Consider the following 57,671-nt stretch of genomic DNA (forward strand, 5'->3'; position numbering starts at 1 on the left):
ATTCACAGGATATATGCCCTAATAAAAAACCAAACCACCTATAAAAATGATTTGGTTTTGTCATAGAAATCAACATGACTGTATTTGTTAGTTTGACTTTTTGAACAGCCGTTTTAATTTTGCCCTGATTAAAACGACTAGTGTTTTTATCCTCAAAATTTCTTAAGTTAAAATATCAATCGCCTTCATAGAACCACTTCGATAATAGACTAACGTATAAACGGCGGTTTTAAGCTTAGCTCATCTGGTCCAACTATGCGATCTCTCTTTTTGCTATGTTTCTTTCTTTTGTTTTCAATAACTGTTTTTTCACAAAAAACAGATAAGATCCTTTTAGAAAACGGAGACATGTTAACCGGAGAAATTAAGAGTTTAAAATTTGCCATGTTAACTTTTAAAACCGATGCAATGAGCACCATAAATGTAAAGTGGGAGCAAATTGTGTGGATACAGTCCTATAAAGTTTATGAAGTAAAATTCCGCTGGGGAGAGCTGAAAGTAGGTCAACTAGATTCTATAATTTATAATGATAAGCTGGCCAACCTGAACAATGTGGTGGAGATAACACCTATTAAAGATCGGTTTTGGAAACGAATTGATGGGAATATTGATGCCGGGTTTAATTATACGCATTCGAGTAAAGTGGGCCAGTTTAATATGGGCGGTATGGCTGATTATCGAATGCCAAAGTTCGAAACGATTTTAAAGGCCAGCTCTATTGTCAGCAGTCAACCCGCCGACACCAGCCAACCACTAACGAAAAAGCAGGATGCCTCCATTCAATTTATCAGGCTGCTTAAAAATAATTACAGTGTAGAGGTAAAGCTCTATTGGCAACAAAATACAGCACTGGGTTTAAAAAGTCGTGTTTCAATGCAGCTTGGCGGAGGTAAAGATTTAATTTACAACAATCACAATCGCCTTGGAGCAGGTGGGGGTATTGCTGGCAACAGGGAGCAGTCGGATGATATTCAGGATTCAAAGTTTAACATGGAGGCCTTTGCAGGATTGGCATTTAAGAAGTTCCATTATTCGTCCCCCAAAATAAACATTGATGCGCAGTTGGTAGGTTTTGCTGGCTTAACCGAAGTTGGACGTTTCAGAACCGAAGCCAATATTTCTGCCAAAGTGGAGATCTTCACCGATTTTTTCATCGGACTAACTTTCTACGACAACTTTGATAACAGGCCTTTGTCAGGCGCCTCCGGTAAAAACGATTTTGGCATCATCACTTCGCTGAGTTATTCGTTCTAAACAACTTTTTTAGCACACAACAGTATAAATGATTGAATTCAATCATAACCATAAATGAGATATATCAAAAAAGCATTTCTGTTGATTACCACTTCAGCCACGTTATTGTCTTGTTCAAAATCAAATGATGAACCTTCTTCGAAGGCACGTCTGATTTTCAAGTTCAAATTTGATCCTACCCAGATTCGGTTAAATAACATTGGCCAACCCTCAACTATTCCTGCTGGAAACGCTGGGCAATCACCAGTATTTAATCTGATGAGTTCTCATTATATTGAGTTAGCACCAAATGCTTTAACTCAGCTTGGAGCAGGTACTGTTTTATTTCATGCTGCCGAAACAACCGAAGGAGGCGCAAATGCCATCGATTTCTCAAAGAACAAAGCGGTTGGAAATGGCGAAGAGTTTTTCAGAATACCGTTAAAAGATATTAAACCGGGTGATTACGAATGGCTGCGGGTAAGTTTGGCGTATCAGAATTATGATATCACTATTAAAAACAAAAACCCTTTAGATCCCAATACCACAATTGATGTATCCGGAACGGTGGCTTCTTTTTTAGGATTTAACACTTTCATAAAAACGTTTAACATCAAAAACACTTCGTTAGCAGTAAATGCGAATAAGAAACAGGGCTTTTGGGCATTTGAGGTTTTAGGGAAAAATTTTTCGGGGGATGCTGCGAAAACAACGGTGGTAAATCCAATTAGCACCACTTCACCAATTCCAGCGGGTAGTTGTGTGGTTACGGCTGCTTTCAACAAAAAACTAACAATTACCGGCAATGAAACGAAGGATATTGTTGTTGAAGTTTCATTATCTACAAATAAAAGCTTTGAGTGGAAAGAAGTAGTTGCCGACGGCTATTTTCAACCAGATGCCGGGGAAACAGTGGAAGATATGGGCGTAAGAGGAATGATTCCTACTATAAAGTAGTTAGTGGTAATTTAAAATATGCGACAACTCATTTTTCTTTTAGTCTTTTCCCTTGTAAGCTGTGGCCAGACTAAAACACCTAAGGACTTGACTAATGAGGAGATGATTAAAAAAGCAACATATAGATATCTTGATGAGAAACAATCCTATCTATTTGTTAATAACTACTATCTTCCTAGACTTGATACGCTAGTAACAGGTCGAAAAATTTTTATTCATCCAATTAACAAACCAGATTTTTTAAGAAGAATCAAGGGTGATAACAAATATTATCTTGAACCACTTATTATAGATTCAACCTATCGATGGGACCCCAAAAAGTTTAAAAATATAAGAGTTATTTCTAATGATGATTTTAATGAATTATTGCTATTTAAAGAACAAGACTCTTTGTATAAGGTCCTTTGGAAACGGAAATTTAACAGGGGTTATGTTTGTATTTCTCGTCCAGCTTATAACCCTTATACCAAAAGGATATTAATACGGGAATGGATAGAAAATAATCTCGATTGTGGAACTGGAAGAGAAAAGCTATTATCTTATAAATTGACAGAAAACGGAAGATGGCAAATTAACTAAACTACCGCTAACGGCCGCTTGCCAAAAAGGCGGCGGTGGTGCAAACTTGAACTTTCAATCTAATTAATAACTTTACGACACGTCGGACTATGATACAGCTGTTTTCATCGCCGTTGGCAAGCTTTAAAGTTAAGGCTTTAATTCACTAAAGTAAATCCATTTTTTGCCCCTATGATTCGACTTTATCTTTTATCCCTATTGTGTCTGATAACAAGCTTTTGCTTCGGACAAACTCAACTCGAAATGAATGAGAAAGCAGCCAGAGAGTATCAAAAGACGGATAAAGAACTGAACATTGTATATCAAAAAATTCTTAAGGAATATAGCGAAGACATAGTTTTTGTTAAGAATTTAAAAACTGCACAACGAATTTGGGTGCAATTTCGGGATGCTGAAATGCTCGCTAAATACCCAGACAGGGATGAAGGTTATTATGGTAGTATGCAGCCAATGTGTTGGAATATGTACAAAACAGAATTAACGCTTGATCGCATAAAGAAATTAAAAATTTGGCTTGCAGGAATTGAGGATGGTGATGGATGCTCGGGTTCGGTCAAAATTAAAAACTAGAGGTTAACATTTTACCCTGTGATGGCGAAGACGATCCTATTTTCATTGTGTCATTGACAATACTAAAACGTTAAGAGTGGTTTTTCAAAAAAAATTTTCGGGGCCTTTGGCCCCTTTTTTATTTTCAGAAACGAATGATATCGGCATCAGGAGGAGTATAACCTAATATGCGGCCCATCAACATAATTTGTCCTTTGTGATGGAACTCATGTGTAGTAACGTGCGTGAAAAGTTCGGTCACGGTTAAATTAAGACTGACATCGTTTTTTAAACCTGTTATTCGTATTTCGGGGTCCGGAAAAGCCGCAAGAAATACCGAAACCGCGTTGTTAGCCCGCTCAAATTGTTTCTTTATGTCGTCTAGTCCCGAAATCTCTTCAGACGAAAGGAAAGATTCATCCTGTTGAAAGGCAAATTTTGAAAGCCAGGAAACGTAGGTGTTGCTTATATGAAGCAAAGTAGCCTTTATTGTTCCTTGTCCGAAGTTAGGTACAGCATTGTTTAAATGCTCAGGGCTCATCTGGGCACAATAATTAAGCACAACACCTCGGCTGCCTTTAACTAGTTCGTATTGCTCGTGAAAAATATCCATGATCTAATTTATAAAGCGAGGGGCAAATTTTCGTAAATTTCTATAACCAATTTACGTACTATGGAACAGCAAACAACTATCGATCCTGCGCGCATTATGCAGGTAGGAATGGGTTTTTGGGCCTCCAAAACACTTTTAACAGCGGTTAAACTTAACTTGTTTACCGTATTAGCCAGAGGACAGCAAAGCGCAAAGCAAATCAAAAATCAATTAGGGCTACAAACTACCGACAGGCATGTTTTTGATTGGCTGGACACCTTGGTTTCATTGGGGTTTTTAAACAGGGAGGGAATCTTTGATTCAGCCGGTTACAGCAACACACCCGATACCGACTTGTTTTTGGACAAGAATAAACCCTCATACATAGGTGGTATTTTGCAAATGTGCAATAATCGTATTTATGACGTTTGGAGTAACCTCGAAAATGGATTGAAAACGGGAAAGCCGCAGAATGAATCGGGCAAAGGGAATATGGACCTTTTTCAGGTTTTATACCAGGACCCTCAAAAACTTCAGGAATTTATGGATGCCATGAGTGGTATTCAGAGTGGAAACTTCCGAGCATTGGTTAATAAGTTCGATTTTGATCGATATAAAATCATGGCAGATATAGGCGGTGCTGATGCCTGGCTAAGTATCCAGGTTTGTTTGAAGCATCCAAATATTCAATGCATAAACTTTGATTTGGCTCCAGTAGAACCTTTGGCCAATAAGAAAATTGCGCAGTTTAATCTGCAAGATCGCATTACTCACCATACCGGTGATTTTATGAGAGATGAGTTACCAGATGCGGAAGTTTATACCATGGGGAATATTTTGCATGGCTTGGATGAAACACTCAAGCAGCAATTAATTAATAAAATTTATGATAAGCTCCCTGACAAGGGCGTTTTTATTGCCATCGAAAACATTATTGATAACGACAGGCGGCAAAACACTTTTGGCTTACTGATGAGCCTGAATATGCTACTCGAAAACGGAGACGGCTTTGACTATTCTTTCGCTGATTTTGAAAAATGGGCCACCAAGGCCGGCTTCAAAAAAGTGGAGATCATGCCTTTGACTGGTCCATGCAGTGCCGCGATAGCTTATAAGTAAGAAGCTCCAACGGTAAGAATAGGGCATGCATTTTTTCATTAATCAATGTACAGTCAACCTGAGCGAAGTCGAAGTTACAGTCACCCTGAGCGAAGTCGAAGGGTGTTTCGACTTCGCTCAACATGACCCTACGATGGGCTCAGGGCTGACCCAAAAACAGAGAATGTCTCTTCATTTTTATTAAATAAATAGGTTTTATACCTACTCATCCATCCTCACAATCTTTGGATAAAACAAACCGATGGTTTCAACCAAATCAGTTTGGGCTTTCATGACCTCGTTAATGTCTTTGTAGGCATGCGGACTTTCATCCAAACCGCCGCCAATAAGGGTAATTCCTTCGTTGTTGAGTATTTTGGTTAATTCATGACGGGTAATGGAGTTGGCCGCTTGCGTTCTTGATAAACGTCTTCCAGCTCCATGTGAAGCCGAATTAATAGATGATTCCTCCCCTTTTCCGCGCACAATAAAACCAGGTGCGGTCATAGAACCAGGAAAGCTTATTCAACTTTTTAGCACCAGGTTTTATGTTGGCCATTTGATAACAAGAAAGCATTTCTGTTAGCTCATCAGCCCGTTGAATTATTCTTTCAACCACTTTTCCTGTCAGGGTATTTCCTGAGTTTTGTTTTGCCATTTCAACAGCCAAAACCAATGGAATGGATCTTAAATGCATTTTTTCCCTTGTATAAATAGCAAGCTTTCCAACAAATTCAGCGTTTACATTTTTAATCAAATCCCTGATCAACCCTGCCCTATTATCTTTTGCCTCGTAAAAAGTGTCTTCCAGGGTTGCTGTTACAACTCTGCTATAAAGCTCCATTTCTGGCGTCAATTTAAAGCTGGAGCTTTTTCGTAATTAGTAGTTTTACCCACCCAGTTTTTAATGCTTAAGTTGAATTTCATATTCGTTGTTTTTAATTGACACTACAAAGCAATACACTAAGTGCGCAGTCTTTTTGCGCAGGTAAATTTTTTTTCATTTTTTATAAAAAATTTTTATGCCTATAAATCGTAATGCATTAATCCGCTATAAAACCATCGACAACTGCTTAAGAAACAAGTATAGGAGCTGGACGCTCGACGATTTGATTGATGCTTGTTCCGAAGCCCTCTATGAATTTGAGGGAATAGATAAAGGAGTAAGTCGTAGGACGGTGCAGATGGATATTCAGCTAATGCGCAGCAATAAGCTGGGTTATAATGCGCCAATTATTATAAAAGACAAGAAGTATTATGCCTATAGCGATGCAGAATACAGCATTACCAATATTCCGCTAACCGATCAGGATTTGGGAACCCTATCAGAAGTGGTGCAGATCTTAAAGCAGTTTAAAGGCTTTTCGCATTTCGAAGAAATTGGCGGTATGGTAAATCGTTTGGAGGATAAGATCTACACCAGTAAAACCCATTCTGTTTCGGTAATTGATTTTGAAAAGAATGACCGATTAACAGGGCTTCATTATTTAGACACCCTTTATCAGGCGATCATAAAAAAGCAGGTCCTCAATCTAACCTATCAATCGTTTAAGGCTGCCGAACCACAAGTGTATGTGTTTCACCCGTATTTGTTAAAAGAGTACCGAAACCGCTGGTTTATTTTAGGAGTGGCCAACCGTGTAAAAGTTCATCTTACACTGGCGCTCGACAGGATTAAGGATATTTCTGTAAACGCTGATTTTGCCTACAGGGAAAATACCCTGTTTAACCCAAGCACCTTTTTTGAAAACGTGATTGGTGTTACTAAAAACGCTGGACAACGCCCTGAGTACATACTTTTTTGGATAGACAAAAAGAACGCACCTTACGTAATTACCAAGCCAATTCATAACAGCCAGCGGATCATTAAAGAAGATGATAAGGGCATTGTCTTTCAGATCTGTGTAGTTATCAACTTTGAATTAGAACGTGAACTTCTCGGCTTTGGCGATTTTATTGAAGTTATACGGCCTCGAGGACTCCGGAAACGAATAGGGAAACGATTAAAAACTGCATCAGCTTACTACGAAGAAAGTAAGGTTCTTGAAATTGATGATGAGATCGTGGAGGTGTTTTCATCTAATATGAGGAATAGCAGGGTTTAAAGTTTTTGAAAGCATTTTCATTTCGGCAGAATAACTATAAGAATATAGCCAAATCCGCCTATTGTGTCTATAAGTGTTTAAATAAGATGTTTTAAATCTACTTATTTTTATTAATTTAGTAAGAATAAAACTATTTATGAGTGGATTAAGTCTTATTCCGACAGAAAAAATCGTAGAACGATTACGCTACGAAAATCCTTGGTGGCTAAACAAACAAATTCCTGAGGCATACAGTTCTATGTCAAAACGCTTGTATTTTAAGCTATTTTATCCATATGTAATCGAAAAAAATGTGCGAAGGGCTTTGGTTCTTATGGGGCCAAGACGCGTAGGCAAAACTGTCATGCTGTTTCATAGTATACAGCAATTATTGGTTGAAAAAGTAAATCCATTAAAAATTTTCTTTGTAGGCATTGATAATCCTATTTATGTTCATTTAAGTTTAGAAGACATTTTAACCCTCTGTAAAAAATCGCTTAACCAAAGCAACTTAATCGGGTGCTATGTTTTTTTTGATGAAATACAATATCTCAAAGATTGGGAACGTCATCTCAAAGTGTTGGTGGATTCGTACCCAGAAACCAAATTTATTGTATCGGGTTCAGCCGCCGCCGCCCTGAAATGGCACAGTACAGAAAGCGGGGCGGGTAGATTTACCGATTTTATGCTACCACCGCTTACTTTTCAAGAATACATTCATCTTAAAAATATGAATCACCTCATATATGATGGTAACATTATATATGGTGATAAACAAATACCTTATTGTCTTACTCATAATATAAAAGCCCTAAATAAAGAGTTTGTGCTCTATTTGAACTTTGGCGGTTATCCGGAAGTGGTGCTATCAGAAAAGATACAAAGCGATATGGGTAGATATGTAAAAAATGATATTGTTGACAAAGTGCTGTTACGCGATTTACCTAGTCTATATGGCATAAAAGACGTACAGGAGTTAAACCGCTTTTTTACATACATTGCCTACAACACTGGCAACGAATTTTCGTACGAAACAATGAGTAAAGAAAGTGGAATACAAAAAGACACGCTCAAAAAATACTTAGAATACTTAGAAGCAGCATTTCTTATAAAAGTATTGAACAAAGTTGACGTAAATGCCAAACGTCTTAAGAGAGTCACGAGTTTTAAAGTGTATTTAACTAATCCATCTTTGCGCACGGCACTATTTTCACCTATTTCCGAAACCGACAGTGAAATGGGTAATATGGTAGAGACAGCTGTCCTTTCACAATGGATGCATAGAGAAAAGTTAGATTTAACCTATGCCCGTTGGAAAGACGGCAGGAATGAAGGAGAAGTGGATTTAGTCTTGGTTGATGACAAAAAGTATAAACCTGTTTGGGGGGTAGAAATAAAATGGAGTAACCGTTACTTTGAAAAACCGCAAGAACTAAAAAGTTTGATACAGTTTTGTAAAGCAAATTCTTTCGAAAAAGCTTTGGTAACGACTATTGATCAGGCAGGCTTAAAAAAAGCAGATGACCTTTCGTTTTCGTTTTTGCCGGCCTCTATTTACAGTTACAACATTGGCGACATAACCTTGAAAATGAAAAACAGTAATTAGGTTATAAAGTTCATTGTAGAAGGCAAAACGTACGGCAAGCTGTTGCTAAAAGTGGGCCGATCTGCAAACTTGAAGCTTTGCGGTCGAAATCCCACTTACTCAAAGCCCCAAACCGTTAGCGTATAACATTAAAACTCTATTGCAAATTGAGACAAAAAAAAATCAGAGGACTCGCTCGCCGACAAAAGGAAATTGATGATTGGTTCGAATGGAATTACGATATAGACCTTGACTTGCTTAACTCCTCAGGCTATTACTATGTTAAAGCTAAGGTTGGACCTTGGGCTAATCTGTTCACGGAAAAACATTACCCCTCTGACTACAAAAAGAAAATTCTCAAGCATCTTCTTGAGATTTATGCAAATTGGGAACAGAAATTATTGAAACAAGAACGGCCATTTTATCTAAAAATTTGGCTTTATGAGCATAGATTTATTAATTCCCAAGTTGTGGCCGCCGTTGGAGAAAAAATCAATCGATATCAAGAGCTATTTACAAAAGTCCCTAAACAACATACGTTTCATAAGAACCGTTTTGACCCAAAACTTGCTCAGTTGGATAAACTCTCTTGGAGTTTGCATTGGGACGAAGATGTCTTTTGGGAAAGTGAATTTGCAGATTTGGAAGATTTAAAAAAAACGAACATAGAGCTTTATTATCACGAGAAAAGACTTTATAAGTGCTTGGTCAAAAAAGCAGACTATAAGTTATTGCAAAATCCGTATGGAGAGAACGACAAGCTCTTTTTAATAAAGAAAGGCAATTTGTGGGTGGGGGAAAGCCATAAAGGCTACTAAAATGCATAGTCAAAAAACCACTTTTAAAAAAAGCCCCTGAAAATTGCCCAACAATTTATAGCGCTTTTCGCCCTCCCAAAACATTCTTTCCTTAATTTCGTTAAGTTTTTATTTTAAGCATGTCACTTAAAACCTTTGGCAAAAAGCCTGCGGGCAAGCGCCTTCAAAAGATCTATCAATCGCCTAATTATAAAGATGGATCATTTAAAAACCTATCGCGTACCGTTATGATGACGGGTGATGGTTCGATGGTGAAAACGATGATCGAGTTTTTGAACAAGCCTAAGAATACAACGCCAGATAAAAAACTCCCTTCGGTACTAACTGATTTAAAGAATATAAAATCGGACAATCCCACCCTGGTTTGGTTTGGGCATTCCTCGTACTTTATTAAAATTGAGGGCAAGACCATTTTAGTCGACCCGGTTTTTAGCGGAAGTGCGGCTCCTTTCGGTTTGGGGGTAAAAAGCTTTGATGGCAGTGATGTGTATAAAGTAGAAGATTTCCCTGAAATTGATCTACTCATTTTAACGCATGACCACTACGATCACCTGGATTTGGAAACCGTACTCAAACTAAAACCCAAGGTGAAGCAGATCGTCACTTCGCTGGGTGTGGGTTCTCATTTGAGTTATTGGGGCTTTAATGAGGAAATTGTTCACGAATTGGACTGGTGGGAAACCGCTGATCCACTAAAAGGCTTTTCCATTACTGCTGCTCCTGCCCGCCATTTCTCCGGGCGTGGCATAAAAAGAGCGCAAACTTTATGGTCCTCATTTGTGCTGCAAGCCGGAAATTGGAGAATTTATATTGGCGCCGATAGTGGTTACGATACGCATTTTAAACAAATTGGCGAGAAATTTGGTCCATTTGATCTAGCCATTCTCGAATCGGGGCAATACAATTTGAAATGGGCAGCCATTCACATGCTGCCGGAGCAAACTGTTCAGGCTTCAATTGATTTAAATGCAAAAGTTCTATTACCGGTTCATTGGGGTAAGTTCACCCTGGCCTTGCATGCATGGGACGAACCAATTGAGCGGGTGCTGAAAGAAGCAGAAAAGCTTGCCCTAAAAGTTACAACGCCATTAATTGGTGAGCCAATTGTTTTGGAGGAAAGCTATCCCGATAAAACATGGTGGAGACTTTAAGTGAATTACGATTTATGAATTACGATCTACGATCATTCTCATGTTTAGACATGAATTTTATTAAGCCGATACTATTCGTTTTATGTTCAACACTGCTGTTTTCCTGTTCGCCAAAGGTAACTGAAACAGGTAAAGCATCTTATTATGCCGATAAGTTTGAAGGTCGGCAAACCTCTAGCGGTGAAAAATATAGGATGAATAAATATACCGCGGCACACAAAACCCTGCCATTTGGAACTAAAGTAAAGGTGAAGAACCTGGATAATGGCAAAACTGTTAAAGTTACGGTTAATGATCGTGGTCCTTTTGTTGCCGGAAGGATTATTGATGTTTCGGGCTCTGCTGCAAATCAATTAGGATTAAAATCAACAGGAACCGCTCGGGTAGAGATCAAGTATAAGAAATCGAAAAAGAAGAAATAGTTCTTAGTTAAACGAATTAGGGTTTCAATCTCATCGTTAAGAGATGAGCATTAGCGACTGAAGCAATTTATTGGTTGAAGCGCTGTAAAGCCTTCCGATGGACAACTGCTTATTTTGAACAGTTACCGAATTGCTGTTAAACGCCTTGATCTTCGAAATGGAAACTAAAAACGAACGATGGATTCGGCAGAACGAGTTTTCGGGTAGCTTTTCTTCCATTTCGGTGATGGATTGGTAGGTTTTAAAATAACCTTTATCGGTATAGATCAGTAAATAATTCCCCTGCGATTCTATGTAGTGAACCTCATCTAAGTTCAACTTCATCATTTTACGCTCACATTTTACAAAAATGAAGGGCTTCTCCACAGGCAAAACGGGGATTGTTTCGGCTACTGGAACTAGGTTCCTTGTTTTATAAAACTTATCAACGGCTTTTGAAAATCGCTCAAACGAGATCGGCTTTAAGATATAGTCAATAGCGTCTAAATCAAATCCATCAACGGCATGCTCGGCATAGGCGGTGGTAAAAATCACCGAAGTATTACCTACCAGTGTTTTCGCAAAATCAACTCCCGACTTTCCCGGTAAGTTAATGTCTAAAAAAACCAGGTCGATTTTTTCTCTTTTCAGGGTGGCCAGCGCATGAAGCGTGCTCACAAAGCTTCCTTTTAAGATCAACGAAGGATGCTTGGCAATATGCATTTCTAACAACCTTGACGCAGGCAGCTCATCTTCAATAATGATACAGTTAATGCTAGGCAACATGATTCATCTTTAGTTTTAAAGAAACAAAGAAACTCGACTCGTTATTCTTGATCGTTAGCTGATGCTCGTCGGGATAAAGTAATTCCAGTCGGCGCTGAACATTTGCAATCCCTACCCCACAATAGGCCATATCTTTTTCTTCTTCTGAAGGAAGATCTTCGGGTAAGCTATTTTCAATTTTTACAGTCAGCCAACCGCTGTTAGTGCTAACAGCAATGGTGATCCAGGCCGATGAAAGGGCATCATTTAAACAATATTTATAGCTGTTTTCAACGAAAGGAAGAATTAAGAACGGTTCGATATGATAACCATTCACGGCACCATGAACACTTAAACTCATATCAAGCCGATTGTCGAAGCGCAGCTGTTGTAAATCGATATAGTTTTTCAGCGAAACGATTTCTTCTTCCAACGAAATGGATTTACGGTTTACATCATAGATAGAGAAACGAAGCAGGTTGGAAATTTTAAGAACAATCTCCGCTGAATCATCTGATTTGTCTAAAATTTTCAGGTACAGGCTATTCAACACATTAAACAAAAAATGTGGCTGAAGCTGACTCCGTAATGAAAATAATTCGGCCTGAAGTTTCTCCGCTAAGATCTGCTGGAGCTTATTTTTCTGCTCAGCAAAATGAGTAAAGAGTTTAAGCACCCCTGGAATGGTAGCCACAAACTGCAGTTTCAGGATGTTATAAAGCATCACCGGAATAGAGAACAAAGGTTCAGGCATCCAGTGCTTCATAACGTAACTGATGATCAGGTAGTTGTCGATCAAGCGTTGCACAAAAGCAAAAACGACGATCAGTGCAACATATACAGCAATAAACTGAACGGTTTTCTTCCTGAAAGCAAGCTGCGGAATTAAAAGCTCTACAACCACCAAAACAAAAATAATTCGGGGCACAATGCTGAACAGTTCATTGGTTAAGGCACTCGAAAAATCATTGTCAGGCATTCCTTGTATTAAGCTGAAAAGCAAAATATAGCCCAACCAATAAGTTGAGTAGAGTTTAATTTTTTGAGCTTTTGACAGCGGATCCATGAATTCGTTCTTGATCATAAAAGTAAATGCTTTTTAACTGGCTGTTAATGTTATTCGTCATGCAAAAGCTGCTGTATAAACCATTTGCTTGAAACCACAGGTAATGTAAAATATCTTTCTTCAACATTAAAATAACTAAAGGTAAAAATGAAAAAAGCACTGTTTTTATGGGGAGTAATAATGAGCTTTTCTTTGGGAGGGTTTGCGCAGGATATAGCCATTTATCCAACGAATTGGTGGGTAGGCATGAAAAACAACTCCATACAGCTATTGATAAGGAGTACTAACGAAGATTTTTCATCGGATAAAGTGTTGATTAACTACCCTGGGATTACCGTTTCAAAAACGCATCAGTTTGCCAACAAAAGATACCTGGCAGTTGATATTACAATTGGTCCTAAAACGCTGCCGGGCGATGTGTTGATCAAACTAGCACAAAACTCAAAAAACTGGGAAATAAAATGGCCGGTAAAAAAACGACCATCAGGATTAGGAACCAGCTATGCTCAAGGTGTTACCTCGGTTGATTTTATTGACCTGATCATGGTCGACCGCTTTAGCAACGGCGACGAAACCAATGACAGAGTTGCCGGTATGCTCGATCAATCGCTGAACAGAAAAGAAATGTACGACCGGCATGGCGGGGATTTGCAGGGTGTGATCAACCACCTCGATTATTTGCAAGATCTCGGCGTAACGGCTCTTTGGTTTACGCCTGTTATGGAAAATGATATGCCTAACCGGACTGAACATGGCTATTCCATTACCGATCATTATAAGATCGATGCTCGTTACGGAGGAAGTGAGGTCTACAAGCAACTTGGCAATGATTTGCATAAACGAGGCATGAAATTGATTGCCGACATTGTTTATAATCATTTTGGCTCTTGCCATTTCCTGGCGCAAGATCCGCCGGAAAACGACTGGGTTCATCAATGGCCCGAGTATACCCAAACCAATTTTAGAGAACAACCTTTGTTCGACCCCTACGCTACCAAAGCCGATAAGAAAAAAATGAGCAATGGTTGGTTTGATAAGATGATGCCCGATATCAACCAGGACAATGAATACATGGCCAATTTTATCATTCAAAATAGCATCTGGTACATTGAAGAGTTTGGAATTGACGGAATCCGCCTGGACACCTACACTTATAACAGTTTGGAATTCGCTAACAAATGCAACCAGGCAATACTGGATGAGTACCCGAAAATGTCAATTTTTGGAGAAGCGATGGTCCATGGAGTTGCCAATCAAGCCTATTTCGAGCAGAATAATATTAATACTCCATTCAAAAGCAATTTACCTTCGGTGGTCGACTTCCAGAGTCTTTACTATGGAATCATACCGGCCCTTACTCAGCCATTGGGTTGGACAGAAGGTGTAAATCGTTTGTACTACACGTTAAGCAGCGATTTTCTCAGTAAAAATCCGATGCAGAAAGTATTGTTGCTCGACAATCATGATGAACCTCGCTTCTTTTCAGTTGTTGGTGAAGATGTCGAGAAGCAAAAGATCGGCTATCAATGGTTGCTAACCTGTCGTGGAATTCCGCAAATGTATTACGGATCTGAAGTTTTGATGAAAGGCTTTAAAAATCCGGATGGTTATTTACGCAGTGATTTTCCGGGAGGATTTAAGGACGATGAGAAAAACGCTTTCACAGGCCAGGGATTAACTGAAGCCGAAAAAGCGAATCAATCACTGGTTAGAACACTGGCAAATTATCGAAAACAATCATCAGCGCTCACCACCGGAAAGCTGATGCACTATATCCCTGTTGACGGTTTGTATGTTTATTTCAGATATGATGCAAACCAAACAGTAATGTGTGTAATGAATACTGCTTCTACAGCCAAAGCAGTAGACTTTGCAAAGTACGATGAACGAACCGAAGGGTTTACAACCGCAAGAAACGTTGTTTCGGGCGAAAAAGTCTCTCTTTCAGATATTACTACAATTCCACCAATGCGAATGTGGGTGTTGGAATTGAACAAGTAAACCAAGGTAGATTCGTTATAAATCGGTTAAAACCTCATCAGTTATTGATGGGGTTTTATTCATTCAGGTACTTTTCATCCAATTGTTTGCTGGTCTTTGCACCCAGGGTTTTTAGCTTTTCGGCCGTTACAGTTAGATTTCCACGACCTGAGCTTAATTTATTCATTGCTTTATCAAACGAATCTTTTGATTGACGAAGGTTTTTGTCGATCATTTCCATATCTCCCACAAAACCGACAAACTTATCATACATATCACCGCTTAAACGGGCAATTTCCATTACATTTCGGTTTTGCTTTTCCTGTTTCCAAACCGAAGCTACTGTTCTTAGTGTTGCCAACAATGTACTCGGACTTACAATCACCACTTTTTTATCCCAGGCAAAACTAAACAGATCATTATCGGTTTGAACTGCCATGCTGAATGACGATTCAACAGGAACGAACAACAAAACAAACTCGGGGCTATTGACGCCATTAAGTTGGGGATAGTTTTTATTGCTTAGCTCGATAACATGGTTTCGCAGGGAGTTTAAATGCGAACGACCAAATCGTTCACGTTGGTCCTCATCGTCTGCATTTACCCATTGTTCATAAGCAATTAACGAAACCTTTGCATCCACAATCAAATGTTTTTGTTCAGGTAAATGAATGATCACATCGGGCTGATAACGATTGCCGTCGCTGCCGGTTAGGCCCATTCCTTTAGCTTGTAGTGTATAGCTTTCTCCCTCGATTAATCCTGATCGCTCCAACACTCGTTCTAAAACAAATTCACCCCAATTCCCTTGTTTCTTAGTATCAGACTTTAATGCCCGGGTTAAGTTGTTGGCTTCCTCACTAATTTTCTGATTCAGATCGAAAAGCTTCTTTACTTCTTCTTTCAGGCTGATCTTATCCCGAAGCTCCTGATCATAGGTTTTCTCAACCCGTTTTTCAAAGTCGGTCAGTTTTTCTTTTAATGGATCAAGTAAACGGGTAATATTAACCTGATTCTGCTCGGTAAATTTTTGTGACTTCTCTTCGAGTAATTTGCCTGCTATATTTTCAAACTGTAAGCTAAACTTTTTGTGCATCTCATCAATTTCAGCGCGTTGTTCTTCAACCCGTAATTGCTGGCTTTTCAGGTTTTCGCGCATCGCCACCAGTTCTAATCGGGTTTGCTCACCTAACTCACGCTCTTCGGAAAGGTTGTTTTCATAGCCTCTTCTCTCCGACTCAAGTAAACTGCGCAATCGAAGAAGTTCCTCAGACGAAAAGCGATCCCGTTCTTCAAGCTTCGCTTTTTCTAAAAGAAGTTGATGATTGGCTTTCGCAGAGATAAGTTTCATCAGAATAACGCCGATAGTAATACCAGCAACTGAGCCAATAATGATGTTTGTTAGATCCATGTAGAAGAAGCCGAGTTAAAAAAACAAAAGTACAAATTCATCCATGCTGTAATCTTGTCGGGGTTACTGTAAAATTTTCAGTTCAAAAAGTCAATAATCCCCCATGGAATATTTTTTGAGTAATTTAGCAGTAATTAAACCTTTAAAATTATGTATTGGATTTTAATAATAGGAACCTTCGCTATAAGTATGCTTGTTAGTTGGAGATTTAAAAGCAAGTTCTCCAAATATTCGCAAGAACCCTTAAGTTCTGGATTAACCGGCCGCGAGGTTGCTGAGAAAATGCTGAAAGATAACGGAATTTATGATGTACAGGTTGTTTCAGTTCAGGGCCACTTGGGCGACCACTATAATCCGGCAAATAAAACGGTGAATCTGAGTCCTGATGTTTATCACAATGCTTCTGTAGCAGCTGCTGCAGTTGCAGCTCATGAATGCGGTCACGCAGTTCAGCACGCTAAAGCTTATGCCTGGTTAGGTTTCCGCTCTGCTATGGTGCCGGTATTAAATGTTGCTTCGCAATGGATGATGTGGATCATTATGGGAGGACTCATTGCTCTTCAAATGACTCATAACCCAACTATATTATGGATTGGTATTGCATTGTTTGCGGCTACAACGGTATTCAGCTTTGTAACCCTTCCAGTTGAGTTTGATGCAAGTAACAGAGCTTTGGCTTGGTTGGATAACTCGGGGATTACCCGTTCACGTGAACATGAAGATGCTAAAGATGCGCTTTGGTGGGCAGCTATGACCTATGTTGTTGCAGCTTTAGGTTCATTGGCAACCCTTATTTATTATATTACGATAGCTACCGGCGGAAGCAGACGAAACTAAGTTTGATCACATGGATATAAAAAGCGGCGACTGAAGATTCAGTCGCCGCTTTTTTATGAATTTTACTTTAATGTAGTAGTAAACAAGGTAAACCACTAGTTCATGCGATGTGGGCTCACCAAATGAAACTCTGGGATATTTACATCAAAATGAGAACCATCAAATATCCGAAGCATTTGATAAGTTCCTTTCATGGTGCCAATTTCAGTATTCAAATTACAACCTGAAACATACTCATGGCTTTCACCGGGTTCAATAACCGGCTGTTGTCCAACAACTCCTTCTCCTTCCACTTCGCGATGCGTACCATTGGAATCAAAAATATACCAATGCCTGCGAAGCAATTGTACCGTATAATCAGTCAGATTTTCTATGGTGATTTTATAGGCAAACATAAAGTGATTGTTTGCCGGATTTGAATACTCCGGTTGATATACGGTTTCAACCGAAATTTTAACACCGTCTGTAATTTTAGTAACCATACCAGTGTTGTAAGTTTTGGGCAAAATAGAAAAAAAACTGTTTATGCAAACACAATTCTTTTTCTGATTTGTAAAAATTTTAAAATGATTAGCCTACAAGTACTTCTGAGTAGGTTTCGCTTATTTCGTCTAGCACGTGGTTTATCTCAACTACCGAGTTTAATGACACTAGTCTATTGCGTAAATCTTTGCTGTTAGGCAGGCCTTTAAAGTAATTAGCATAATGACGACGCATTTCAAATATACCAACTTTTTCTCCCTTCCATTCTACCGATTTCATGAAATGGGTGCGACAAACTTCTACCCTTTCTGAAATGGTTGGTCCCGGAAGAAACTCCCCGGTGTTAAAGAAATGCTTCACCTCGCGGAATATCCAGGGATAACCAATAGAGGCTCGACCGATCATTATTCCGTCAACTTCAAATTCTTTTCTCCAGGCAAATGCTTTTTCCGCCGAATCAACATCACCGTTGCCAAAAATGGGTATTTCAATATTCGGATTGCGTTTAATGTCGCGAATTAAGCGCCAGTCGGCTTCACCTTTATACATTTGTGAGCGGGTGCGCCCATGAATGGTCAAGGCCTTAATACCAACTTCCTGTAAGCGTTCGGCAACTTCGTATACATTTTTTGTGCTATCGTCCCAGCCTAAACGGGTTTTAACGGTTACCGGTAAATGTGTGGCTTCTACGACCGCTTTGGTCATTTTTACCATTTTGTCGATATCCTGCAGTAAACTGGCCCCGGCGCCTTTGCATGCAACATTTTTAACGGGGCAGCCGTAGTTTATATCTATAAGATCGGGATTGGCTTTTGAGGCAACTGCACTAGCTTCGCGCATACTTTCAATGTTGCTGCCGAAGATTTGAATACCAATTGGACGCTCATATTCAAAAATATCAAGTTTCTGTATGCTCTTTGCTGCATCCCGAATAAGTCCTTCCGAAGAAATAAATTCGGTATACATTAAATCAACGCCGTTTTGCTTACACACATAACGGAATGGCGGATCACTCACATCTTCCATAGGTGCTAATAACAACGGGAACTCTCCAAGCTCAATATTTCCTATCTTTACCAAAACGTATTTTTTGCGCAAAAATAAGAATTTCTGCTTAGGATAACAATATTAAGTCCTTTATCATTCTGAAACAGAATGATTTATGTTATTTTTGAAATGCGCCACGGTTTTTGCTAACGTTTTATTTCATTTAACAAACAAACTATAAAACAGTGTTTAAAGGAATCTTAAAGGGACAATCTTTTTGGGTTAAAATTATTGCCTTAGTACTGATTGCCATTTTCAGCATGTCTATGTTTACGGCATTGTCGGCGTTTTTGTTAAAACCGTTGTTTGGTGTTAATATCATTACCGATGCTGATGCCTTAATGGATTTAAGTCGTCCTGAAACTATTGCTGCCTATAAGTTTTTACAAATTGTTCAGGCAATCACATTGTTTATCATACCTGCACTCGTTTTTCCGGTTTTGTGTGATGAAAACACAGCAAGCTATTTGAAAATGCAAAAAGCGCCATCTGGGCTTCTCATTCTACTTGTTTTACTGTTGGCTTATTTTTCATCACCCTTGTTCGAGGTTAGTAACCAAATAAATCAGAAAATGACCCTCCCAGCTTTTTTAAGTGGAGTTGAAGATTGGATGAAAGCCAAGGAAGATCAGCTAAGCGAGCTGACCAAAGTTTTTTTAAGGATGGACAATTTAAATCAGTTATGGCTTAATTTGTTTATGATGGCGGTATTGCCGGCAATTGGCGAAGAACTTTTATTCAGAGGAGTTGCCCAACGCTTGTTTATTGATACGTTTAAAAATGCGAATGCAGGCATATGGGTTGCTGCGATTGTTTTTAGCGCATTGCACTTTCAGTTTTATGGTTTTTTACCACGAATGCTCCTTGGTGTTTTATTTGGCTATCTGTTTTATTGGAGCGGTAACATTTGGCTGGCAGTCTTTGCTCACTTTGTTAATAACGCAACGGTAGTTGTTTTTTCATACTTGTTCCAACATAAAATAATCGAGTTTAATATCGATCAAACGGATAGTCTCCCTTTAACAGCATATTTGGTATGTTTTATGGTGAGTGGCTCCTTATTGCTGGTGTTCCATCGGTTTACAATCAAGAAAACTACTTTGGAGAATTATGGAGGTTAATTGGATAAAGATTTATAATACCCATGAATGGTACAAAGCCGAATTGATTGCTCATTTGCTAGAGCAGGAAAGCATTGAAGTAGTTCGGATCAACAAAAAAGATTCTTCATACATGAGCTTTGGAGTTATAGAATTGTTCGTTCATCAGCAAGAGTTTACCAAAGCCATCGAAATAATAGTGTTGAATGAAGATAAACTCGATTGAAAAGTACACTCTTCATACAATTATCAAACTAAGCCCCTATTTTAGCGGTCCATTTTATAATCATGAGTAATTTAGTTCAGCGTACCATTACCGGTTTTTTTTTCGTAGCAGTTCTTATTTTTTGTGTGGCCTATAGCGGATATACTCTTGTCGGCCTATTTTTCATTATTTCGGTTTTAAGTCTTTATGAGTTTTATGGATTGGTAAAGCAGGGTGGATATAAAATAAATCTGGTTCTGGGTATTGCAGTGGGAGTAATTGTTTTTTTGTGTTTCCTTCTTAGGGCCTATACACAAATTGACAGTAGGAAAGTAATGATCTTGTTTCCGCTTATGCTTTTGTTGTTCTTAGTGGAGCTTTTCAGAAAACAGCAAAAACCCTTTGAGAATATAGGCATGACGATTTTGGGAATTATTTATGCGGTTTTGCCGTTCATTTTCTTCGTTAGTCTGGGCTTTTTACACGGGATGATTTATAATTATGAGTTACCACTAGGCTTTCTTTTCTTGTTATGGAGCAATGACACCTTTGCTTATTTATTTGGCCGACAATTCGGCAAACACAGGCTATTTGAAAGAATTTCCCCTAAAAAATCTTGGGAGGGCTTCTTTGGAGGAATGTTTTCTGCAGTTGTGATCTCACAAATTATTGCTCATTACTTTACCACGCTCAACTCGCTTAATTGGGCCGTGGTGGCATTGATTGTGGTTTGCTTTGGCACAATGGGCGACCTGGTAGAATCGATGTTTAAACGTAGCCTGGATGTAAAAGACTCTGGTTCAATACTTCCTGGCCATGGTGGTTTACTCGATCGTTTCGACGGCTTATTGATAGCAGCGCCATTTGTGTACGCATATTTAATTTTTCTTGAGGTTTAATTCAATCTAGCTAATAGAAGTAGTATTAATCTAGTGTAACTTCATAGATTGATGCATTAGTTTAACAATCTGATAATTTCAACAAGGCGTTTCCTCACAGGTAGACGCTTTTTTTTGTTATTTCTATAAAGATTGCAAGATTTGCATCACCAATTATATTGATTAATAGACCTTATTTCATTTATGGAATTTAAAGAGAGCAAACTCGCTGGGCACTCTAACCCATTCGAGTCTATGATGTCGCGTTTTGATGTGGCTGCTAAAATTTTAGGCCTAGACGAAGACACCTATAACATGTTAAAATCGCCTGTTAAACAGGTATTAGTAAACCTTCCGGTAACAATGGACAACGGAAGAATTAATGTTTACGAAGGTTTTCGTGTAATTCACAACAACTATATGGGCCCAGGTAAGGGCGGTATCCGTTTCGCAATGGATGTTGACCTTGACGAAGTAAAAGCACTTGCTGCTTGGATGACGTGGAAATGTGCGGTTGTAAACGTGCCTTTCGGTGGAGCTAAAGGTGGCGTGAAATGCGACCCTCGTAAAATGTCTAAAGGTGAGTTAGAGCGTTTAACTCGTGCCTATACCCAGGCAATGGCCGATGTTTTTGGTCCTGAAAAAGATATTCCTGCTCCTGATATGGGAACCGGTCAGCAAGAGATGGCCTGGTTGATGGATGAATTCTCTCGTATTAAAGGATTTACCAATGCAGGCGTTGTTACAGGTAAACCGTTGGTACTTGGTGGTTCAAAGGGACGCGTTGAAGCTACCGGTCGTGGTGTTATGGTAACTTGTCGTGCTGCTTTAAACAAATTGAAAATTAATCCTGCAAATGCTACTGCTGCGGTTCAGGGTTTTGGTAACGTAGGCTCTATTTCGGCCAAGTTATTAGAAAGCCAAGGCATTAAGATTGTCGCTATTTCAGATATTTCGGGAGCCTATTATAATGCTAACGGAATTAATGTTTCTGAAGCAATTGCTTATTCACAGGCTAATAAAAACTCATTGGAAGGCTATAAAAATGCCGGAAGAATTACCAATGACGAGTTATTGACACTGGATGTTGATGTATTGGTACCAGCGGCTTTACAAGATGTAATTACCAAAGAGAATGCTGTTAACATCAAAGCTAAGTTAATTGTTGAAGGTGCTAACGGTCCTACTTCAGCTAACGCCGACGCTATCCTGAAAGAAAAAGGAATTATGATCGTTCCTGATATTTTAGCCAATGCAGGTGGTGTTACCGTTTCATACTTTGAGTGGGTACAAAATCATCAAGGTTACTACTGGACGGAAGAGCGCGTTAATCGTCGTGCCGATCGTACCATGAAAGAAGCTTTTGAACAAGTTTATCAAGCTTCTATCAAATTCAATGTAGATATGCGTATTGCAGCTTACATTGTTGCTATCGACAAAGTAGCAAGCACCCGTAAATTATTGGGTGGTTTCTAAAAAGCAGCCAATTTTGTTTAAATAGAAAGGTTGTAAGGTGATAGTTGAAAAACTATTAACTTTGCAACCTTTATTTTTAACTTTGATATATGAAATTTCATCGTGAAGGCTATGCCAGCCTTGCTATTGTAATAGTATTTAGTGCGGTAATTATTGGGTTAGCCCGTTATTTTTTTCCGGAAACCGTTTGGGCTCATTATGTAGCGTATGCATTGTCGGCTGTATTATTAATAACAATTCTCCAGTTTTTTAGAGAACCGTCAATTGCAATTAATAAGAACGAGAACTTCGTCCTTTCTCCGGCCGATGGAAAAGTGGTGGTTATTGAGGAAGTTGAAGAAAGCGAATATTTTAAAGATCGTCGTATTCAGGTTTCAGTATTTATGTCGCCGGTAAACGTTCACGTAAATCGTAACCCAATTGGTGGCCTAGTGAAATATGCCAAGTATCATCCGGGTTTGTACCTTGTTGCATGGCACCCAAAGTCATCAACAGAAAACGAAAGAACTACTATTGTAATTGAGCAGAAACCGAAAGTGGAGGTGTTGTTCCGCCAAATTGCCGGTGCATTGGCTCGCCGTATCGTATTCTATGTTAAAGAAGGTGATAAAGTTGGACAAGGGGAAGAAATGGGCTTCATTAAGTTTGGTTCACGTGTAGATGTGTTTTTACCAATTGGAACTAAAATTAATGTGGAACTGAATCAGGTTGTAAAAGGCGGAATAACCGTTTTAGCAGAATTCAACGGTTAATTGTATATTGGGATTTAACCAAAACAGGATAGTTTTATGAAGAAGATCTTAATGATTATTGCGTTTGTTGGAGCTGTTTCTTTTGCAAGCGCTCAGGATGCAACCCAGGCTTCTAAGAAAGAGGCTCCTAAGGCCGCTTGTTGTCAAAAGTCCTCAAAAGCCACATGCACTAAAGAACAGAAAGAAGCTTGCGCTAAAACGACAGCAGATAGCAAAAAATCTTGTTGTAAAGATGCTGCCTCAAAAGAGAGTGCTGCTCCTAAAGGAAAAGCCCCGGCTAAAACAAAGTAGTCAGCTAAACAAAATATAAATAAGGCCCCATTAGGGGCCTTTTTAGTTTAATCAGTTAGGTTTATGCCTCCAACACTTTCATGCAATACTTTTCTGGTTGGAAAAGCAATTTCCGCGTTATTGGAGCTAATAATTTCTAGTATCTTATAAACAATTGACTCTTTAAGTTTTGTATGGTCGTTAGCGGGAATCATTTCTACAAAATAGCTTACCGTAACAATTAATGCCGACTCTCCAAAGCCCTCAAATGCAACCGTAATGTCAGCATCAATATGTTTAGTGCTTTTTAGTTGGGCCTCAATTTCGGAGGTTATCTTCTTCAATTGATCAGGTGTTGTAGCGTAGTCCAAGGCTAAAGTAAGCTTAACTTTTCTAAGCGATTTTTCAGTGAGATTATCCATTGGGTTGTCGACAATCTTTTTATTAGGCATCGATACGAGGCTCTTTTCAGTAGTCCTGATACGTGTACTTCTGAATCCCACTTTTTCAACAACCCCTTCAACACCACCAACTACAACATGGTCGCCAACAATAAAAGGTTTGTCTATAAAAATAGTGAAGGCTCCAAAAAGGTTCTCTACTGTTTCCTTTCCGGCCAGAGCCAAGGCCAACCCTCCAATTCCCAAACCACTTACAATTAGCCCAACGTTCAGATTGAACACAACGCTCATGATGATAAAAAAGCCTAATGAGCCTACAATGATCTTCACCAGTTCGCGTGTAAAAGGAATTAACTGTAATCCGGCCTTATAGTCATTTTCCGTAGCTTTTTTAAACAAAGCAAAGGCAATAAAATCAATAATTCGTAATAAAATCCAAAAGAAAGTTCCTAATGCTAATAATTCAAAAAGCTTGTCTATAAGGTCTGCGTAGGTTCTTACATGTGGTTCGTTTGAGGCTTGTAAAGATTGCTCCGTCTTTTTCTCTGTAGCAGTTGTTTTGGGAGCTTCATTAGCTGGTTTTACAGTTTCTTTTACAGTTTGCTCTACAACAACCGTCCTATTGAAAATAGGCTTATTTAAGGGGTGGTCGAGCTGGTTGATAGAAAAGTAGATTGACACAAACAAAATTAGTAGCTCAATAGGTCGCACCAGTAGTTCAACGAATTTAACTGCGGTGTCCCCTCCTGCAAAGCGTTCAAAAAGCCTGAAAATTAAACGGCTTAAGAACTTCGAAATAATGCGTTTAAATAAAAGGCCAAAAAATAAAATGCCCGCGCACCATATATAATTGTTGAGGCTGTTGCCCCAATAAACACGTTCTAATAATTGTACTAAAATCATATTATAAAAATAATGATGAAATAAGAGAATCCGGAATGCAAAAAATTTGATTTAAAAATAAAACGAAAAACCCTCTTAGAATCTCTAAGAGGGTTTTTGCATATATTGTGAAAACAATTAAGCTCTTTTTTCTTTGATACGTGCTTTTTTACCTGTTAAACCACGTAAGTAGAATAATTTAGCGCGACGAACAGCACCGCGGCTATTTACTTCAATTTTCTCAATGTTAGGTGAGTTGATCGGGAAAATACGCTCAACACCAATTGAGTTTGAAACTTTACGAACAGTGAAGGTTTCAGTAGCCCCTTGGCTGTTGCGTTGGATCACAACACCTTGGTATAACTGAATTCGTTCTTTGTTACCTTCTCTGATTTTATAGTGCACAGTTACTGTATCACCTGCTTTGAACGAAGGGATTTCTTTCTTCGCTATACTTTGCTCTTCAACAAATTTTACTAAATCCATCTTATTAAGGTCTTTAAACGAATTTTAATCGTCTAAAATTCGGATTGCAAGTATAGAGAAATTATTTGAAATATGAAAGTGAAATTTCAAAAAGAAACTTATCCACATTGAAGTTTGAACAAAGTGCTCTTAAGATTGCTGTAAATTAGTTACTTAAACAGTACTTTTCAGAACAAACCCCTGTGTTGATAATGTTAGTTACTTTAGATTTACACCAGGCTTATCGATCTTTTCAGCCATTTATTTCTCTGGCTTATCCAGATTAAAAGCCTGATGAAGTTTATGTTCGCTTTTCCACTGAAAAGGAGATACCGTAACGGGTTGTTATGCTACTAAAAAAGTTTTGCATTGGGGTTAATCTTCCAATAAATCCGGGCGACGTTTTTGGGTCCTTTCCATTGATTGCTCATAGCGCCATTTTTCTATAAGAGGTGTGTTTCCGCTTAATAAAATGTCGGGCACTTTCCAGCCTCTGAATTCCGCCGGACGGGTATAAACCGGAGCATCTAATAAATCTCCCTGAAAAGAATCTGAAAGTGCAGAAGTTTCATCCGATAATACCCCCGGAATTAAACGAATTACCGCATCGACCAAAATAGCTGCGGGTAATTCCCCTCCCGATAATACATAATCGCCAATGGAGATCTCACGCGTAACAAAATGTTCACGGATCCTGTTATCAATGCCTTTATAATGCCCGCATAAAACAATGAGGTTTTGCTGTGTAGAAAGTTGATTGCAAATGCCTTGATTCAGCACTTCGCCATCGGGAGTCATAAAAATGATCTCATCATAGGCTCTCTCTGCTTTGAGTTTTTCAATGCATGCAACAAAAGGCTCAATCATCATTACCATGCCCGAGCCTCCACCATAAGGATAATCATCAACGGTTTTGTGCTTGTTTCCCGAATAGTCGCGCAGGTTGTGGACCACAATCTCTGCAAGCCCTTTTGTTTGGGCTCGCTTTAAGATCGAATGGGCAAATGGACTGTCGAGCAATTGAGGTAGTATGGTAATAATGTCTATACGCATGCCGCAAAGATAGTTCTCAATTTGAAGATTAGAGAATATGAGGATTTGAAAATGCTTTCGAACCTTAATAAACAAAAAGAGCTTCCCATTGGAAGCTCTTCTGAAGTTATAATTTTCAAATTCTCAAATCATCAAATTTCTCATTGCTTAATGCATTTCCGGAATTTCATCACCGTCTTTCTCGACTTTCTCTACCCGTTTTTTATGCTTTTTCTTGTCGGAAGCGTTTTTAATAAACGGAATCTCTTTTAGTAATTCACTAGGGCTGATAACAATGCCAACCGGCGGAGGTAACCGTAGCTCTTCAGGAGTGGGTATGTTTTTCGCATTTACCTTATACGCATAAGCGTTTTCAGGAATCTCGAGCTCCAGAAATGCGCGTTTGAAATTTTCTTTAGTAAGCCCGTAAACCGTTACCCCTTTAAGAGTGTATATCTGTGGGCGCATACGGATGTTCAGATAAATACGGTTATTGGGAACTTCATCTTGCAGATAAAACTCAAAATTTCCATAGCCTAAGGCCGAAAATATTAATGTATCAGTTTTATAGATGGGAATAGAAAAGAAACCGTTGATATCACTAACTGTGCCCCTGCGAGAGTTTTTAACACGGATGTTTACAAAAGGGATCTTCTCATTGATACTGTCAGAAGCGTAAATAGTTCCAGAAAACTGAATAACCTGCTGTTGTTTTGGCGCATCTTGAGCATAAGTAGCCTTTGCTCCCAAAACGGCAAGAATTAAAATAAGTAGGTAGTTCAGTTGTTTTGTCATACTTAAATTTATCGTTTCTAAATGATTTTTAAAACTAGTTGCCTAGATAAATATCCAGTAACCCATCCGGCATAGTTACCAATATTTTTTTATTGTTGATATCAATTCCTGTGATGATATCTTCATTAAGGGGCAAAAGTACCTCTGTATCATTAACTAAAATTGAAGCAACAAATTGTTTAGGGTATTCAAAAACCTCAGAAATTTCACCTAAATCACCTTCTTTTTCATCAGTTACGAAAAAACCTTTGAGGTCTTTGTAGGTGAGTTCGCCGGTTTTACGCTTTGGGCGTAGTTTTTTAGGGACTAACACTTTCTTGCCGACTAATTTTGCAGCCTCTTCAATGGTGCTTACATCTTCAAACCCAAAGTAGGCTACACTTTTTTGAAAACGCATTGTTTCAATAAAGAAGGGAACGGCTTTACCGTTTATTTCTAAGAAAAGCATTCCGTTGGAGAAATAGCTTTCCAAAATGTCTTCTTCTAAATAAACCTGTACTTCGCCTTTTAAGCCTTGGGTTTTAGAAATATATCCTATTGAGAATAATTCGTCTATCTTCATGGTAACATAGTAAAGCAGTAAATAAAAATACGAAGCGTTGCTTTAAACAAAAATAGCGAGGCATTGCCTCGCTATTTTTACTAAATCGTGGAAGATATGCTTATTCAGCAGCAGCTTCGTTGTTTTCTTCAGTTGCAGGAGTTTCAACCTCTTCGGCAGCAGCTTCTTCAGCAGGAGCCTCAGCAACAGGAGCATTTTTAGCAGCGATAGCAGCAGCTCTTTCTTCTTTAATTTTAACCTCTTCAACTAAACGAGCTTTTGCTTTATCAGCAGCTGTATTAGCTAAACCAGTTTTCTTAGCGTTGATTTTGGTTTCTTTAGCTTCTAACCAAGCAGCAAATTTAGTTTCTGCTTGTTCAACAGTTAAAGCACCTTTAGCAACACCGCCTAATAAATGGTGTTTGTACAATACACCTTTGTATGAAAGGATGCCACGTACAGTGTCAGTAGGCTGAGCACCGTTTTGTAACCATTTAACTCCTTTTTCTACATTTAGGTCAATAGTGGCCGGGTTGGTGTTTGGGTTATAAGAACCAATTCTTTCAATAAATTTACCATCCCTCGGAGCACGTGAATCCGCCACCACAATGTGATAAAAAGCATTACCTTTTTTACCATGTCTTTGCAATCTGATTTTTGCAGGCATTTCTTTAAGTTTTAAAAAGTTTAAAATTCCCTTTATCTCCGCTAAAGGGAGCGCAAAGCTAAGAAACTCACACGAATTACGCAAACACGAATTACACTAAATAGAATAATAGCCAGAAAGCAGATAACCGATTACACAAATGGAAGAATTTTCGAAGCTTATCGGAAAGTTTTTGTGTAATTAGTCCTTCTTCAAAATTCGTATGATTCGCGCAATTCGTTAAATTCGTGCAATTTGTGAAAATATGTTAAAACTAGCCATAGATATGGATGAAGTATTGGCCGATACCTGGGCCAAATTCATTCAGCGATTTAAAGAGCGCGAAGGATTTGAAATTACTTCCGAAATGCTAACCGGAAAAGAGCTATCTCAAGCGGTACCTGCCGAATTAAAGCCAAGAGTTCATGAATGGATCAATGAAAAGGGTTTTTTCAGAGATCTGCCTGTTATGAAAGATGCCCAGCGAGTGGTGAAAGAATTAAACCAGAAATATGAAGTATTTGTGGCCAGCGCAGCCTCCGAGTTCAGAAACTCCTATGAGGATAAATACGACTGGTTAGAAGAGTTCTTTCCATTTATTGATTGGCGACATATTGTTTTTTGTGGAGATAAATCAATTATTGGGGCCGACATCATGATCGATGACCGGATCAGAAACTTCTCTCAATTTAAAGGCCGCCCTATTTTGTACAGCTCTCCGCACAATCATTTTATTAAAGATTACGAACGAGTGAATACCTGGGAAGAGGTTGCCGGGCTGCTATTGTAATTTATGATTTAGCAAGCCGACTGTTGGAAAGTTTTTAAGCAGAGGAGGTAACTATGCAAGAAATTGTGCTTTTTAACTTCATGCATAAACACCCTATTGACTCGACGTCGACGCATACTAGACGCATACTAGACGTATACTCGACGCATATACCATATTGACCCGTCCTGAAATTTACTTTTATATTGGTTTGCAGCGGTCACTCAACCTTTAGTTCTTACCTTTATTAATGGTATTTATAATACTGCAACGATTCAGATTCCTATATAATTATAATAAACCGCCTATTTTATCCTTCTTAAAGACCTTATTTTATTTACTGTTCAATATAATTCATTTCATTTTTTCACTATGTTGGGTGAATAAGAATGATAAAGCGTTACCTATAAACATAATGGAGGAACTCGCTACCCAGAGCCAATAACCCAAACGGTAACTAATGATTTCCTTGTAATTTCCTGCCTCATCACTTATAATCCTTTTAAAGAGCAAAAAAGATAAAGATATTAATACTGCAAGTAGACTACATATTAACGATAATTTAGGTTTCTTATTAATTGTAAACCATGATAATATGAGCAACGGATTAGCAAACCAAGTCAAAGTTGCTCCACCAAAAACCCAGCCTAAAGTACCGGAAAGTAATACGGCAAAAGAATCAGCACAAGATGCTGTAGTACAGTAACACTTTTGAGTTAATGCGTACATGAATAGTCCCAAACTTATAACTGTTATTACTTTATTCAATCTATTATCCATGTTCTATTGTTTTAATGCTTTATCAACAGACCCCATTAAGTGTTTCATTACAGATTGTACAAAACCTACTATAGGAACCATGCTTCCAACCCATTGCGATGGTATCGATTGTGAACCTATGTAATGCTGATTGCCTTCCGGCTTAAGACCTATATAATTTTGCACACGTAATATTTCTCCCTTTACTTCATAATTATCAATTTTCCGATCAGAAGCCCCTGCTATTCCTAAATTTTTCTTAGTAGCATAACTTAACCCTGCAGCATTGAACGTTATTGCAGATCTACCTGTAGCCAAGGCGTTAGCTGCTGCCTCACCGCCGCCTAATGAATGACCTACAAACGTTAATTCACTACTACCGAGCTTTTCACTGATACGTTTAGCATTTAAGTTAGCTTCAGTATATTGTGCAGACACACCATATAGCTGTGCAACATCTGCATTAAGGTCAGCTGAACTAGTCGGGTCGGTCCCGGCAGTAGCATAGGTATATTCTATTGTTCCATCTTCCTTGGTTCGTTGATAGAGTGCGGAATTAAGTCCTGTTTCTTCGTTATCGTATTTAATATAAGGAAGCGCACTTGACCGCTCCCAACCGCCTATCAAGCCTTTGTTCCCATTGTTTTTATCATACACATTGGTGGCGATTGCAGCGGCTTCTTCGGGGGTAGGCTTAAAGAGCATTCCATCCGGATCAATGAACCTAATCGGGTTATTGCCACAATACACATAAGGGCTAAACCTGCGCATCTTCTCCGCCAGCGGATCCGCCACATGCCACCTGCCCAACACCGGATCATAGAACCTGGCGCCGTAATCTAACTATTTCAACAACTCATCAATACTTTGCTGGCTTACAAAATGATAATTAGGCCGGGCTTTTAGGTAAATATCTTTAGCTATTTTCTTTCCCTCTTCGGTGGTAGCCATCGCCTTATACAGCGGCAACAGGAATCTTCTTCTGCCAACGTGCGTTAAAAAGTTGTTTAACGATGGGTACGCATCCACATAGTGATTGTTAATGGCCAATGTTAACCATGCTGTTAAAACTTCACTGTTGCCGGTTTTGGTCAATCCTAATGCTTTATCAAGCTCTTTCATTTGATCTATTGAAAGGGTATTAGGTAAATGCCTGACAAAATGCAGCAGCTCATGAGAACTCCAGTTCTTAAAAGGAAGTGCTTTTGCCGGTTTTCCATTGATCCATTGATTCAATGCCGAATCGACATTGTTAAAACGAATGGAAGTGAACTTTGGACAATTGGCGGGTAATCCTGGCTCGAAAACCCACTTTTCGATACCTATTTTCTCAGCCAAAGCTTTATCGTTTTTTATAAGCTCTTTGTAGTAATAATCAATAAATTCTTCGGTGCTGATGGTTTGAAACGCATGGCTTTTAAAATACTGGTTCAAAAAAGCATCAAATCTTGGACGTCCCACAACATTTTCAATGGTCTTCAGTAAACAAAAGCCTTTCTCGTAGGCAATGTCACCGGTCGCATCGTCTGGGTTACGGTCTTTTAAATTGAGTTTTAGTTTAGCATCAGGGTTTGATGGTCCCAGGTCTGTTAAGGTCGACTGCAGTTCCTGAAATCCTAAAACAGCGAGCATATCGGCATAATCCTTTCCTTCCATCCTCTCCATAATTCTACGTTCAAAATAAACGGTAAACCCTTCATTTAGCCACATATCGTTCCAGCTAGCATTGGTCACCAAGTTACCGCTCCAGGAGTGAGCCAGTTCATGTGCCACCACAGTTACTAATGATCGGTCGCCGGCAATAATGGTTGGGGTGGCAAAGGTTAGCTCAGGATTTTCCATGCCTCCAAACGGAAAGCTGGCAGGAAGAACCAACACATCATAGCGCCCCCATTTATAAGGGCCGTATAACTGTTCTGCTGTTGTCATCATTTTAGGCAAACCAGCAAACTCCCATGCGCATTTCTTGATCATGCTTTTTTCAGAATAAACGCCTGTGTTTTTACCAAGACTACGAAACTCCAAATCGCCTACCGCTAAAGCCATCAAGTAAGAAGAAATGGGGTTTTTCTGACTGAAGGTATAATGTCCTGAACTGTTTTTCTGGATAGGATTACTTGCACTCATCAAAGCCAGCAGGTTTGATGGAACTATCACTTCTGCATCGTAAGTAAATCGAATAGCCGGGCTATCCTGACAAGGAATCCATGTACGGGCTAAAATGGTTTCTGATTGGGTATATAAGAAAGGTGATTTTTTATCAGTGGTTTGTTGCGGACTTAACCATTGCAGTGCTTCTGCTTCTGGTGAAGTTTTATACCAAATTGTGACTTTTTTTGACGTTGGAGTGATTTCTACCTCTAGAGGGCGTCCCTTATATTTTTCTTCATGACCTAAAGTAAATTTTGCAAGACTGTCATCTACTTTAACACTGTCAATTAAAAGCCCATTTGAATCAAAAATGATGTTTTCAGCACTTTTATCGGCTTTGATATCCCAAACGGCTACTCCGCTTACCATCTTGGTTTCAAAATCAACATTGAGTTTGAGGTTCAGATGATTAACCTTTGCTTTTTTAGGTGTTGAAAAACTATGCACATCAGCCGGACGTACAGCATGAACTATCACTTTCTTTTCGGAAGTTTTCTTTTCTTGTTTGCAAGCAACAGTGCTTAAAAACAGCAATGCGATAAACCTTAGCTTCATTTTAGGCGCCAATTATGATTCGAACGATTACAGTTGAATGAAATTCACAAAATACCGGGCCTTGGCGGCTATGGGTTTGCCATTTTTAAAGGCGGGAAGCCATTTTGGCCCATTTTTAAGCACATCAATAGACGGAGTGTCAAAGTCGGCACCCATGCTTTTAAGCACAATAAAGTTTTGTAAAGATCCATCAGTATTTACGGTAAACTCCAATTGCACCGTTCCCTCCTTGCCCATTTCGGTATAGGCCTTTGGGTATTTAATGTTTTTATTGATATAGATCCGGTAAGCCGATTCAGATATGGCAAGCGTAGCTTCGGATGCAAGCGCTTTGTTTGATTGGAGATATTCTTTTATAGCGGTATTTGCTTGAAGTTTAAGATCTGGCATCAGTCCAATGACTGAGCGATCAGAATCTTCTGCACTAATACTAATAGTTTGTGTTACGTATCCTTGCTTTGACAAGACATAGTTTTGTTTGTCAACAGAAACATTAACTTCAAATTCTCCGTTTTCATTTGATTTCCTAGTCGTAGCGGACCCTTCCGTTTTGATCAGCACATCGGCAACAGGTATTGAAGTTAAGATGTCGAGCAGTTGTAGTGTATAACTGGCCGGTGCTAACTTAGCTTTAGCGGCAGTATGAATCCCATTTGCTTTGGTTACTACAACCTCTTTCAAAGCCTTTTCTTCTGTCTTTTCAGCATTAGCGATAATTTCCTTTGAGCTTTCAACCGGTGCAGACATGACCATAACGGATATGGGGGTGCCGTTATCAGCCGGAATTGGAGCAATTGGGGCGTGTGGTTTAGTTGGAGCCTTTGGCGGATTTTGAGCAACAGCTATTAACTCTTCTTTAGGGAGATAAATTATTAAGGTGTCCTTACTTACCCACATCAAAGGTTGCTTGGCCAGTTCGGCAAGTTTTTGCTCTCTATTTTGTTTTTTGATAATATAAAAAGCACCAATACAAACAACAGCGGCAACCGTGGCAGCAATACTTAGTTTATGCCATGGCAGTTCGCGCTGACGGCTTCTATCCTTGATTTTTTGATTTAACTGATGTTGTAGGTCGAACAAGGCCTTGTCGCTGCTGACGCCTGCTTTTTTCATGGCCGCAAAACCTTCCAGGGCCTCTCTTTCAAGGTCAGAATTGAGCAATTGTTGCAACTCTTCCGGCGATAAATCCTTACCGGCCAGTTCTTTCAGCTCATTGACCAAAAGCTCAGGGTTTTTATTTTTATGCAACTTCGCCATTATTCTTTTCTACACAAATTTTAAGGTTTCGCTTACCGTTTTGTATATAACTTTTTACTTTCGAAGCATCGAAACCAGTTATTTCAACAATTTCCTTATAACTCTTTTGTTCTAAATAAAAAAGATTTATACAGATCTTTTGCTCTTCTGGCAATTGGCGAATACACGCTTCCATTGTCTGAAGTGTAAGTTCTTTATCACCATTGCCATTATGATGCTCTTCTGCAGCAAATTCCATATCGTCATCGTCATTAGTGAGGTAGACCATACTTTGCTCAACATGGTATTTTTTAGAACGAAGCTGCATTAAGCAATAGTTTTTGGCAACTACATGAATCCACGATTTCCAGTTGGTTACGTGCTGATGAAGCAGGTCTCTTGATATTTTCTCAAAAATATGCATCACGGCGTCTTTGCTTTCATCTTCGTTTTTAAAGTATTTGAAGCAAACAGCGAAAATGAGTTCCATGTAACGGCCATACAATTCACCCAAATGCACAACATCACCTGTTCGGCGATAAAGTGCAAGCAGTTCCGAATCATCTTTCGGTTTGGGATTATTGAAAAGCTTTATAAACATGTATGCAAACTTCGTTGAAAGTTAGAAATAGTTACGTTAATTGCCAATTTCAGTTTCAATGACCGCTTTTATAATTATTCAACAGTAATATCGTATTTCGCTAATAAGCCAGGTATTCCTTGTAAGTCAAAACGTGCTTTTTTAATTCGGTTGTTTTCAGGGTCGATCGTATAGTTGAATGAAGTTCTAAAGTCGGCTTTTTCTAAAATACTATTGTCAAAGATCGCCCCGTTGAGGTTACAGGTTTTAAAAATCGCTCCCAAGAGATCGGTTTCTGTAAAATCAACTTGGGTTAAGTCACAGTTGTCGAAAGTGGTTTTTTTAAGGTTCATTCGATAGAATGAAGAAAGACTTAGATTACAACCTTCAAAATAAACATTAAAGAGAAAGGGTAAACAAACATCGAAATGGAGTCCTAATAGCTTGCACTGCTTAAATCGAACTTCTTGTAAAGCTGTTTTATGAAATCTACTGTTGCTTAAGTTGCAGCCGGTAAAATCACAATTTGAAAATTTTATTTCGGACAGATTGACGTTTGAAAAATTGCAATTAACGAAAGTACAGCAATCATACTCGCCTTTAATCAGGGTTTCTGTAGAAAAATCTGTTTTCTCAAATAATTTATCTTCAATGTAAACTTTACTCATTGGGGTATGCATTTATCAATGCACAAAGAAAATCATTTTATAGGATTGTTGACCTTGGAGTATAGGCTACGGCACAATAAATACAAACCGCTGAAGAAAAAAACAGAAAAACTCCCAAGGCTGATCAACGTTACAAACTCGGATTGGCTGGGCTGAAAAGATTTTAATATTATACAGCCGATCAGCACTCCGAAACTAAGCGTTCCCATCCATAGGGCAAATGTATGTAAGAGTTTCATTTTGGTCTAAATTGCGTTGGTTTTATTACTGCTAAAACATATTTGGTTTTTCGCAATATAAAATATTTAATTCTTGTAAAAAGAGCGAATGATAAAATTATTTGCAACCCCTAATAAAACAAAAGCGCCAATGAGTAAAACCCATTGGCGCTTTTGTTTTATTGTGAAGAAACTTATCGTCTCGCTCTTGGCATGTTTCGCATCATTTTGGCTGCTTGGCCCGGATCTGCGAAAACCTTCATCATTTTACGCATATCCTCAAACTGTTTTAACAGCTTGTTTACTTCGGTAATATTAGTTCCACTACCATCGGCGATCCTATTCCTACGGCTACCACTTATTAATTCAGGGTTTTCGCGTTCTAATGGAGTCATCGACTGGATGATGGCTTCAATATGCTTGAAGGCGTCGTCGTCAATATCAACATCTTTAATAGCTTTTCCTACTCCCGGAATCATACCCATCAAATCTTTAATGTTACCCATTTTCTTGATCTGATTAAGCTGAGAAAGGAAGTCGTTAAAGTCGAATTTATTTTTACGGATCTTCTTTTGAAGTTCAGCGGCTTGTTTCTCGTCAAATTGTTGTTGAGCACGTTCAACAAGTGAAACCACGTCACCCATGCCCAAAATCCGCGAAGCCATACGATCTGGATAGAACACATCGATTGCGTCCATCTTCTCGCCAGTACCAATAAACTTGATTGGCTTATTAACTACTGATTTGATTGAAAGTGCGGCACCTCCGCGAGTATCACCATCAAGTTTGGTTAATACAACACCGGTAAAGTCAAGACGATCGTTAAATGCCTTAGCAGTATTCACGGCATCCTGACCAGTCATCGAGTCGACTACAAATAAGATCTCGTGTGGTTTGGTAGCATCTTTAACCTCGGCAATTTCGTTCATCATCTGCTCATCAATCGCCAAACGACCAGCGGTATCGATGATTACTACGTTGCAGCCCGCTGCCTTTGCTTGTGCAATACCAGCTTCGGAAATTTTAACCGGGTTTTTTGATTCGTAATCTGTATGAACAGGAACCCCGATTTGATCGGAAAGAACCTTCAACTGGTCAATTGCCGCAGGACGGTAAACGTCGGCAGCTACCAGGAAAGGCTTTTTACCTTTTTGAGTTTTTAAGAAGTTGGCCAGTTTTCCGGTAAAAGTTGTTTTACCGGCACCATTCAAACCTGCAATAAGTATAATTGATGGGTTTTGTTTCAGGTCGAGTTCCGAAACGTTTCCGCCCATTAATTCTACTAATTCGTCATTAACCACTTTGATCATTAACTGACCTGGAGAAACGGAGGTAAGCACATTCATGCCTAAAGCCTTTTCTTTTACATTGTCAGTAAAAACTTTAGCGGTTTTATAGTTTACGTCGGCATCAAGAAGTGCTTTGCGAACTTCTTTAACGGTTTCAGCCACGTTAATTTCGGAAATACTGCCGTGGCCCTTCAGGACTTTAAACGCCCTGTCGAGCTTATCGGATAAATTATCAAACATATTTTGCTAAGAATCTGATTTCAAGGGCTGCAAAGTTAATATTTTTTATGACAAGTGGTGTTGTTTTTAACTAGTGGAGAATGAGGCTTGAGCCAATAAAAACGATAGGAGGAATAGAGAATGGTATTTAGAAAAAAGAGCAGTGTGTTTGTATTGGCTGCAGCTATCTTTTTTCGTGTTTTTTTGTGCACATTTACTGTTTATATAATCTCTTCTATATGAAATTTCTACGTTTGATTACTTTCCTTTTTGCTATTTCCTTTTCATTGACGTCATGTTATGATGCGGTTCAAAAAATTCAGTTTAAAGAGAATGGTGGTGGTAACATGTCTTACAGCATCGACTTTAGTAAAGGCCTTTCAATGATGAAAGCATTCATCCCTGATTCAATCCAACAATCTCCTGATTTTTCAAAGAAAATAGATACTTCTTTTACGCTTATTGAAGTTATGCCGGATAGTTTGAAAAAAACCAAAAGCAAAGAAACCCTTCAGATGCTGTCTGCAACGCGGTTAAATATGCAAATGGATATGGTAAATAATCAGTTTAAAGTAGAGTTTAATGGTGCTTCTAATAGCGAAGCAGATCTTCGCTATCGATTGCAAAACTTTGACAAGGAGCTTTCGGTTGGGGATAATTTTCCCGGAGGGAATAAAGATCTGGCAGGAGGAGCCTCGTCGGGACTAAGTACTGATTATTTTATTTATGAATACAAGAAAGGCTATTTTAAAAGAATCGTTGACACAGCAGCTTTTAATAAAAGCTTAGCGCAAAATGCTGCGATCTATGAGATGATAAAAAGTTCGGGCTTAGACGCAAATTTTGTGTTGGAATTAATGTTCCCTAAGTCAGTTAAAAAATATAAGTCGGCCTTGCTAACGTTGAGCAATGATAAGAAGGTAGCCACGGTTAAATACTCGATGAAAGATGCGATGAAAAATCCATCAATTATGGAAGTGGAGGTAGAATACTAAGTGGAGGTATTAAAAAATAAAAAACGCCAGAAAATTTAATTCTGGCGTTTTTTATTACCTTAATATGATGGATTGAGGCTTATTCGCCTTTTGGCCAATATAAATAGAAAGCTACAAAGAAAGGTTCGATACCAAACATGGTTAAATAAATCTTTCCTAATGTTTCAATGAAGGAGGTTTGAGCAGCTTTGTCGCCCATATTGAAAACTGCTAATGCACTGATAAGTAAAACGATGGCAAGAATTAAGTTAAATGTCATCAGTTTTGGTATCAAATTATCTTTTCTTTTCATCAGAGTATTAATTTCTCTATAACCGGTTTTTAAATAGCTGAGATCAGTTTTTCAGCCTTACGGCCACAAAAATATAAAAAATACCCAAAAAGTAATTCAAACTAAAAATTTAATATCCTCCTGAATAGACAGGATTAAACAACCTATTTATTCATCCACCTGTAACAATGGTTAAAAATGGTTCTTACCAGCACAACCAATTTTTGTAATTCCGCTACTACCGCAATTGACCTCATTTTCTTTCAAACTAGTACACACATAACGGGAGTTCGTAGGCAGATATTATACTAGTTTAACTTTTTAGTTTCTTCTTTTTGTTCGACAAGGATATCATCATGTTTATTGCCAATCAGGTATTTACCTATCCAGGCAATTGTGAATGTTGGAATGATATCGGTAGCCGGAAGAAGTTCTTCCAGGAAGTTAAAAGCGCCTCCAATAAGGCCTATTTTCTTTCTGAACAATAAAAAGAAAACCATTGCCGAAAACGGGGCCCAAACAATATCACCCAATTCACCTAAAATGGGAATGGAATAAGTGCTCATTCCTAAGAAGTCCATGATCAGGCAAATAATAAGATCGGTATATTTTTTATTGGAGGCTTTCATTTACAGTTTCTTTACATCGATATAGAACAAGTCTTCTGCCACTTTAATTTTTGATAATCCGCCATCAGGCAATTGTTGCCATTCAGGAGTTGGGTTAATAACCTTCCATTTATTGGCTTCATATGAAACCTTAACCGGCATATCAAAACCTGGTACATCAGCTTTCCAACGATAAAGCACTTTACCGTTTTCTTCTTTTAACTCCAATTTAGGGATGTTAGTATACTTAAGATATTGATAGAATATTTTGGTCAGATCTTTTCCTGATCTTTTATTGAAATAGTTAATAATGTCATCGGTTGTTACTGTTTGATGCTTGAATTTGGTTTGAATGCCTTTTACAATTACAAAGAAAGTTTCATCGCCCAAAATGCTCCTCAGCGTATGAAGCATTAAACCGCCTTTATAATACATGTCACCTGAGCCTTCTTCATTTACACCATAGGGACCGATAATAGGCTTGTCGTTAGCTACTTTATTTTTATAGCCATTCTCATAGGTCAGGTAATCAGCATAGCCATATTCACACTCCACAAACAAAGCTTCCGAATAGTTGGTGAAGCCCTCATGAATCCACATATCGGCTATATCTTTTGAGGTTACGCTGTTGCCAAACCACTCATGACCGCTTTCGTGAATGATTATAAAGTCGAATTTATTGCCTACACCGGTTCCGGTAAGGTCGTTGCCTAAATAGCCGTTTTTGTATTTATTGCCATAAGCAACCGCACTCTGGTGCTCCATGCCCAAGTATGGGGTTTCAATCAGTTTATAGCCATCCTCATAAAAAGGATATGGGCCGAAACGATTTTCGAAACAAGTAAGCATTGGTTTAACCTGTTTAAACTGCTGTTTGGCTTTATCAACATTTTCGCGAAGAACATAATAGTCAAGGTCAAGACTATTGTGCTTGTCGCTGAAGTGTTCAAACTTGCCGATGTTTACTGTTACATCGTAGTTGTTTATAGGGTTGCTCACAAACCAATTGTATTGGGTGAAGCCATTTTTCTGATCAACTACAGAACGCAAACGCCCATTGGAAACATTCATCAGGTCACTTGGAACTGCTATGCTAATCATCATGCTGTCGGGTTCGTCGCTTTGATGATCTTTATTGGGCCACCATAAGCTTGCTCCTGTTCCCTGGCATGCGACACCGGCCCAGGTGTCTCCGGCTTTATCCTTGGTCCAAACAAAACCACCGTCCCAAGGAGCTCTTTTGGCAACAATTGGATTACCCGAATAATAAAAACGAAGTGTTTGAGTGGTTCCTGCAGCTACTTTTTCAGGGAAATCAATAAATACAGCTCCAAACTCACGGGTATATTTTAGCTCATGGTTGTTCCAAACGATCTTATCCACCTTCATGTTCTGGAAAAGATCGACCTGCATTCTTTTAAACTCTTTGACCGTTTTAAAGCGGATGTCATTGTACCCTTCTATTGATTTGGTTGAAGGATCAATTTTAATATCCAGGTGATAAAATGAAACATCGTAGCAGCTACGTTCCGGGCTAAGTGTACCTCGTAAGGTGTCGGCACGGGTGAAATGTTTATGGTTATCCATTAATTGTGCATTTGCCCCCAATGCACTGCCGCATAATAATGCAGCCATGAGAAAAGTTTTTTTACAGTTCATTGACTATGGTTTAAAACCTGAAAGTACTTCAGGAGTAAATTTTTGTTGTATTTGCTGGAAAAGATCCCTTTCCTGTATTCTTATATTGTGAATAAGTAAACGGCTGATTTCGGCCATTAACAGCGCCGTATTCTCTGATTGAGGAAGTTCTTCAAAAAGCGCAATAATCTTCTCTTGTTCGTTGGAGATCTTATAAATTAATGCATCTACTTCCGAATCATAACCTGAAAAATAGCTGAACACTTTAAATTGCTCATTTTTGAAGTAAGGCTTTAAACGACCCACATAAAAGTTCAAAGCATATACCTTGCGATCCTCATCCGAAGTCGGCAAGCCTTTATAAACCGGTTTCTTTTGACTCATCAGCTGAGCCAGCACCAATATATCATGATGCTTTTGCGAAATGGGTATAAGTGAAGAATGACGTTTTAAGGGTTTATTGCTCATCTGAAGAAGGTAAGAATCAGTCTTAACTTAAAGTAGCTAATATTATAAAAAACTTAGGTATTTAACATGTGCATAATATTTACATCAACATCGTTACTTTAATCGTGAGAAATATGTGAAAATCATGTTTACTTTTCGGTACTTTGATTGTTTAAATAATGAAATTGCAGGTGTATTCGTTGTTATGAATATTTATTGCATAGTTTATTAAGTAGAATATCCTAACCCTTAAGAGAATGATAAGAAAATTGATGCTGGATGCCGTTGCGCTTTCGTTTTTAGTTACTTCGTGTTCAGCAACTCCATCGCACCTTACCACTGACGTTGGCTCAGGCAAGTTTAATTTGCAGCCAGAGCCTAAGCATTTTACGGTGGCAAAAGTTATTACCGGCGCAATTGAAGAGTATCACTATAAAAAAGTTAAGCTCGATGATTCGTTGTCGTCACAAATTTTCAGTAAGTATTTAAAAGATCTGGACGGATCAAGAAGCACCTTGCTTGCTTCAGATGTGAAGGACTTTTCACAATTTAAGTACTCGATTGATGATCAGCTGGAAGGTGGAGACCTTACTGCAGGTTATTACATTTATAATCGCTACGCCGACCGATTGAGCCAACGGGTAGACTATGCACTTTCATTGCTTAAAGGAAAAATGAACCTGGATTCTACCGACAGCTATGAGTTGGATCGCGAAAAGGAACAATGGTTTGCTACAACAACGGATTTGAATAACTATTGGAACAAGCGTGTTCGATATGAATTAATAAGCCAAAAACTAATCAGCAAAGACGAGCAAAAGGCTTATGATGTCATTAAGAAACGTTATGAAAATCTAAAAGCCACGTTAGAAAAGCTGAAAAGTGAAGATGTGTTTGAAACGTACATGAACGCATTTTCTTCAACAGTTGAGCCTCATACGGTATACCTTTCTCCTAAATCTTCTGCTGATTTTAAAATTGATATGTCTCGTGCATTAGAGGGCATTGGTGCAACACTACGTTCGGAAGATGGTTATACTAAAATTGTTCAACTTTCCAAAGGTGGCCCGGCTGAGAAAAGCAAACAGGTACAACCGAATGATCGCATTATTGCTGTAGCGCAAGGTAAAGATGGAGAGTTTGAAGACGTTGTAGGTTGGAGAATTGATGATGTGGTTGGTAAGATCCGTGGATCAAAGGGAACCATTGTTCGCTTGCAGATCATTCCTGCAGGTGCTGATGTTAATTCAACTCCTAAAACTGTTGTGCTGGTACGCGACAAGGTTGTGTTAAGTGATCAACAAGCACAAAGCGAAATTAAAACGGTTAACTATAATGGCAAGGTTTATAAGATAGGCGTAATCAGTGTTCCGGCATTTTACATCGACTGGGATGCTATGCGTAAGAAAGATCCTAATTATACGTCCACCTCTCGTGATGTGAAGAATGCTTTAATTAAGTTTAAATCTCAAGGAGTTGATGGAGTGGTGATGGATTTAAGAAATAACGGAGGAGGCTCACTTAAAGAGGCGATTGAACTTACGGGTTTATTTATAAAAACAGGCCCGGTAGTGCAGGTAAGAGAGGCAAATGGAAATGTAAGTGTGAATGAAGATAATGATCCTGATATTACTTATGCGGGTCCTCTTACTGTTTTGGTAAACCGCTTTAGTGCATCAGCATCTGAAATTTTCTCGGCAGCTATGCAAGATTATCAGCGTGGATTAATTATTGGTGAGCAAACTTACGGTAAAGGAACTGTTCAAACAGCCGCAGCCATTAACGAGCTTATCAATAAACCGGACAATCTTGGACAACTAAATTTAACGGTTGCCAAATTTTACCGTATAAGTGGTGGAAGTACTCAGCATAAAGGAGTAATTCCCGATGTAACCTTCCCTAGTATGTTCCCTGCTGATAAATTTGGCGAAAGCTCAGAACCAACAGCTTTACCTTGGGATCAGATTAAACCAGCAACATATTTCAAGGTAGGAAACCTGGTAAGCTTGAAACCGTCATTGGTAGCTGATCATGAGAAACGCATGGTTGCGAGTCCGGAGTATAAGTATTTGCTTGAAGACATAAAGGAATTCGAAACAAATGAAAGCCGAAAAGACGTTGTGTTGAACATCAATCAGCTTAAAAAGGAACGTGATCAGAAAGAAGAAGAAGACTTAGCAAGATACAATGAGCGCAGAAAAGCACAAGGTCAAAAACCTGTTGCTAAAGGTGCTGACAAAACTCCGCTGAATAATGACTATGTAAAAGATGAAAGTTTGCAAGTTACAGCCGAGTTGATCGGTAAAACTTCATCTAATACCATTGTAGAAGCAGCGCCTAAGAAATTCTAAGCTGTAAAATTTTATAAGGAAAAGGCCTTTCAGAGTTAACTCTGAAAGGCCTTTTCCTTATAATCAATCTCTTACTTTTTAGATTTATATTAAAATGGAAGCTCAACCATAATGTTAAAATTTCCGAATATTTGATTTTCTTTGCTCTCCCTGAAATTAAACCAAACAAATGGAAGAGATTTTAAAATCACCCATCAATAATAACGAATTAACCGAGTTTATAACGGCCACTGATTATACGGTGAGCGGCAAAGAGTTTTCGATAAAAATCGATGAAGCAACGGGTTTGTTGGTAACTACTCCCCGTCCGGAGGAATCGGATTTGGGTAAGTATTATGAGAGCAAGGATTATATTTCGCACACAGATGGGAATAAAAGTCTATTTGAGAAGGTTTATAATCAGGTTCGAAATTATTCTCTCAAAAAGAAGCTAAAACTGGTAGAGTCAAAACACGCTAAAGCTACCTTATTGGATATTGGATGCGGAACGGGAGCGTTTCTTCAAACCTGTAAAAATGCCGGTTGGAAGGTTTCGGGAGTTGAACCTGGTGAAAAAGCAAGAACGCTGGCCCAATTTAAGGTTAATGAAAATATCAGCCCTTCTCTTTTCGATGCTGGTTTAAATGATAAGAAGTTTGATGTAATTACCATGTGGCATGTATTGGAACATGTTCCCGATCTTAATCAAACGATCGAAAGATTAAAGCAGTTGCTAACGTCAACAGGGATTCTTATTGTGGCGGTTCCAAATTACAATTCATATGATGCTTTACATTATGGCCGGTTTTGGGCTGCATATGACGTGCCACGTCATTTATATCATTTCTCCCAACAATCAATTAAGGAGGTTTTTGGCAATCACGGTTTTGGCTTGACTGAAACAAAACCGATGATCTTCGACTCCTTTTATGTGAGTTTGTTAAGCGAACAATATAAAACCGGAAGGAAAAAGTGGTTTTCAGCGTTTTTAATGGGCTTAGAATCGAATATTAAAGCCCAGCAAACCGGTGAGTATTCGTCATTAATTTATATCCTTAATCGCAAATGAAATAACAGCAAGTGAATGTTCAACTAGCTGTAAATCAATTATAAAATCATTATCTTCATAGAGTATCAACCCTCAGCATCTATGAAGCTTATTACAAAACTTAAAATAGCACTTCCGATTTTGGTAGTGCTATTTTTTGCTTTTGCCCAAAGGCAAAGGCCGGTGGCTAAGGTGCCACAGATCCCACTTGAAGACTTCTTCAAAAATCCGGAGATGACCGGATTCAAGGTTTCCCCGGATGGCAATTACATTTCGTACTTAGCCCCTTATCAATCGCGATTAAATGTTTTTGTTAAGAAGATCGGAACTGACAAGCCCATTAGGGTTACAAATGACCTTAAGCGTGATATCCGTAATTACTTTTGGAAGGCCAATAAGATTCTGTATTTCCAGGATGCAGGAGGCAATGAGAACTTTCAGCTTTTTGCCGTAAACGCCGATGGCACCAAACCAATGGAAATTACTCAGGCGGGCTATCGTACCGATTTGGTGGACGATCTGGCTTCTGATGATCAACACGTGATTATTCAAACTAATAAGCGGAATGCGGAAGTGTTCGATCCTTATAAAATTGATTTAGCCACAGGTAAAGCAGCTATGTTGTATGAAAATCCAGGTGATATAACCGGATGGATGGTGGATCACGATGGAAAGTTGAGGTTGGCCGTTGTTACAAATGGTGTTCAAACCTCCATCCTTTATCGCAATAACGAAACCGATAAATTCAAGACTTCCATTACCACTGATTTTAAGGAATCCGTAATGCCCCAGTTTTTCACATTTGATAACAAGTATGTTTATGCTATTTCAAACTTGAAAAAGGATAAAAACGAACTTGTGATTTTTGATTTGGAGCAAGGCAAGGAAATTAAATCAGTTTATGCTAATCCCGATTATGACATTGAATTTGCCGATTATTCAAGGAAACAGAAGAAATTGATGGCGGTAGGTTATACTTCGTGGAAAAGTGAACTGGTTGCTGTGGATGATGAGGCTAAGAAAATTCTCGACGACCTTAAATCAAAAGTAGGCGAAAAGAACATCAGCGTAATGTCGATCAGTAAGGACGAAGATAAAATCATTTTTTACGTTGGAGCAGATCGTTTTAATAAGTTTTATTTCTATGATGTTAAATCCGGGAAACTCGATCTGTTAGCCAATACTCGCCCATGGCTAAAAGAAGAGCATCTGGCAGAAATGAAACCAATAAAATATACATCAAGAGATGGATTAACTATTAATGGCTACCTGACACTTCCTGTTGGGGTTGATCCCAAGAACCTGCCAGTTATTATCAATCCACATGGCGGTCCTTGGGCCAGGGATGAATGGCGGTTGAATCCAGAAGTTCAGTTTTTGGCCAATCGCGGTTATGCAGTATTACAAATGAATTTCAGGGGATCAACAGGATATGGTAAAGAATTTTGGACTAAGTCATTTAGGCAATGGGGACGGACCATGCAAAATGATGTTAGTGATGGCGTAGCTTGGTTGATTAAGGAGGGAATTGCTGATAAAAACCGGATTGCAATTTATGGAGGTAGTTATGGAGGCTATGCCACTCTTGCAGGCATAACCTTAACTCCTGACCTATACGCTTGTGCCGTTGATTATGTAGGGGTTGCAAATATGTTTACGTTCATGAAAACAATTCCTCCCTACTGGGAGCCCTATCGTAAAATGTTTTATGAGATGGTGGGTGATCCGAAGGCAGATAGTGTAATGTTAGCCGAGGTTTCACCAGTTATGCATGCTGATAAGATTAAAGTTCCATTATTAATTGCCCAGGGAGCAAATGACCCAAGGGTAAATAAAAACGAATCGGACCAGATGGTGGAAGCTTTGCGTAAGCGGGGTATTGAAGTTGAATATATGGTTAAGGATAATGAGGGGCATGGTTTTTCTAATCAAGAAAACAGAATGGACTTTTATGGAGCGATGGAGAAGTTTTTCGCGAAACACTTAAAGCCCGAAATGGGTAAGAATTAAATGAAAAGAGGCTTAGTTTAACTAAGCCTCTTCTCATTTGTATAGAGTGGAATTATTGTTTTGCAGCCCAACTGTCCATTTTCGACTCTAAAACATCCAATGGCAGGCAACCATCGTTTAATACCTGGTGATGAAACTCGGCAATATTAAACTTGCTGCCTAGTTGCTTTTCATATTTTGTTCGCAACTCACGTATTTTTAGTTGGCCGATTTTGTACGAAAGTGCTTGGCCCGGTATAGCCATATAGCGCTCTACTTCTGAAGTGGCCTCTGCTTCCGAAATACGCATATTATCGGTCATGTATTGAATGGCTTTTTCTCTAGACCAGCCTTGGGTATGTAACCCAGCGTCGACAACAAGACGGACAGCGCGAAGCATGGCATCGCTCAAATGACCGAGGTATTGGTAGGGGTCAGATAATAGACCCAGCTCTTTCCCCAAGCTTTCGGCATAAAGCGCCCAGCCCTCCCCGTAAGCTCCATACCAGGCAAAACGTCTAAAAGTAGGCAACGAAGTGTTTTCAATTTGAAGAGCATTTTGGTAATGATGTCCGGGAATCGCCTCGTGTAAAAACAAGGTTTCCATTCCTACAGTATTGAACTTTGTTGCATCTAAAATTGGAACGTAGAAAATGCCAGGACGCTTGCCATCCGGAGTCCCCGCAATATATTCAGGACTAGCCGAAGCTGCGCGAAAGGCCTCGGTTTGACGAATTTCAAATTTCATTTTTGGCACCTGATTGAAAAGTTTCTTTAACTGAGGGTCTTCTTTCGCTTTTATGGCCCAAAACGCATCTATTATCTCTTTAGGCGTTTTATATGGCATAAATTGTTTGTCAGTATTCGCGTAATTGAAGAAAGCCTTAAGATCACCTTTAAACCCTACTTCAGCTTTAACTTTTTCCATTTCAGAACGGATATTGGCTACCTGTTGTAATCCCAAATCATAAACTTCCTGTGGAGTTTTATTGGTGGTAGTCCAATAGTTAATCAGGTATTGATAAAGCTCTTTTCCTTGTGGAATAGCATCTATTCCTGAACTTGTACGGGCTTTGGGTAAATATTCGGTTTTAAAGAATGTTGCCAGTTTTTGATAAGAAGGATTAATCTTTTCGTTAATGGCTTTTGTGTAGGCCTCCGTTAATCGTTTCTTATCAGCATCATTAAAATCTTTTGGAAAGTTGTTGATCGGGCCATAGAAAATACTTTTGGTAACATCCTTTGTTGGAATAGCCTCCAGTTGAGGAATAACTTTAATCACTAAAGCCCGAGGTAGTACATAGCCTTTTGCTATACCGGTACGCATGTTTGTTAGAGCAGTATCGGCCCAAACCGAAAACCCATTTATCCTTCCCAAGAAATTATCATAATCTTTTACGGTTGCAAAAGGTTGGCTGCCGCTTCCAGATCCAAGTTGCGGAAGTGTTATGGTTAAACTCCAAAACTGATTAACTGGTAAATATTCAGAATGAAAATTATAGCCTTCTAAAGCCATGTTCATCTCGCGGCTAAAAATATCATAGCTTATCTTATCATTATCGTTTAATTTTTCTCGATCGAAGGCTTTAACGGCTTCATTGTATTTTGAATAAAACGCCTTCGATTGCTGAATAAATGCGGTACTACCATCATTTGGTAACTGATCGTTGTATCGATTATCTCCGTTTGCTGTGGCTTCCAACGGAAACATTTTCATTCGATCTTCCCAATAGTTTTCGAGCATTTTATGAAAAGCTTCATTACTGTTTTCAGTTCTTACTTCTTTTGCAGGTCGCTGCTTGCAGGCTATTGATAATAAAGATAGACAGATAAAAAGGGTTGATTTCTTCATATAAAAGATTGATGATTGATTTAAATTAGGGTGAATTTAATCATTAACTGATTATGGCTAAAATGGATTTACTAATGAATATTTAAAACAAAAGAGCAGAGTAATATGGAAGAATACAATTTAGAAAATTTAAAATATCCGATAGGAAGATTTAATAAACCGGAAGATATCACACAAAATGATATTGAAGAGGCTATCAAATCAATAAGCGAATTACCGGAAGAGATCGAGAAGGCAATAGCAGGATTAAGTTCACAACAATTAGATACCCCATATAGGACTGATGGTTGGACGGTAAGGCAGGTAATTCACCATATTCCGGATAGTCATATGAATGCTTATATCCGATTTAAGCTAGCACTTACGGAAGAAAATCCAACAGTCAAGCCTTACCTTGAAGATAAATGGGCAGAGCTTGAAGACACCAAACAAACTCCAATTGAGATTTCTCTTCAACTATTAAAGTCACTTCATCAACGATGGGTGGTGTTATTAAGAGGTATGAACTCGGATGATTTTAACAAAACTTTTTTTCATCCCGAGCGGTGTGTTTCATTTACGCTTGCCGAAGTTACATTGTTGTATGACTGGCATGGAAGACATCATTTGGGGCATATTTTACTGGTTAAAAATCGATAAATTAGGGTAAACAATACTTTAAGCTATGCCTATAAGAATGGTTAAAGATGAGGACGGTTCATCACAAGGTGGACCTCCTGGCGGGGGGGGTGGCAGATTTTCAGGCGGCGGTGGTGGAGGCGGCCTAATTGCGATCCTACTAAGTCTTTTGTTAAGAAACCCGAAGCTTTTACTGGTAGTCGTGATTATCGGGGGGGCTTTTTATTTTTTTAAAGGCGGATGTTCAGGAGGTGGAAATCTTGCGCAGATTGCAGCCAAAGTGTTAAGCACCGGGGCCAATTTCGATATAAAACAATATGATAAGGCTGAAGTGTTTGAACCCCTTGCGTATGATAAAGATAAAAACCCGTTGCCAGAGCGTGTATCTCTCCAGCAATATTGCCCGAACAGGCTGAATCAAGGTGAGCAAGGTTCATGCGTGGCTTGGTCAAGTGCTTATGGGGCCCGCACTATTCTTGAGGCTCGCAAAACCGGGGCAGATCCTAACCAGGTAGCTTTCAGTCCATCTTTTCTTTATAACCAAATTAAGATGGATGGTTGTCAAGGTTCCTATATAATCAAAGCTATGAAGTCGATGAAGGAAACCGGGGCGCTCCCGTTCCGACAGTTTCCTTATACCGACCAGGATTGTAATAAAATGCCGAACTCATCAGAAATGGCGGACGCAGAACAGTATACCATGCTAGGCTATAACCGACTTACGTTGGGAGGTGATGATTATACCATTGATTTGAATGCCATACGGCAAAACCTCGCCCAAGGAGCTCCTGTGGTAATAGGTATGATGGTTGGAGGGTCATTTATGCAAGAGATGATGGGGCAAAAGGTATGGCATCCGACCAATTCTGATTATTCGATGAGAGGTTTTGGCGGGCATGCAATGTGTATAGTAGGCTATGATGATTACCTTGAGGGTGGTGCATTTCAAATTATGAATAGCTGGGGGCCTGAATGGGGTGAAAATGGCTTTGGATGGGTTCGATATAATGACTTTATCCATTTTGCCAAAGAGGCCTACGGCGTTTATCCCATGGGAGAAAGGGGAAAGGTTAAGCCCCAAGAGTTTGAGGTTAGTGTTGGCTTGGTGGATAATAGCACTAAGAACTATATTAATTTAAACGCTAAAGAAGGCAATGTTTTTACCACCGCTGGTTTGGTTAAAAAGGGGACCAAGTTTAAAATTGAAGTGAACAACAGTTTAGAGTGTTATACTTATGTTTTTCAGGATTCATTAGGAAAAAGCACAGTGCTGTTCCCATATACATCAAAGCATTCTCCTTATTGTGGAATAACTGGCGCCAGATTATTTCCAAAGGATTATTCAATGCAGATCGATGAAGTTGGAGGTAAGGATATTATGGCTGTGGTGATTACTCAAAAACCATTGGATTTTGCATCTTTCAACAAGGAAATAAATAGCTCGGCAGGTGGTTCATATGCAGAAAAGTTAAAGAGAGCACTAGGCAACAAAGCCATAGCTACAGTAAATTTTTCTGCCGGTCAGAAAGTTTCGTTTAGCGCTCCGGCAGATAAACCTGAAGCTGCAGTAGCGGTAATAATTGAAATTCTAAAATAGTGTAAACAAAAACTCCCGAATAATTCCGGGAGTTTTTTATTTACTAGTTGTCCGCAAGACTATAGTGCAAATTATTTAGCTAAATAGGCCGAATACATCCAAACCAGTTTTTCTTGTTGTGAGATGTAGTCACTCATTAAAGAGTTGGTGCCTTCGTCATTGGCATCAGCTGACAGATCTAAAATAACGCGTTCTTTTTCTAACAGCACCTTGAAACCGTTCAATATTTCTTCAACCGCTTCTAAACCATCCGAAACATCCGTTATTTCTTTAATCGTTGAGTTCTTTAAGTAATTGCTGAATGAATGCAATGGAATGTACCCTAAGGTTCTTATGCGTTCAGCTATTTCATCAATTTTCAATAAAGAATCAGTATATACTTCTTCAAACTTTACATGTAATTCAAAGAACTTTAAGCCTTTGATGTTCCAATGAAACCCTCTGGCATTTTGGTAGAATAACTGATAATTGGCTAGAAGAATATTTAACCTCTCAGCTAATTCCTTAGTTTTATCTTTGTCTAAACCTATTGCATTGTTGTTTTTTTCTTTTTTTGACATACCTTAATTTTTAAGTGAGGAATAGTAGATTAGGGTTTCCACAACTTTAAAATATCATTGGAAGCATCCTGCTTAATCTACAAAAACGCTTAAAAAGGGTTTTAAGTTTTAAAAAGTTAATTGATGAGAACAGAAATTAAATGGGCATTGATTATCAGTTTACTGAATTTCTTATGGCTTGTTTTGGAGTATCTTTGCGGTTTTCACACTCGCTATATTTCTGCTCTACCTTATGTTACTATATTTTCAATAATTATTCCAATCGTTTTTTTGAGGGAAGCACTGCTTGAAAAACGGAATCGAAGATACAAAAAAACTATAACATTTTGGCTTTCAGTGCAAACAGGTGCGACTATAATCCTTATTTGTTCGGTTATAAGTGTTTTTAGTGTGATGATTTACTTCAAATTAATTAACCCCGGTTTTACTGAATTCATGGTTAGCTATGCTACCCAAAAGGCTGCCGAAAATGGGGAAAATGTTGCGCGAGTTCGCAGCTATGCCACGACATATTTTAGCTTGACCAGCTACATGCAAAAAGCCTTTGCCGGCACGATGTTTATAGGTTTATTTATAACTTTTATTTGGGCTGTTTTAATAAGTAAGAAAAGCAAATTAGGTGAAGATTAAATACTCTCGGATAATTATCTTTACGTGCCAATAAGCCGGCAAAACAAACGTTATACTGTTTTATTATTCAAACTAATGATTAAGAACAAAGCACTTTATCTGCTTTTAACAGCTGCTGTAATTTTAACTTCTTGCGGAGGAGGAACTGAAAGTAAGAAGGAAAATATTAAATCAAATGAAGAGATCACGGATATTCCAGAGCCTAAATTTTTAAAAGAAGGAGAACTTTCCTTTTTAGCAAAGGATGGTAAGGAGATCAAGAAGATTGCCATTGAAATTGCGGATGATGAACAACAACAAACGCAAGGGTTAATGTATCGAAAATCAATGGCTGATGAACAGGGCATGCTGTTTATTTTCCCTGATTCGGATATTCGAAATTTCTGGATGCATAATACTTTTATCTCTTTAGATATTATTTATGCGAATGAAAAAAACGAGATCGTTAAAATTTGTAAGAATGCCGAGCCTTTAAATGAAAACCAGAATTTAGGTTCAGATAAGAATGCCAAGTACGTTATTGAAGTAAATGGAGGCTTTAGCGACAAGTACGGAATAGCTGAAGGTGATAGAATAAGCTTTAAACGATAAACATAAATGCTACAGTGAGCCACTGTAGCATTTATTCTTTTTAGTCTTCTTCAGCTTCAAGTTCTTTTTTTGCTTTGCCAAGTAAAGCTTTTTCTTCGTCGCTTATTGCCGGATATTTTAGGTTTAATGATTCAAGGGTTTCTAACAGAATGCGGGCAACAGCTAACTGTGCAAACCACTTTTTATCTGAAGGGATAATAAACCAAGGTGCTTTTTCGCTAGCGGTTTCTTCCACCATTTCTTCAAAGGCCTTTTGATAATCATCCCAAAAACCTCTTTCTTTTAAATCAGCGTAGCTAAATTTCCAGTGCTTTTCAGGGTCGATGATTCGTTCCATGAAACGTTTCTTCTGTTCTTTTTTCGAAACATTTAAAAAGAACTTTAATACCACGTAACCGTTTTTGACTAAATGTTTTTCATGGCTTCTGATTGACTCATACCGATCTTTCCAAAAGTCTTTATTAATATCTTTGGCCGAGTTAATATCGGGCAATCGTTGGTTAAGTATGATTTCGGGGTGAACTTTAGTTACCACCACTTCTTCATAATAAGAGCGATTAAAAATGCCAATTCGGCCTCTTTCAGGCAGGTGAACACTTGTTCGCCATAAAAAATCATGGTCCAACTCGTTTGCTGTTGGAGCCTTAAAACTTACCACCTGACATCCGCTAGGGTTTATTCCTGACATAACGTGCTTTATGGTACTGTCTTTTCCTGCAGCATCTCTTGCCTGAAAAATCATAAGAATCGCGTGGTTATCGGAAGCGAATAGCTTTTCCTGTAATACAGCTATACGCTGAATATGCTTTTGCATAATTTCATTCGCATCTTCTTTTTCAACATAGTCGATTGAAAAACCAGGGTCGAAATTTTTCAGTTTGAATTTTTTTCCTGAATTGACAATAAAGCGGTCATCCTTAAGCAGCTTAATCATAGTAGTTAAGTTTGTATTAATTTAACATTTTAGGTGTTAAATTTTTTTAGAAAAATACAGATGTGAAAAAAAAATCATAAATTAATGGTTAACAAGTTGAAACCTATAGTTTACACCGATGCCTAGTAAAATTGAGTTGGAAAAACGCTTTGCCAGTTATTCGAACGAACAATTGCTAGACCTTTTGAATGATCAGGAGGCATATACCGACTTGGCTGTGGAGGTAGCCTCTATAGAGCTTAAAAGCAGAAACCTAAGCGAACAAGAAATAAAAGATTATGTTGTTAACAAATATAAACAGGCAGAGTTGTTTATTGAGAAAAACATTCATGAGGAGTTGACTCTCCTGTTAAAGAGCTTTTTTTATTTTTGTTGGATCCCCGTTTTAACATTTCCATTTACTTTGAATTTTAGGGAAGACAAAGCCATTCTAAAGCTTAGGCAAGCTAACTTTTATTCTACATTTGGATTTTTGTTCTTCGCTATTGGTGGTATAGTTATCTTAATTTTAAAGGCTGATTTTTTAACCGCTTTATCAATTTGGATTGCAGGAATGGTGCTCGCTTTAATGGCCGATAAACGTTTTAATCGAGACCCAATTATCCGTAAATTTGAACAAATAATTAAGAATTACCAGAAGTCATCCCCAGCTCTTTCCGATAAGGAGGAATCCGTTTAGTTTCCGTAAGCTATTACACGTTTTTCATCATTTTCTGAAATAATCTTAAAGCTTTCTATACGATTACTAACCGTGTCGTAAATAACAAAGGTTGAATCACAGTCAGCCATTTTTCGTGGCGCAAACCCCATAATAGTCCCCGGATTTATAATCAGGTAATCTTCATGCTGAACTATGTTATACTCATGGTCGTGACCATAACAAATTACATCAAATTCGCCTCCTCTGGCCACTTCTAATGCTATTTCGGGGTAATGATTAACATAAAAGCGCTTGCCAGCTAATTCAATATTCATCACCTCTCCATATAAAGTTACATGGTCATACATGTTCGCTTTTCCCATAAGATTGAAACGGTCACCATCATTATTACCAAAAACCATATGAATTGGGTTGGCGTAGTTTTTTGCGAGAATGGTCAACATAAAAGGAGCGCTAATATCTCCGCAGAAAATCAATGCATCGGTATGTTGTATATGTTGGGTGGCTGCAGTTAAATTCCAGACATTGTCATGTGCATCCGATAAAATAGCAATTTTCATATAAGTATATTAATTAAGAAGTTTTCAGCTCTACCATTACCAATTCATTGCCGTAAAGGTCGAAGAAATGTAAAAAATGAAATCCGCCAACGGAAACGATTTCTCTTTTAATTTTTACCTGATGCTCAACTAACCGGTGATGGAAAGCTTGAATGTCATCGGTATAAAATACCAAGGTAGGTTGTCCATGTGTTTGTTTTCCAATTAACTCTTCTTGCTCTTTTCCACTGGCATCTAAAAACCATAAGCCTGCGGTTTTGCTTTCAAAAACTACATGAAGAAATCGTTGGCCGTCTTCGGTAATATAGTCAACATACTTTTGTGCATTCAAGATTCTCTGATAAAACTCAAAAGCCTCATCGTAATTGTGAACAAGAATAATGGTGCGGCCAAGTTCAATTTCCATCGGATGTACTTATGTTAAATCGTAGTTTGTGGAAATGCCTGAGTGTTCATGGTGTAATAGATCAACAAGTTCTTTTGCACTGGTTGAAACTTTCATTAATCCTCGGTCTTTAAAGAAACCTGTTTCTTTGGAATGATCTAAAAAACTCAACAAATGATTGTAATACCCATTAGTGTTGAGTAAGCCAATTGGCTTTTCATGCAGGTGAAGCTGTTTCCAGGTTAGCACCTCAAATAACTCTTCAAAAGTACCAATTCCACCGGGTATCGCTATAAAGGCATCGGCATACCTCGCCATTAGTGCTTTTCGTTCGTGCATATTTTGAACAACGTGTAGCTCGCAGCCCTCAACCAACCCCACTTCTTTAATCATTAAAAACTCAGGGATGATTCCAATTACCTTCCCTCCTAAGTCACGAACAGTTCGGGCCAACTCCCCCATTAGTCCAATGTTGCCACCCCCGTAAATTAGTGTGATGTTTTTGTCAACAAAGAGCATAGCAAGTTCACGGGCAACTTTCCTATAAATCTCGTTGTCGCCCAGACTTGAGCCGCAGAAAACGCAGATACTTTTCATAAATAAGATCTTTAGATATAGCATGTATAATGTACCGTGAAAATACTCAATTATGATTAAAGTGATGGTTAAATTATAGAAAGGATCGCTTTAAATAGCACTAAATATCTTGAAATTAGGTCTCACGATTATGTTGGGTCTTTCTTTTAAATGGTAAACAAATTGAGTTGCCGGGATAATAAAACTATCTTTAATTGATCAATAGGCTATTAAATAATCGAAGCAATGTTTTTATATTTTATCAAAAAGAATTGTCTATTATTAAAAAATATTACATTTTTAAGCCTAGATTATAAAAAAGCAATCATTGTAATAGTTGTATGTTGCATAATTCTTTTGTGACTAATAAAAACTTTAATACCTGAAGATTAATGAATAAGCATGCAGTAAGTTTGATGTTTTTTGTTGGCGCCTTCTATAGTGTAGACGCTCAGCAATTGAAACCAGCATATAACCCGAATGAACTTAAAATACAATGGAAGATGATTGAGAATGGTTACATGGGCCAGGGAAAATATCTTTCATCGTTTACATTAAACAATGCCTCGAAAAACGGGTTACCGGCAAAAGGATGGAGTATTTACTTTAATCTTCCTCGCGGAATTGACACCTCCTTCGTTCGTAATGAGTTTAAATTTGAGCACATTAATGGTGATTTGAACCGCATTATGCCTACTGCCCTTTTTAAAGGGTTAAAGACGGGGCAATCAATTGAACTCCAAATGCTTGCCAGTGATTGGTCATTAAACCGGGCCGACGCGCCTTCAGGCTTATACCTTGTTTGGGATGATGAACCACAAACCGGGATTGCGTTAGCAAACTATCAGGTAGTTGCTTCAACTGAACTGAAACAAATTAACCGTGCTAAGATAGACATTGCTCCTATTGCAACCCCTGAAGTTGTTTATAACCGCAACAAAGTAATTGAAGATATTCCTGCGAATAAGCTGATCAAAGTATTTCCAACACCTATAAACTATAGTGAATCGGAGGGATCTTTTGTGCTAACTTCAACAGTAACAATTTCAGCTGACCCTGCTTTTAGTAATGAAGCAAATTATTTGGCAAAGGAGTTAGGGGTGGTTTTGGGAAAGCAACCAACTATTTCTTCTGTTAAAGGGAATATTGAGCTCCGAAAAGCCGAAATGGGTGCTGAAGCCTATACCCTATCTGTTTCTCGTAATGGAATAATAATTACAGCATCAACACCTGCGGGAGCTTTTTATGGAATTCAATCATTGAAAACATTGATGCCTGCTGCAGCCTGGAACGGGACTCAAAAATTGGTGGCTGTGCCATTGGTTGAGGTTAAAGATGAACCGCGTTTTGGGTGGAGAGCATTTATGTTGGACGTGGCGCGTAACTTTCAAACTAAAGAAGAGGTTTTAAAAACACTCGATTGGCTCGCGCTTTACAAGATCAATGTATTTCATTTTCATTGTACTGAAGACGAAGGTTGGAGAATAGAAATTCCGGGCCTGCCAGAGCTTACCGAGATTGGTGGAAAGCGAGGTCATAAAAATGCAAATGTTGAACAATTACCACCATCATTTGCTTCTGGTCCAGATAATTCTACCGCAGGAAGTGGTTTTTATTCTAAAGCCGACTTTATTGAGATTCTGAAATATGCCAACGAGCGCCATATTAAGGTAATTCCGGAGATCGAAAGTCCGGGGCATGCACGAGCTGCGGTTCAATCGATGCAGGTTCGTTATGATCGGCTAATGAAGCAAGGTAAGAAAGCTGAAGCCGAAAAATACTTGTTACGTGAGTTGAATGATAAATCAGTTCATAGTTCAGTGCAGGGATGGAATGATAATGTGATGGATGTTTCTCTACCTTCTACTTATACATTCGTTGAAAAGGTAGTCGATGGATTGATTGCTATTTATAAAGAAGCTGGTGTTCCTCTGGAAACAATTCATATGGGAGGCGATGAAGTTCCATCAGGTTCATGGGAAAAGTCTCCGGCGTTTGCTAAGCTAAAACAAGAGAATCCGCTGGTAAAGAATACCAATGACTTATGGTATTACTATTACGGAAAAGTGAATGAGATCATAAAAAGCAAAGGGCTTTATTTATACGGTTGGGAAGAAGCCGGTATGCGCAAAACTATGCTCGATGGAGCGGCACATGTGATACCTAATCCTGATTTTGCTAATCAGAATGTTCATTTAGATGTTTGGAACAATGTGATTGGTTGGGGTGCAGAAGATCTGGCTTATCGTTTGGCTAATGCCGGCTATAAAGTGGTACTCTCTCCCGTTAGTAATTTATATTTCGACATGTCGTATGATAAGGATTTTGAAGAAGAAGGATATTATTGGGGAGGTTTTGTTGACGTAGATAAGCCTTATTCATTCATTCCGTTCGATTATCTGAAAAACACTAAGCAGGACAAAATGGGTAATACTCTTTCATCCAGCTTTACTCAAGGTAAGGAGCGACTTACTGATTTTGGTAAAACAAACATTATAGGTATTCAGGGCTTGCTGTTTGCCGAAACAATTACCTCTGCCGAGCGAATGGAATATATGCTGATGCCTAAACTATTGGGTCTTGCTGAAAGAGCCTGGGCAAAGGATCCTGAATGGTCAACGGAAAAGGACGAAGCAAAATCAAATGAATTGTATGCTAAAGCCTGGTCTGATTTTGTAAATCGTATTGGCAAAAGAGAGCTTCCTCGACTTAGTTATTATAAAGGAGGATTGAAATATCGTATTCCTACAGCCGGAGCCATTGTAGAAAATGGATCGGTTAAGGCAAACGTTCAACTTCCGGGTTTTGTAATAAGGTATACAACAAACGGAACAGAACCTACTTCAAGCAGCAAGCTA

59 protein-coding genes and 1 pseudogene (1 of these 60 running past the window's edge) are annotated in these 57,671 nt (G+C 38.6%); 29 read left to right on the forward strand and 31 right to left on the reverse strand.

Translation table 11 applies throughout. From position 1 onward, the window contains the following. Positions 1–255 precede the first annotated feature (255 nt). The 4 genes from NF867_RS07545 to NF867_RS07560 all read left to right on the forward strand — a co-directional run bounded on the left by NF867_RS07545 (position 256) and on the right by NF867_RS07560 (position 3,339). Entirely contained in the window at positions 256–1,254 is a 999-nt protein-coding gene (locus NF867_RS07545; protein WP_252587206.1) for a DUF481 domain-containing protein, read from the forward strand. 54 nt (positions 1,255–1,308) lie between these two features. Then, the gene (locus tag NF867_RS07550; protein WP_252587207.1) at positions 1,309–2,190 is read left to right on the forward strand and encodes a hypothetical protein; all 882 of its coding nucleotides are present in this window, start codon (positions 1,309–1,311) and stop codon (positions 2,188–2,190) included. Between the two features lie 18 nt (positions 2,191–2,208). Beyond that, a complete protein-coding gene (locus NF867_RS07555) occupies positions 2,209–2,769 on the forward strand; it encodes a hypothetical protein (RefSeq protein WP_252587208.1) in 561 nt (186 codons plus the stop codon). A 171-nt stretch (positions 2,770–2,940) separates the two neighbouring features. Further along, positions 2,941–3,339, forward strand: a complete 399-nt coding sequence (locus NF867_RS07560; protein ID WP_341870037.1) for a lysozyme inhibitor LprI family protein — start codon at positions 2,941–2,943, stop codon at positions 3,337–3,339. 124 nt (positions 3,340–3,463) lie between these two features. Here the strand turns inward: NF867_RS07560 and NF867_RS07565 are convergent, their stop codons facing one another. Continuing rightward, the gene (locus NF867_RS07565; RefSeq protein WP_252587210.1) at positions 3,464–3,931 is read right to left on the reverse strand and encodes a DinB family protein; all 468 of its coding nucleotides are present in this window, start codon (positions 3,929–3,931) and stop codon (positions 3,464–3,466) included. Between the two features lie 60 nt (positions 3,932–3,991). On the opposite strand from NF867_RS07565, the gene NF867_RS07570 reads away from it, so the two are divergent. Further along, on the forward strand, positions 3,992–5,029 hold the full coding sequence (locus NF867_RS07570) for an acetylserotonin O-methyltransferase (RefSeq protein WP_252587211.1): 1,038 nt from the start codon (positions 3,992–3,994) through the stop codon (positions 5,027–5,029). Positions 5,030–5,230: 201 nt separating this feature from the next. Here the strand turns inward: NF867_RS07570 and NF867_RS07575 are convergent, their stop codons facing one another. Both NF867_RS07575 and NF867_RS07580 read right to left on the reverse strand, forming a co-directional pair. Next, positions 5,231–5,515: an RtcB family protein gene (locus tag NF867_RS07575; protein WP_252587212.1), complete on the reverse strand. Its 285-nt coding sequence runs from the start codon at positions 5,513–5,515 to the stop codon at positions 5,231–5,233. After that, entirely contained in the window at positions 5,463–5,852 is a 390-nt protein-coding gene (locus NF867_RS07580) for a hypothetical protein (RefSeq protein ID WP_252587213.1), read from the reverse strand. The genes NF867_RS07575 and NF867_RS07580 overlap by 53 nt, the downstream gene beginning before the upstream one ends. Positions 5,853–6,030: 178 nt before the next feature. Between NF867_RS07580 and NF867_RS07585 the strand changes: the two genes are divergently transcribed. The 5 genes from NF867_RS07585 to NF867_RS07605 all read left to right on the forward strand — a co-directional run bounded on the left by NF867_RS07585 (position 6,031) and on the right by NF867_RS07605 (position 11,068). Further along, complete coding sequence (locus tag NF867_RS07585; protein ID WP_252587214.1) at positions 6,031–7,113, forward strand: helix-turn-helix transcriptional regulator; 1,083 nt, start codon at positions 6,031–6,033, stop codon at positions 7,111–7,113. A gap of 136 nt (positions 7,114–7,249) precedes the next feature. Beyond that, positions 7,250–8,698, forward strand: coding sequence for an ATP-binding protein (locus NF867_RS07590; RefSeq protein ID WP_252587215.1), 1,449 nt, complete (start codon positions 7,250–7,252; stop codon positions 8,696–8,698). Positions 8,699–8,844: 146 nt separating this feature from the next. Then, positions 8,845–9,495 carry a hypothetical protein gene (locus NF867_RS07595; protein ID WP_252587216.1) on the forward strand — a complete coding sequence of 217 codons (651 nt, stop codon included), beginning with the start codon at positions 8,845–8,847 and terminating at the stop codon, positions 9,493–9,495. 119 nt (positions 9,496–9,614) lie between these two features. Next, positions 9,615–10,646 (forward strand): MBL fold metallo-hydrolase, encoded by a 1,032-nt coding sequence (locus NF867_RS07600; RefSeq protein ID WP_252587217.1) that lies wholly within the window; start codon positions 9,615–9,617, stop codon positions 10,644–10,646. Between the two features lie 14 nt (positions 10,647–10,660). Then, positions 10,661–11,068 carry a septal ring lytic transglycosylase RlpA family protein gene (locus NF867_RS07605; protein ID WP_252587218.1) on the forward strand — a complete coding sequence of 136 codons (408 nt, stop codon included), beginning with the start codon at positions 10,661–10,663 and terminating at the stop codon, positions 11,066–11,068. Between the two features lie 36 nt (positions 11,069–11,104). Here the strand turns inward: NF867_RS07605 and NF867_RS07610 are convergent, their stop codons facing one another. Beyond that, positions 11,105–11,833: a LytR/AlgR family response regulator transcription factor gene (locus NF867_RS07610; protein ID WP_252587219.1), complete on the reverse strand. Its 729-nt coding sequence runs from the start codon at positions 11,831–11,833 to the stop codon at positions 11,105–11,107. After that, positions 11,823–12,896, reverse strand: a complete 1,074-nt coding sequence (locus NF867_RS07615; protein WP_252587220.1) for a sensor histidine kinase — start codon at positions 12,894–12,896, stop codon at positions 11,823–11,825. The genes NF867_RS07610 and NF867_RS07615 overlap by 11 nt, the downstream gene beginning before the upstream one ends. A 129-nt stretch (positions 12,897–13,025) precedes the next feature. Here NF867_RS07615 and NF867_RS07620 point away from each other — a divergent pair, with 129 nt between their 5' ends. Next, positions 13,026–14,879, forward strand: a complete 1,854-nt coding sequence (locus NF867_RS07620; RefSeq protein ID WP_252587221.1) for an alpha-amylase family glycosyl hydrolase — start codon at positions 13,026–13,028, stop codon at positions 14,877–14,879. 55 nt (positions 14,880–14,934) lie between these two features. On the opposite strand, the gene NF867_RS07625 is transcribed toward NF867_RS07620, so the two are convergent. Next, on the reverse strand, positions 14,935–16,269 hold the full coding sequence (locus tag NF867_RS07625; protein ID WP_252587222.1) for a DNA recombination protein RmuC: 1,335 nt from the start codon (positions 16,267–16,269) through the stop codon (positions 14,935–14,937). Between the two features lie 150 nt (positions 16,270–16,419). On the opposite strand from NF867_RS07625, the gene NF867_RS07630 reads away from it, so the two are divergent. Continuing rightward, positions 16,420–17,106, forward strand: coding sequence for a zinc metallopeptidase (locus NF867_RS07630; RefSeq protein WP_252587223.1), 687 nt, complete (start codon positions 16,420–16,422; stop codon positions 17,104–17,106). 95 nt (positions 17,107–17,201) lie between these two features. On the opposite strand, the gene apaG is transcribed toward NF867_RS07630, so the two are convergent. Further along, positions 17,202–17,588, reverse strand: a complete 387-nt coding sequence (apaG, locus tag NF867_RS07635; RefSeq protein WP_252587224.1) for a Co2+/Mg2+ efflux protein ApaG — start codon at positions 17,586–17,588, stop codon at positions 17,202–17,204. 88 nt (positions 17,589–17,676) lie between these two features. After that, positions 17,677–18,669, reverse strand: coding sequence for a tRNA dihydrouridine synthase DusB (gene dusB / locus NF867_RS07640; RefSeq protein ID WP_256471375.1), 993 nt, complete (start codon positions 18,667–18,669; stop codon positions 17,677–17,679). Between the two features lie 152 nt (positions 18,670–18,821). Here dusB and NF867_RS18415 point away from each other — a divergent pair, with 152 nt between their 5' ends. The 6 genes from NF867_RS18415 (at position 18,822) to NF867_RS07670 (ending at position 23,338) form a co-directional block, all read left to right on the forward strand. After that, the gene (locus tag NF867_RS18415) at positions 18,822–19,757 is read left to right on the forward strand and encodes a CPBP family intramembrane glutamic endopeptidase (protein WP_252587225.1); all 936 of its coding nucleotides are present in this window, start codon (positions 18,822–18,824) and stop codon (positions 19,755–19,757) included. Beyond that, positions 19,747–19,962 carry a putative signal transducing protein gene (locus tag NF867_RS07650; RefSeq protein WP_252587226.1) on the forward strand — a complete coding sequence of 72 codons (216 nt, stop codon included), beginning with the start codon at positions 19,747–19,749 and terminating at the stop codon, positions 19,960–19,962. The genes NF867_RS18415 and NF867_RS07650 overlap by 11 nt, the downstream gene beginning before the upstream one ends. A 62-nt stretch (positions 19,963–20,024) precedes the next feature. Next, positions 20,025–20,840, forward strand: a complete 816-nt coding sequence (locus tag NF867_RS07655) for a phosphatidate cytidylyltransferase (protein ID WP_252587227.1) — start codon at positions 20,025–20,027, stop codon at positions 20,838–20,840. A gap of 234 nt (positions 20,841–21,074) precedes the next feature. Beyond that, positions 21,075–22,295, forward strand: a complete 1,221-nt coding sequence (locus NF867_RS07660; protein WP_252587228.1) for a Glu/Leu/Phe/Val family dehydrogenase — start codon at positions 21,075–21,077, stop codon at positions 22,293–22,295. Positions 22,296–22,384: 89 nt separating this feature from the next. Beyond that, positions 22,385–23,047, forward strand: a complete 663-nt coding sequence (locus tag NF867_RS07665; protein WP_252587229.1) for a phosphatidylserine decarboxylase family protein — start codon at positions 22,385–22,387, stop codon at positions 23,045–23,047. A gap of 36 nt (positions 23,048–23,083) precedes the next feature. Next, complete coding sequence (locus NF867_RS07670; protein WP_252587230.1) at positions 23,084–23,338, forward strand: hypothetical protein; 255 nt, start codon at positions 23,084–23,086, stop codon at positions 23,336–23,338. A gap of 47 nt (positions 23,339–23,385) precedes the next feature. Here NF867_RS07670 and NF867_RS07675 read toward each other — a convergent pair whose 3' ends face one another. The 6 genes from NF867_RS07675 to NF867_RS07700 all read right to left on the reverse strand — a co-directional run bounded on the left by NF867_RS07675 (position 23,386) and on the right by NF867_RS07700 (position 28,100). Then, on the reverse strand, positions 23,386–24,621 hold the full coding sequence (locus NF867_RS07675) for a mechanosensitive ion channel family protein (protein WP_252587231.1): 1,236 nt from the start codon (positions 24,619–24,621) through the stop codon (positions 23,386–23,388). Positions 24,622–24,738: 117 nt separating this feature from the next. Continuing rightward, on the reverse strand, positions 24,739–25,086 hold the full coding sequence (gene rplS / locus NF867_RS07680; protein ID WP_252587232.1) for a 50S ribosomal protein L19: 348 nt from the start codon (positions 25,084–25,086) through the stop codon (positions 24,739–24,741). Positions 25,087–25,440: 354 nt separating this feature from the next. Continuing rightward, positions 25,441–26,118, reverse strand: coding sequence for a tRNA (guanosine(37)-N1)-methyltransferase TrmD (trmD, locus tag NF867_RS07685; RefSeq protein ID WP_252587233.1), 678 nt, complete (start codon positions 26,116–26,118; stop codon positions 25,441–25,443). Between the two features lie 147 nt (positions 26,119–26,265). Beyond that, a complete protein-coding gene (locus NF867_RS07690) occupies positions 26,266–26,892 on the reverse strand; it encodes a carboxypeptidase-like regulatory domain-containing protein (RefSeq protein ID WP_252587234.1) in 627 nt (208 codons plus the stop codon). A 34-nt stretch (positions 26,893–26,926) separates the two neighbouring features. Then, positions 26,927–27,454 carry a ribosome maturation factor RimM gene (gene rimM / locus NF867_RS07695; RefSeq protein ID WP_252587235.1) on the reverse strand — a complete coding sequence of 176 codons (528 nt, stop codon included), beginning with the start codon at positions 27,452–27,454 and terminating at the stop codon, positions 26,927–26,929. A 100-nt stretch (positions 27,455–27,554) separates the two neighbouring features. Further along, entirely contained in the window at positions 27,555–28,100 is a 546-nt protein-coding gene (locus NF867_RS07700) for a 30S ribosomal protein S16 (RefSeq protein ID WP_252587236.1), read from the reverse strand. A gap of 244 nt (positions 28,101–28,344) precedes the next feature. Between NF867_RS07700 and NF867_RS07705 the strand changes: the two genes are divergently transcribed. Further along, positions 28,345–28,869, forward strand: coding sequence for a 5' nucleotidase, NT5C type (locus tag NF867_RS07705; RefSeq protein WP_252587237.1), 525 nt, complete (start codon positions 28,345–28,347; stop codon positions 28,867–28,869). Positions 28,870–29,202: 333 nt separating this feature from the next. On the opposite strand, the gene NF867_RS07710 is transcribed toward NF867_RS07705, so the two are convergent. From NF867_RS07710 to ffh, 7 genes and pseudogenes are all read right to left on the reverse strand, one after another. Beyond that, positions 29,203–29,628: a hypothetical protein gene (locus NF867_RS07710; RefSeq protein WP_252587238.1), complete on the reverse strand. Its 426-nt coding sequence runs from the start codon at positions 29,626–29,628 to the stop codon at positions 29,203–29,205. Positions 29,629–29,631: 3 nt separating this feature from the next. Next, positions 29,632–30,447, reverse strand: a pseudogene (locus NF867_RS18525) (RHS repeat-associated core domain-containing protein); the annotation flags it as partial. A gap of 3 nt (positions 30,448–30,450) precedes the next feature. Continuing rightward, positions 30,451–32,313, reverse strand: coding sequence for a M1 family metallopeptidase (locus NF867_RS07720; RefSeq protein ID WP_252587240.1), 1,863 nt, complete (start codon positions 32,311–32,313; stop codon positions 30,451–30,453). A gap of 27 nt (positions 32,314–32,340) precedes the next feature. Continuing rightward, positions 32,341–33,570: an energy transducer TonB gene (locus tag NF867_RS07725; RefSeq protein ID WP_252587241.1), complete on the reverse strand. Its 1,230-nt coding sequence runs from the start codon at positions 33,568–33,570 to the stop codon at positions 32,341–32,343. After that, positions 33,554–34,150, reverse strand: coding sequence for an RNA polymerase sigma factor (locus NF867_RS07730; RefSeq protein WP_252587242.1), 597 nt, complete (start codon positions 34,148–34,150; stop codon positions 33,554–33,556). Before NF867_RS07730 ends, NF867_RS07725 begins: the two co-directional genes overlap by 17 nt. Before the next feature lie 74 nt (positions 34,151–34,224). Then, the gene (locus NF867_RS18320) at positions 34,225–34,809 is read right to left on the reverse strand and encodes a pentapeptide repeat-containing protein (RefSeq protein ID WP_341870038.1); all 585 of its coding nucleotides are present in this window, start codon (positions 34,807–34,809) and stop codon (positions 34,225–34,227) included. A gap of 400 nt (positions 34,810–35,209) precedes the next feature. Beyond that, complete coding sequence (gene ffh / locus NF867_RS07745; protein WP_252587243.1) at positions 35,210–36,544, reverse strand: signal recognition particle protein; 1,335 nt, start codon at positions 36,542–36,544, stop codon at positions 35,210–35,212. A gap of 218 nt (positions 36,545–36,762) precedes the next feature. On the opposite strand from ffh, the gene NF867_RS07750 reads away from it, so the two are divergent. Beyond that, positions 36,763–37,518 (forward strand): hypothetical protein, encoded by a 756-nt coding sequence (locus tag NF867_RS07750; RefSeq protein ID WP_252587244.1) that lies wholly within the window; start codon positions 36,763–36,765, stop codon positions 37,516–37,518. Between the two features lie 79 nt (positions 37,519–37,597). Here the strand turns inward: NF867_RS07750 and NF867_RS07755 are convergent, their stop codons facing one another. The 4 genes from NF867_RS07755 to NF867_RS07770 all read right to left on the reverse strand — a co-directional run bounded on the left by NF867_RS07755 (position 37,598) and on the right by NF867_RS07770 (position 40,503). Further along, positions 37,598–37,777, reverse strand: a complete 180-nt coding sequence (locus NF867_RS07755; protein WP_252587245.1) for a hypothetical protein — start codon at positions 37,775–37,777, stop codon at positions 37,598–37,600. Between the two features lie 320 nt (positions 37,778–38,097). Further along, on the reverse strand, positions 38,098–38,418 hold the full coding sequence (locus tag NF867_RS07760) for a hypothetical protein (protein WP_252587246.1): 321 nt from the start codon (positions 38,416–38,418) through the stop codon (positions 38,098–38,100). Further along, positions 38,419–40,032 carry a M1 family metallopeptidase gene (locus NF867_RS07765; RefSeq protein ID WP_252587247.1) on the reverse strand — a complete coding sequence of 538 codons (1,614 nt, stop codon included), beginning with the start codon at positions 40,030–40,032 and terminating at the stop codon, positions 38,419–38,421. 27 nt (positions 40,033–40,059) lie between these two features. Next, a complete protein-coding gene (locus NF867_RS07770; protein WP_252587248.1) occupies positions 40,060–40,503 on the reverse strand; it encodes a hypothetical protein in 444 nt (147 codons plus the stop codon). Between the two features lie 236 nt (positions 40,504–40,739). On the opposite strand from NF867_RS07770, the gene NF867_RS07775 reads away from it, so the two are divergent. The 3 genes from NF867_RS07775 to NF867_RS07785 all read left to right on the forward strand — a co-directional run bounded on the left by NF867_RS07775 (position 40,740) and on the right by NF867_RS07785 (position 45,870). Then, on the forward strand, positions 40,740–42,833 hold the full coding sequence (locus NF867_RS07775; RefSeq protein WP_252587249.1) for a carboxy terminal-processing peptidase: 2,094 nt from the start codon (positions 40,740–40,742) through the stop codon (positions 42,831–42,833). 169 nt (positions 42,834–43,002) lie between these two features. Next, positions 43,003–43,881 carry a class I SAM-dependent methyltransferase gene (locus tag NF867_RS07780; RefSeq protein ID WP_252587250.1) on the forward strand — a complete coding sequence of 293 codons (879 nt, stop codon included), beginning with the start codon at positions 43,003–43,005 and terminating at the stop codon, positions 43,879–43,881. 81 nt (positions 43,882–43,962) lie between these two features. Further along, positions 43,963–45,870, forward strand: a complete 1,908-nt coding sequence (locus NF867_RS07785) for a S9 family peptidase (RefSeq protein ID WP_252587251.1) — start codon at positions 43,963–43,965, stop codon at positions 45,868–45,870. A gap of 52 nt (positions 45,871–45,922) precedes the next feature. Here NF867_RS07785 and NF867_RS07790 read toward each other — a convergent pair whose 3' ends face one another. Next, positions 45,923–47,701 carry a DUF885 domain-containing protein gene (locus tag NF867_RS07790; protein ID WP_252587252.1) on the reverse strand — a complete coding sequence of 593 codons (1,779 nt, stop codon included), beginning with the start codon at positions 47,699–47,701 and terminating at the stop codon, positions 45,923–45,925. Between the two features lie 105 nt (positions 47,702–47,806). On the opposite strand from NF867_RS07790, the gene NF867_RS07795 reads away from it, so the two are divergent. After that, complete coding sequence (locus NF867_RS07795; RefSeq protein ID WP_252587253.1) at positions 47,807–48,340, forward strand: YfiT family bacillithiol transferase; 534 nt, start codon at positions 47,807–47,809, stop codon at positions 48,338–48,340. Positions 48,341–48,365: 25 nt separating this feature from the next. Further along, a complete protein-coding gene (locus NF867_RS07800) occupies positions 48,366–49,916 on the forward strand; it encodes a C1 family peptidase (protein WP_252587254.1) in 1,551 nt (516 codons plus the stop codon). Between the two features lie 71 nt (positions 49,917–49,987). Here NF867_RS07800 and NF867_RS07805 read toward each other — a convergent pair whose 3' ends face one another. Beyond that, entirely contained in the window at positions 49,988–50,476 is a 489-nt protein-coding gene (locus tag NF867_RS07805; RefSeq protein ID WP_252587255.1) for a Dps family protein, read from the reverse strand. Positions 50,477–50,599: 123 nt separating this feature from the next. On the opposite strand from NF867_RS07805, the gene NF867_RS07810 reads away from it, so the two are divergent. Both NF867_RS07810 and NF867_RS07815 read left to right on the forward strand, forming a co-directional pair. Continuing rightward, positions 50,600–51,106, forward strand: coding sequence for a DUF4199 domain-containing protein (locus tag NF867_RS07810; protein WP_252587256.1), 507 nt, complete (start codon positions 50,600–50,602; stop codon positions 51,104–51,106). A gap of 75 nt (positions 51,107–51,181) precedes the next feature. Further along, the gene (locus NF867_RS07815) at positions 51,182–51,697 is read left to right on the forward strand and encodes a DUF192 domain-containing protein (protein ID WP_252587257.1); all 516 of its coding nucleotides are present in this window, start codon (positions 51,182–51,184) and stop codon (positions 51,695–51,697) included. 40 nt (positions 51,698–51,737) lie between these two features. Here NF867_RS07815 and NF867_RS07820 read toward each other — a convergent pair whose 3' ends face one another. Then, the gene (locus tag NF867_RS07820; RefSeq protein WP_252587258.1) at positions 51,738–52,631 is read right to left on the reverse strand and encodes a polyphosphate kinase 2 family protein; all 894 of its coding nucleotides are present in this window, start codon (positions 52,629–52,631) and stop codon (positions 51,738–51,740) included. Between the two features lie 118 nt (positions 52,632–52,749). Here NF867_RS07820 and NF867_RS07825 point away from each other — a divergent pair, with 118 nt between their 5' ends. Continuing rightward, complete coding sequence (locus NF867_RS07825; protein ID WP_252587259.1) at positions 52,750–53,310, forward strand: hypothetical protein; 561 nt, start codon at positions 52,750–52,752, stop codon at positions 53,308–53,310. Here NF867_RS07825 and NF867_RS07830 read toward each other — a convergent pair. The 3 genes from NF867_RS07830 to NF867_RS07840 are packed head-to-tail and all read right to left on the reverse strand — an operon-like array spanning position 53,307 to position 54,834. Next, the gene (locus NF867_RS07830) at positions 53,307–53,852 is read right to left on the reverse strand and encodes a metallophosphoesterase family protein (RefSeq protein ID WP_252587260.1); all 546 of its coding nucleotides are present in this window, start codon (positions 53,850–53,852) and stop codon (positions 53,307–53,309) included. The two genes, NF867_RS07825 and NF867_RS07830, sit on opposite strands and share 4 nt — an antisense overlap. A gap of 13 nt (positions 53,853–53,865) precedes the next feature. Then, a complete protein-coding gene (locus NF867_RS07835; RefSeq protein WP_252587261.1) occupies positions 53,866–54,258 on the reverse strand; it encodes a VOC family protein in 393 nt (130 codons plus the stop codon). Positions 54,259–54,267: 9 nt separating this feature from the next. Beyond that, positions 54,268–54,834 carry an LOG family protein gene (locus tag NF867_RS07840; protein ID WP_252587262.1) on the reverse strand — a complete coding sequence of 189 codons (567 nt, stop codon included), beginning with the start codon at positions 54,832–54,834 and terminating at the stop codon, positions 54,268–54,270. Positions 54,835–55,205: 371 nt separating this feature from the next. Here NF867_RS07840 and NF867_RS07845 point away from each other — a divergent pair, with 371 nt between their 5' ends. Then, positions 55,206–57,671 carry the 5' portion of a family 20 glycosylhydrolase gene (locus tag NF867_RS07845; protein WP_252587263.1) on the forward strand. 96 nt of this gene lie beyond the right edge of the window, so only the first 2,466 of its 2,562 coding nucleotides appear in the window; the start codon lies at positions 55,206–55,208; its stop codon lies beyond the right edge, outside the window.

It is taken from the genome of Solitalea agri, from assembly GCF_023914155.1.
GTDB lineage: Bacteria > Bacteroidota > Bacteroidia > Sphingobacteriales > Sphingobacteriaceae > Solitalea > Solitalea agri.

Coding starts and splice junctions, on each gene's coding strand:
- trmD (WP_252587233.1), bottom strand. CDS start 26,118: ATGCGTATAGACATTATTACCATACTACCTCAATTGCTCGACAGTCCA.
- NF867_RS07560 (WP_341870037.1), top strand. CDS start 2,941: ATGATTCGACTTTATCTTTTATCCCTATTGTGTCTGATAACAAGCTTT.
- rimM (WP_252587235.1), bottom strand. CDS start 27,454: ATGAAGATAGACGAATTATTCTCAATAGGATATATTTCTAAAACCCAA.
- NF867_RS07550 (WP_252587207.1), top strand. CDS start 1,309: ATGAGATATATCAAAAAAGCATTTCTGTTGATTACCACTTCAGCCACG.
- NF867_RS07775 (WP_252587249.1), top strand. CDS start 40,740: ATGATAAGAAAATTGATGCTGGATGCCGTTGCGCTTTCGTTTTTAGTT.
- NF867_RS07835 (WP_252587261.1), bottom strand. CDS start 54,258: ATGGAAATTGAACTTGGCCGCACCATTATTCTTGTTCACAATTACGAT.
- NF867_RS07730 (WP_252587242.1), bottom strand. CDS start 34,150: ATGTTTATAAAGCTTTTCAATAATCCCAAACCGAAAGATGATTCGGAA.
- NF867_RS07820 (WP_252587258.1), bottom strand. CDS start 52,631: ATGATTAAGCTGCTTAAGGATGACCGCTTTATTGTCAATTCAGGAAAA.
- NF867_RS07750 (WP_252587244.1), top strand. CDS start 36,763: ATGAAATTTCTACGTTTGATTACTTTCCTTTTTGCTATTTCCTTTTCA.
- NF867_RS07545 (WP_252587206.1), top strand. CDS start 256: ATGCGATCTCTCTTTTTGCTATGTTTCTTTCTTTTGTTTTCAATAACT.
- NF867_RS07575 (WP_252587212.1), bottom strand. CDS start 5,515: ATGACCGCACCTGGTTTTATTGTGCGCGGAAAAGGGGAGGAATCATCT.
- NF867_RS07610 (WP_252587219.1), bottom strand. CDS start 11,833: ATGTTGCCTAGCATTAACTGTATCATTATTGAAGATGAGCTGCCTGCG.
- NF867_RS07630 (WP_252587223.1), top strand. CDS start 16,420: ATGTATTGGATTTTAATAATAGGAACCTTCGCTATAAGTATGCTTGTT.
- NF867_RS07570 (WP_252587211.1), top strand. CDS start 3,992: ATGGAACAGCAAACAACTATCGATCCTGCGCGCATTATGCAGGTAGGA.
- NF867_RS07650 (WP_252587226.1), top strand. CDS start 19,747: ATGGAGGTTAATTGGATAAAGATTTATAATACCCATGAATGGTACAAA.
- NF867_RS07720 (WP_252587240.1), bottom strand. CDS start 32,313: ATGAAGCTAAGGTTTATCGCATTGCTGTTTTTAAGCACTGTTGCTTGC.
- NF867_RS07620 (WP_252587221.1), top strand. CDS start 13,026: ATGAAAAAAGCACTGTTTTTATGGGGAGTAATAATGAGCTTTTCTTTG.
- NF867_RS07690 (WP_252587234.1), bottom strand. CDS start 26,892: ATGACAAAACAACTGAACTACCTACTTATTTTAATTCTTGCCGTTTTG.
- NF867_RS07810 (WP_252587256.1), top strand. CDS start 50,600: ATGAGAACAGAAATTAAATGGGCATTGATTATCAGTTTACTGAATTTC.
- NF867_RS07765 (WP_252587247.1), bottom strand. CDS start 40,032: ATGGCTGCATTATTATGCGGCAGTGCATTGGGGGCAAATGCACAATTA.
- NF867_RS07655 (WP_252587227.1), top strand. CDS start 20,025: ATGAGTAATTTAGTTCAGCGTACCATTACCGGTTTTTTTTTCGTAGCA.
- NF867_RS07565 (WP_252587210.1), bottom strand. CDS start 3,931: ATGGATATTTTTCACGAGCAATACGAACTAGTTAAAGGCAGCCGAGGT.
- NF867_RS07590 (WP_252587215.1), top strand. CDS start 7,250: ATGAGTGGATTAAGTCTTATTCCGACAGAAAAAATCGTAGAACGATTA.
- apaG (WP_252587224.1), bottom strand. CDS start 17,588: ATGGTTACTAAAATTACAGACGGTGTTAAAATTTCGGTTGAAACCGTA.
- NF867_RS07795 (WP_252587253.1), top strand. CDS start 47,807: ATGGAAGAATACAATTTAGAAAATTTAAAATATCCGATAGGAAGATTT.
- NF867_RS07605 (WP_252587218.1), top strand. CDS start 10,661: ATGAATTACGATCTACGATCATTCTCATGTTTAGACATGAATTTTATT.
- NF867_RS07555 (WP_252587208.1), top strand. CDS start 2,209: ATGCGACAACTCATTTTTCTTTTAGTCTTTTCCCTTGTAAGCTGTGGC.
- NF867_RS07800 (WP_252587254.1), top strand. CDS start 48,366: ATGCCTATAAGAATGGTTAAAGATGAGGACGGTTCATCACAAGGTGGA.
- NF867_RS07700 (WP_252587236.1), bottom strand. CDS start 28,100: ATGCCTGCAAAAATCAGATTGCAAAGACATGGTAAAAAAGGTAATGCT.
- NF867_RS07600 (WP_252587217.1), top strand. CDS start 9,615: ATGTCACTTAAAACCTTTGGCAAAAAGCCTGCGGGCAAGCGCCTTCAA.
- NF867_RS07665 (WP_252587229.1), top strand. CDS start 22,385: ATGAAATTTCATCGTGAAGGCTATGCCAGCCTTGCTATTGTAATAGTA.
- NF867_RS07625 (WP_252587222.1), bottom strand. CDS start 16,269: ATGGATCTAACAAACATCATTATTGGCTCAGTTGCTGGTATTACTATC.
- NF867_RS07755 (WP_252587245.1), bottom strand. CDS start 37,777: ATGACATTTAACTTAATTCTTGCCATCGTTTTACTTATCAGTGCATTA.
- NF867_RS07710 (WP_252587238.1), bottom strand. CDS start 29,628: ATGGATAATAGATTGAATAAAGTAATAACAGTTATAAGTTTGGGACTA.
- NF867_RS07785 (WP_252587251.1), top strand. CDS start 43,963: ATGAAGCTTATTACAAAACTTAAAATAGCACTTCCGATTTTGGTAGTG.
- NF867_RS07760 (WP_252587246.1), bottom strand. CDS start 38,418: ATGAAAGCCTCCAATAAAAAATATACCGATCTTATTATTTGCCTGATC.
- NF867_RS07675 (WP_252587231.1), bottom strand. CDS start 24,621: ATGATTTTAGTACAATTATTAGAACGTGTTTATTGGGGCAACAGCCTC.
- NF867_RS07770 (WP_252587248.1), bottom strand. CDS start 40,503: ATGAGCAATAAACCCTTAAAACGTCATTCTTCACTTATACCCATTTCG.
- NF867_RS07670 (WP_252587230.1), top strand. CDS start 23,084: ATGAAGAAGATCTTAATGATTATTGCGTTTGTTGGAGCTGTTTCTTTT.
- NF867_RS18320 (WP_341870038.1), bottom strand. CDS start 34,809: ATGCATACCCCAATGAGTAAAGTTTACATTGAAGATAAATTATTTGAG.
- NF867_RS07805 (WP_252587255.1), bottom strand. CDS start 50,476: ATGTCAAAAAAAGAAAAAAACAACAATGCAATAGGTTTAGACAAAGAT.
- NF867_RS07725 (WP_252587241.1), bottom strand. CDS start 33,570: ATGGCGAAGTTGCATAAAAATAAAAACCCTGAGCTTTTGGTCAATGAG.
- NF867_RS07830 (WP_252587260.1), bottom strand. CDS start 53,852: ATGAAAATTGCTATTTTATCGGATGCACATGACAATGTCTGGAATTTA.
- NF867_RS07790 (WP_252587252.1), bottom strand. CDS start 47,701: ATGAAGAAATCAACCCTTTTTATCTGTCTATCTTTATTATCAATAGCC.
- NF867_RS07615 (WP_252587220.1), bottom strand. CDS start 12,896: ATGATCAAGAACGAATTCATGGATCCGCTGTCAAAAGCTCAAAAAATT.
- NF867_RS07815 (WP_252587257.1), top strand. CDS start 51,182: ATGATTAAGAACAAAGCACTTTATCTGCTTTTAACAGCTGCTGTAATT.
- NF867_RS07705 (WP_252587237.1), top strand. CDS start 28,345: ATGTTAAAACTAGCCATAGATATGGATGAAGTATTGGCCGATACCTGG.
- NF867_RS07825 (WP_252587259.1), top strand. CDS start 52,750: ATGCCTAGTAAAATTGAGTTGGAAAAACGCTTTGCCAGTTATTCGAAC.
- NF867_RS07660 (WP_252587228.1), top strand. CDS start 21,075: ATGATGTCGCGTTTTGATGTGGCTGCTAAAATTTTAGGCCTAGACGAA.
- ffh (WP_252587243.1), bottom strand. CDS start 36,544: ATGTTTGATAATTTATCCGATAAGCTCGACAGGGCGTTTAAAGTCCTG.
- NF867_RS07585 (WP_252587214.1), top strand. CDS start 6,031: ATGCCTATAAATCGTAATGCATTAATCCGCTATAAAACCATCGACAAC.
- NF867_RS07840 (WP_252587262.1), bottom strand. CDS start 54,834: ATGAAAAGTATCTGCGTTTTCTGCGGCTCAAGTCTGGGCGACAACGAG.
- NF867_RS07580 (WP_252587213.1), bottom strand. CDS start 5,852: ATGGAGCTTTATAGCAGAGTTGTAACAGCAACCCTGGAAGACACTTTT.
- rplS (WP_252587232.1), bottom strand. CDS start 25,086: ATGGATTTAGTAAAATTTGTTGAAGAGCAAAGTATAGCGAAGAAAGAA.
- NF867_RS07780 (WP_252587250.1), top strand. CDS start 43,003: ATGGAAGAGATTTTAAAATCACCCATCAATAATAACGAATTAACCGAG.